49 protein-coding genes and 1 riboswitch are annotated in these 52759 nt (G+C 72.8%); of the genes, 27 read left to right on the top strand and 22 right to left on the bottom strand.

Going from position 1 to position 52759, the window contains the following annotated elements; genetic code table 11:
- Positions 1-50 precede the first annotated feature (50 nt).
- Together M4J07_RS16175 and M4J07_RS16170 are read right to left on the bottom strand one after the other, a co-directional pair.
- Complete coding sequence (locus tag M4J07_RS16175; protein WP_255972424.1) at positions 51-3011, bottom strand: NACHT domain-containing protein; 2961 nt, start codon at positions 3009-3011, stop codon at positions 51-53.
- Positions 3012-3118: 107 nt separating this feature from the next.
- Positions 3119-4141: an NAD(P)/FAD-dependent oxidoreductase gene (locus M4J07_RS16170; RefSeq protein WP_255972422.1), complete on the bottom strand. Its 1023-nt coding sequence runs from the start codon at positions 4139-4141 to the stop codon at positions 3119-3121.
- Positions 4142-4272: 131 nt separating this feature from the next.
- On the opposite strand from M4J07_RS16170, the gene M4J07_RS16165 reads away from it, so the two are divergent.
- The 9 genes from M4J07_RS16165 to M4J07_RS16125 all read left to right on the top strand — a co-directional run bounded on the left by M4J07_RS16165 (position 4273) and on the right by M4J07_RS16125 (position 13391).
- The gene (locus M4J07_RS16165; RefSeq protein WP_255972420.1) at positions 4273-4848 is read left to right on the top strand and encodes a helix-turn-helix domain-containing protein; all 576 of its coding nucleotides are present in this window, start codon (positions 4273-4275) and stop codon (positions 4846-4848) included.
- A 112-nt stretch (positions 4849-4960) separates the two neighbouring features.
- The gene (locus M4J07_RS16160; protein ID WP_255972418.1) at positions 4961-5947 is read left to right on the top strand and encodes an NADPH:quinone oxidoreductase family protein; all 987 of its coding nucleotides are present in this window, start codon (positions 4961-4963) and stop codon (positions 5945-5947) included.
- On the top strand, positions 5944-7128 hold the full coding sequence (locus M4J07_RS16155; protein ID WP_255972416.1) for an acyl-CoA dehydrogenase family protein: 1185 nt from the start codon (positions 5944-5946) through the stop codon (positions 7126-7128). Before M4J07_RS16160 ends, M4J07_RS16155 begins: the two co-directional genes overlap by 4 nt.
- The gene (locus M4J07_RS16150; protein ID WP_255972414.1) at positions 7125-8240 is read left to right on the top strand and encodes an acyl-CoA dehydrogenase family protein; all 1116 of its coding nucleotides are present in this window, start codon (positions 7125-7127) and stop codon (positions 8238-8240) included. Before M4J07_RS16155 ends, M4J07_RS16150 begins: the two co-directional genes overlap by 4 nt.
- A gap of 96 nt (positions 8241-8336) precedes the next feature.
- The gene (locus tag M4J07_RS16145) at positions 8337-9923 is read left to right on the top strand and encodes an ABC transporter substrate-binding protein (RefSeq protein ID WP_255972412.1); all 1587 of its coding nucleotides are present in this window, start codon (positions 8337-8339) and stop codon (positions 9921-9923) included.
- Positions 9920-10912 (top strand): ABC transporter permease, encoded by a 993-nt coding sequence (locus M4J07_RS16140; protein ID WP_255972410.1) that lies wholly within the window; start codon positions 9920-9922, stop codon positions 10910-10912. The genes M4J07_RS16145 and M4J07_RS16140 overlap by 4 nt, the downstream gene beginning before the upstream one ends.
- The gene (locus M4J07_RS16135) at positions 10905-11777 is read left to right on the top strand and encodes an ABC transporter permease (RefSeq protein WP_255972408.1); all 873 of its coding nucleotides are present in this window, start codon (positions 10905-10907) and stop codon (positions 11775-11777) included. The genes M4J07_RS16140 and M4J07_RS16135 overlap by 8 nt, the downstream gene beginning before the upstream one ends.
- Positions 11778-11818: 41 nt before the next feature.
- Positions 11819-12736: an ABC transporter ATP-binding protein gene (locus tag M4J07_RS16130; protein WP_255972428.1), complete on the top strand. Its 918-nt coding sequence runs from the start codon at positions 11819-11821 to the stop codon at positions 12734-12736.
- A complete protein-coding gene (locus tag M4J07_RS16125; protein WP_255972406.1) occupies positions 12729-13391 on the top strand; it encodes an ABC transporter ATP-binding protein in 663 nt (220 codons plus the stop codon). Before M4J07_RS16130 ends, M4J07_RS16125 begins: the two co-directional genes overlap by 8 nt.
- An 8-nt stretch (positions 13392-13399) precedes the next feature.
- On the opposite strand, the gene M4J07_RS16120 is transcribed toward M4J07_RS16125, so the two are convergent.
- Positions 13400-13765: a DoxX family protein gene (locus M4J07_RS16120; RefSeq protein WP_255972404.1), complete on the bottom strand. Its 366-nt coding sequence runs from the start codon at positions 13763-13765 to the stop codon at positions 13400-13402.
- 88 nt (positions 13766-13853) lie between these two features.
- Between M4J07_RS16120 and M4J07_RS16115 the strand changes: the two genes are divergently transcribed.
- The 8 genes from M4J07_RS16115 to M4J07_RS16080 all read left to right on the top strand — a co-directional run bounded on the left by M4J07_RS16115 (position 13854) and on the right by M4J07_RS16080 (position 19266).
- A complete protein-coding gene (locus M4J07_RS16115; protein ID WP_255972402.1) occupies positions 13854-14261 on the top strand; it encodes a winged helix-turn-helix transcriptional regulator in 408 nt (135 codons plus the stop codon).
- 138 nt (positions 14262-14399) lie between these two features.
- The gene (locus M4J07_RS16110; RefSeq protein WP_255972400.1) at positions 14400-15155 is read left to right on the top strand and encodes a hypothetical protein; all 756 of its coding nucleotides are present in this window, start codon (positions 14400-14402) and stop codon (positions 15153-15155) included.
- 41 nt (positions 15156-15196) lie between these two features.
- Positions 15197-15574, top strand: a complete 378-nt coding sequence (locus M4J07_RS16105) for a VOC family protein (protein ID WP_255972398.1) — start codon at positions 15197-15199, stop codon at positions 15572-15574.
- Positions 15575-15705: 131 nt separating this feature from the next.
- Entirely contained in the window at positions 15706-16566 is an 861-nt protein-coding gene (locus tag M4J07_RS16100; protein ID WP_255972396.1) for a phosphatidylinositol-specific phospholipase C/glycerophosphodiester phosphodiesterase family protein, read from the top strand.
- Positions 16567-16670: 104 nt separating this feature from the next.
- Positions 16671-16865, top strand: a complete 195-nt coding sequence (locus M4J07_RS16095; RefSeq protein ID WP_255972394.1) for a hypothetical protein — start codon at positions 16671-16673, stop codon at positions 16863-16865.
- A gap of 85 nt (positions 16866-16950) precedes the next feature.
- Positions 16951-18522, top strand: a complete 1572-nt coding sequence (locus M4J07_RS16090; protein WP_255972392.1) for a hypothetical protein — start codon at positions 16951-16953, stop codon at positions 18520-18522.
- Positions 18523-18574: 52 nt separating this feature from the next.
- Positions 18575-18877, top strand: coding sequence for an ArsR/SmtB family transcription factor (locus M4J07_RS16085; protein WP_255972390.1), 303 nt, complete (start codon positions 18575-18577; stop codon positions 18875-18877).
- Positions 18874-19266, top strand: a complete 393-nt coding sequence (locus tag M4J07_RS16080; RefSeq protein WP_255972388.1) for a VOC family protein — start codon at positions 18874-18876, stop codon at positions 19264-19266. Before M4J07_RS16085 ends, M4J07_RS16080 begins: the two co-directional genes overlap by 4 nt.
- Positions 19267-19285: 19 nt before the next feature.
- On the opposite strand, the gene M4J07_RS16075 is transcribed toward M4J07_RS16080, so the two are convergent.
- From M4J07_RS16075 to M4J07_RS16065, 3 genes are all read right to left on the bottom strand, one after another.
- Positions 19286-19870: a TetR/AcrR family transcriptional regulator gene (locus tag M4J07_RS16075; RefSeq protein WP_255972386.1), complete on the bottom strand. Its 585-nt coding sequence runs from the start codon at positions 19868-19870 to the stop codon at positions 19286-19288.
- 129 nt (positions 19871-19999) lie between these two features.
- Positions 20000-21163, bottom strand: a complete 1164-nt coding sequence (locus M4J07_RS16070; RefSeq protein ID WP_255972426.1) for a phosphodiester glycosidase family protein — start codon at positions 21161-21163, stop codon at positions 20000-20002.
- Between the two features lie 98 nt (positions 21164-21261).
- Positions 21262-21618 (bottom strand): DUF779 domain-containing protein, encoded by a 357-nt coding sequence (locus M4J07_RS16065; protein WP_255972384.1) that lies wholly within the window; start codon positions 21616-21618, stop codon positions 21262-21264.
- Between the two features lie 75 nt (positions 21619-21693).
- Here M4J07_RS16065 and M4J07_RS16060 point away from each other — a divergent pair, with 75 nt between their 5' ends.
- A complete protein-coding gene (locus M4J07_RS16060; RefSeq protein ID WP_255972382.1) occupies positions 21694-22050 on the top strand; it encodes a hypothetical protein in 357 nt (118 codons plus the stop codon).
- A 21-nt stretch (positions 22051-22071) separates the two neighbouring features.
- Here M4J07_RS16060 and M4J07_RS16055 read toward each other — a convergent pair whose 3' ends face one another.
- Positions 22072-23220 (bottom strand): hypothetical protein, encoded by a 1149-nt coding sequence (locus tag M4J07_RS16055; protein ID WP_255972380.1) that lies wholly within the window; start codon positions 23218-23220, stop codon positions 22072-22074.
- Positions 23221-23416: 196 nt separating this feature from the next.
- On the opposite strand from M4J07_RS16055, the gene M4J07_RS16050 reads away from it, so the two are divergent.
- Together M4J07_RS16050 and M4J07_RS16045 are read left to right on the top strand one after the other, a co-directional pair.
- A complete protein-coding gene (locus M4J07_RS16050) occupies positions 23417-24037 on the top strand; it encodes an L-threonylcarbamoyladenylate synthase (RefSeq protein ID WP_255972378.1) in 621 nt (206 codons plus the stop codon).
- A 53-nt stretch (positions 24038-24090) separates the two neighbouring features.
- The gene (locus M4J07_RS16045) at positions 24091-24663 is read left to right on the top strand and encodes a hypothetical protein (protein WP_255972376.1); all 573 of its coding nucleotides are present in this window, start codon (positions 24091-24093) and stop codon (positions 24661-24663) included.
- Here M4J07_RS16045 and M4J07_RS16040 read toward each other — a convergent pair.
- The 6 genes from M4J07_RS16040 to M4J07_RS16015 all read right to left on the bottom strand — a co-directional run bounded on the left by M4J07_RS16040 (position 24660) and on the right by M4J07_RS16015 (position 32774).
- Positions 24660-25457, bottom strand: coding sequence for an ABC transporter ATP-binding protein (locus M4J07_RS16040; RefSeq protein ID WP_255972374.1), 798 nt, complete (start codon positions 25455-25457; stop codon positions 24660-24662). The two genes, M4J07_RS16045 and M4J07_RS16040, sit on opposite strands and share 4 nt — an antisense overlap.
- Positions 25454-26470, bottom strand: coding sequence for a FecCD family ABC transporter permease (locus M4J07_RS16035; RefSeq protein ID WP_255972372.1), 1017 nt, complete (start codon positions 26468-26470; stop codon positions 25454-25456). Before M4J07_RS16035 ends, M4J07_RS16040 begins: the two co-directional genes overlap by 4 nt.
- Positions 26467-27546, bottom strand: coding sequence for an ABC transporter substrate-binding protein (locus tag M4J07_RS16030; protein WP_305127771.1), 1080 nt, complete (start codon positions 27544-27546; stop codon positions 26467-26469). Before M4J07_RS16030 ends, M4J07_RS16035 begins: the two co-directional genes overlap by 4 nt.
- Positions 27547-27584: 38 nt before the next feature.
- Positions 27585-27785, bottom strand: a riboswitch (cobalamin riboswitch).
- A gap of 38 nt (positions 27786-27823) precedes the next feature.
- Positions 27824-29968 (bottom strand): hypothetical protein, encoded by a 2145-nt coding sequence (locus M4J07_RS16025; protein ID WP_255972368.1) that lies wholly within the window; start codon positions 29966-29968, stop codon positions 27824-27826.
- A 21-nt stretch (positions 29969-29989) separates the two neighbouring features.
- Positions 29990-31252 carry an arginine deiminase gene (gene arcA / locus M4J07_RS16020; protein WP_255972366.1) on the bottom strand — a complete coding sequence of 421 codons (1263 nt, stop codon included), beginning with the start codon at positions 31250-31252 and terminating at the stop codon, positions 29990-29992.
- A 64-nt stretch (positions 31253-31316) separates the two neighbouring features.
- The gene (locus M4J07_RS16015; RefSeq protein WP_255972364.1) at positions 31317-32774 is read right to left on the bottom strand and encodes a basic amino acid/polyamine antiporter; all 1458 of its coding nucleotides are present in this window, start codon (positions 32772-32774) and stop codon (positions 31317-31319) included.
- Between the two features lie 212 nt (positions 32775-32986).
- On the opposite strand from M4J07_RS16015, the gene M4J07_RS16010 reads away from it, so the two are divergent.
- Complete coding sequence (locus M4J07_RS16010) at positions 32987-34081, top strand: baeRF3 domain-containing protein (protein WP_255972362.1); 1095 nt, start codon at positions 32987-32989, stop codon at positions 34079-34081.
- Between the two features lie 36 nt (positions 34082-34117).
- Complete coding sequence (locus tag M4J07_RS16005) at positions 34118-34744, top strand: hypothetical protein (protein ID WP_255972360.1); 627 nt, start codon at positions 34118-34120, stop codon at positions 34742-34744.
- A gap of 24 nt (positions 34745-34768) precedes the next feature.
- Here the strand turns inward: M4J07_RS16005 and M4J07_RS16000 are convergent, their stop codons facing one another.
- Positions 34769-35203, bottom strand: coding sequence for a MarR family winged helix-turn-helix transcriptional regulator (locus M4J07_RS16000; RefSeq protein ID WP_305127777.1), 435 nt, complete (start codon positions 35201-35203; stop codon positions 34769-34771).
- A gap of 179 nt (positions 35204-35382) precedes the next feature.
- Between M4J07_RS16000 and M4J07_RS15995 the strand changes: the two genes are divergently transcribed.
- Positions 35383-36837 carry an MFS transporter gene (locus M4J07_RS15995; protein ID WP_255972356.1) on the top strand — a complete coding sequence of 485 codons (1455 nt, stop codon included), beginning with the start codon at positions 35383-35385 and terminating at the stop codon, positions 36835-36837.
- 64 nt (positions 36838-36901) lie between these two features.
- On the opposite strand, the gene M4J07_RS15990 is transcribed toward M4J07_RS15995, so the two are convergent.
- From M4J07_RS15990 to M4J07_RS15980, 3 genes are all read right to left on the bottom strand, one after another.
- The gene (locus M4J07_RS15990; RefSeq protein WP_255972354.1) at positions 36902-37678 is read right to left on the bottom strand and encodes an SDR family NAD(P)-dependent oxidoreductase; all 777 of its coding nucleotides are present in this window, start codon (positions 37676-37678) and stop codon (positions 36902-36904) included.
- 96 nt (positions 37679-37774) lie between these two features.
- Complete coding sequence (locus tag M4J07_RS15985) at positions 37775-38737, bottom strand: LLM class flavin-dependent oxidoreductase (RefSeq protein ID WP_255972352.1); 963 nt, start codon at positions 38735-38737, stop codon at positions 37775-37777.
- Entirely contained in the window at positions 38734-40047 is a 1314-nt protein-coding gene (locus M4J07_RS15980; RefSeq protein WP_255972350.1) for an MFS transporter, read from the bottom strand. The genes M4J07_RS15985 and M4J07_RS15980 overlap by 4 nt, the downstream gene beginning before the upstream one ends.
- Before the next feature lie 169 nt (positions 40048-40216).
- On the opposite strand from M4J07_RS15980, the gene M4J07_RS15975 reads away from it, so the two are divergent.
- Positions 40217-40783 (top strand): TetR/AcrR family transcriptional regulator, encoded by a 567-nt coding sequence (locus M4J07_RS15975; RefSeq protein WP_255972348.1) that lies wholly within the window; start codon positions 40217-40219, stop codon positions 40781-40783.
- A gap of 27 nt (positions 40784-40810) precedes the next feature.
- On the opposite strand, the gene M4J07_RS15970 is transcribed toward M4J07_RS15975, so the two are convergent.
- Both M4J07_RS15970 and M4J07_RS15965 read right to left on the bottom strand, forming a co-directional pair.
- On the bottom strand, positions 40811-42415 hold the full coding sequence (locus M4J07_RS15970) for a VWA domain-containing protein (RefSeq protein ID WP_255972346.1): 1605 nt from the start codon (positions 42413-42415) through the stop codon (positions 40811-40813).
- Between the two features lie 5 nt (positions 42416-42420).
- Positions 42421-43620: an AAA family ATPase gene (locus M4J07_RS15965; protein WP_255972344.1), complete on the bottom strand. Its 1200-nt coding sequence runs from the start codon at positions 43618-43620 to the stop codon at positions 42421-42423.
- 151 nt (positions 43621-43771) lie between these two features.
- Here M4J07_RS15965 and M4J07_RS15960 point away from each other — a divergent pair, with 151 nt between their 5' ends.
- Complete coding sequence (locus tag M4J07_RS15960; RefSeq protein ID WP_255972342.1) at positions 43772-45586, top strand: alkyl/aryl-sulfatase; 1815 nt, start codon at positions 43772-43774, stop codon at positions 45584-45586.
- Positions 45587-45756: 170 nt separating this feature from the next.
- Here the strand turns inward: M4J07_RS15960 and M4J07_RS15955 are convergent, their stop codons facing one another.
- The 3 genes from M4J07_RS15955 to M4J07_RS15945 form a co-directional block, all read right to left on the bottom strand.
- Positions 45757-47106, bottom strand: coding sequence for an MFS transporter (locus tag M4J07_RS15955; RefSeq protein WP_255972340.1), 1350 nt, complete (start codon positions 47104-47106; stop codon positions 45757-45759).
- 127 nt (positions 47107-47233) lie between these two features.
- Entirely contained in the window at positions 47234-48889 is a 1656-nt protein-coding gene (locus M4J07_RS15950) for an amidohydrolase (protein ID WP_255972338.1), read from the bottom strand.
- Between the two features lie 172 nt (positions 48890-49061).
- Positions 49062-50021, bottom strand: coding sequence for an Lrp/AsnC family transcriptional regulator (locus tag M4J07_RS15945; RefSeq protein WP_255972336.1), 960 nt, complete (start codon positions 50019-50021; stop codon positions 49062-49064).
- Between the two features lie 108 nt (positions 50022-50129).
- Between M4J07_RS15945 and M4J07_RS15940 the strand changes: the two genes are divergently transcribed.
- Positions 50130-51116 carry a C-terminal binding protein gene (locus M4J07_RS15940; RefSeq protein ID WP_255972334.1) on the top strand — a complete coding sequence of 329 codons (987 nt, stop codon included), beginning with the start codon at positions 50130-50132 and terminating at the stop codon, positions 51114-51116.
- Entirely contained in the window at positions 51113-51898 is a 786-nt protein-coding gene (locus M4J07_RS15935) for a class II aldolase/adducin family protein (protein ID WP_255972332.1), read from the top strand. Before M4J07_RS15940 ends, M4J07_RS15935 begins: the two co-directional genes overlap by 4 nt.
- The last annotated feature ends 861 nt before the right edge of the window (positions 51899-52759 follow it).

Below are 52759 nucleotides of genomic sequence, written 5' to 3'. Positions count from 1 at the left end.
CCTGGGCGCGTATCGCTTTCGTCGGCCCCTGCGTCCCCGCGTCCCCCCGTTCAGCCGGAGCGGGGCCCGCTCTCCCGGTCCGGGGGCGCGGCGGCCAGCCGCTCCTGGAGGCGGGCGTGCCGGAACTGGTAGACGGCGCCCGCCTGGCGCAGCACACCCCGCTCGTGCGCGTCCGCGAGGAACGCCATCAGCCGCCAGGGGAGCCGGCCGGCCGGGCACAGCCACAGCCGCGCCGTCAGCAGACCGCCCCACGCGGACAGGGCGAGGGTGATGAACCCGACGGGGAGGAAGACGATCGCCGCGTAGGACACCCCGGCGGGCAGCGAAGCCGACAGGGAGATCCCGGTGAAGAGGCCGACGAAGGAGACGAGGAAGGCGCGGACGACCGCGGTGTCCCGGTCGGTGTGCAGGCTCGCCAGCGGGCTCGGCGTACGGGTCACGTCCACGGGAGCGCCCAGCCAGCGGTGCAGACCGGCGGCGAACCCGGCGACGACTCCGAGCCCCAGGGCGCTGCCGAGCCCGAACGACAGGGCGGAGGTGAACAGTTGGGGCGCGTCCTCCCGGGTGATCCACCGGACGGCCCGACGGTCCAGGACCTCGTCGGTGTAGTAGCCGGGCATGGACCGTCCGTCGGGCAGCCGCACCATCACGGAGTCGCCGGATTCCTCGTCCTCCCGGCGGACGGACACCTCCATCACGGCGCTGTACGGGCGGCAGCGGGAAGCGGCGGTGCAGGGCTCGTCCCATACGGTCTCGTAGTCGCTGATGAAGACCGGGCTCTCGCCGTAGGTCTCCCTGTCGTCGACCAGACCGCCGCGCAGGGGCCGGGCCGGTACGAAGAACCGCAGTCCGTCGGCCTGCCGGCCGAACCGGGTGCCGTCGCCCGCGAGCACGTAGCGGCGGCCGTCGGCGTCGTGGTGCACCGGTCCCCGGACCGGGAACTCGGGCTGCGCCACGGCCCGGGCCGCGGACACCGTGCCCTCGGCGACGGCGAAGCCGATCCCCAGGACGATGCCGGTGAGCAGCCCCACCCGCAGCCCCTGCCACAGCGCCCGGCCGAAGCGGCGGCCCTGCCCGCCGGAGCGGCGGCCAAGGCGCACGGCCTGTTCGGCGCTGGCCGTGCCCTCCCCGCGCACGAGGCAGAACCCGGCCACCGCTCCCACCGCGCCCGAGACCAGTGCCGCGGACCCGGGCGCGGTGAAGAACAGGGAGGCGACGACGAGGGCCGTCATGACGCCCGTGGTGAGGGCTCCGACCGTCTTCCACACCCAGCGTCCGTAGCGGTTGCGCAGCAGGGGGAACGGCATGGTCGCGGGCGCCGCGGCAGGCGTGAGACCGGTGGCGGCCAGCGCCGCGGCGACCGACAGACCGTAGAGGGGGCCGACGACCAGCCAGCCGAGCAGTTCCGGCATCCCCGTGAACGGAGCGTGGAAGTGCAGGTCGCGGGTCAGCGGTCGCAGCGCTCCGACGACCGCCCCCAGCGGGACCACGCAGGCCAGCGCCAGCAGGAGCCGGCGTGCCGGAGCGCCCGTCCGCCCCAGCGCCAGGTGCCCGGCGCACAGACCGAGGACCACCGTCGCGGCCGTCACCGGGACGCCGACGTCGGCCCCCTTCGCCCAGAAGGCGAGACAGATCAGCTCCGCGACCGCGCCGAGCAGCAGCAGCGGTCCGACGGCGCGCAGCGGCCGGGGCAGTGCGCTGCGCAGCTCCCACCAGGCCAGATCGCGACTGCCGCGCCGCTCCGACTGCCGGGCGAGGAACGCGAGCCAGCGGGCCGCGTCCTCGGCGGGCCAGCGCGTCGAGGTGCGCAGCGACGCGGGCACGAACGCGTCCAGCAGGTGCTGCTCCAGGGCTTCGGGGGTGGCCAGTCCGGGGCGGTCGAGGAGTTCGGCGGGGTCGTGACCGGTGTCGCCGTACACCGCCCGGGCCATCGCCACCATCAGGGGCAGGGACAGGACCTGCCGCAGACAACGGGCGGTGGCCGTGCCGGGATCGCGGCGGATCCGGTCGAACACCGGGTCCCAGGCCGTCGTGCGCTCGCCGTGGGGACCGCGCAGGGGCCGTGCGGTGCGGACGAGGTACTCCGCCGCCTCCTCGAAGCGGAGCGGCTGCAGTTCGACCACCGCGGCCGACGTCAGGACGTCCCCGGCCTCGACGACCTCGGCGAACACGGTGCTGCGGCAGGTCAGCAGGAGCGGTGCGCCGGCGTCGAGTTCGGTGTTCAGACGCCACACGGCCGCCGCGCGCAGTGGTTCCGGCATCTCGTCCAGGCCGTCGACGACGGGCAGGATCCGCCCCGACTCCACCAGGGTGCGCGCCAGCGTGGTGCCCGCCGGCCCGTCGGCGCCCAGCGCCGGGTGGGCCGCGACGAGCCGCCCGGCCAGCCAGGCGTGCAGGCTCTGCCGGTCGCTCTGCCAGGAGGACGCCTGGAAGAGGACCGGGACGCCGTCGTCGGCGGACCTGCGGTCGAGCAGGTCGAGGGTGAAGCGCACCGCGAGCACCGTCTTGCCGCTGCCCGGCGCACCGATGACGACGAGGCGCCGGGACGGGACGTAGCCGAACACCTGGGAGATGTCCGGGAGCCGACCGGTCAGGTCGGGGCGCTGCGTGTCGCGGGACGGCCAGCCGACGGCGGTGTCCAGGTCGGACAGCCAGGCCGGCGCCCGGGACCAGCGCACCGCGAGGGGTTCGGGGTCCTGGAGCCGCCGCAGCCGCCACTCGGAGCGCCACTGAGCGCGCACGGCCGCGGCCAGGGCGTCGGCGGCGCGGTCCAGCCGCTCGTCGGCCGGGACCGTGACGGGCGGCTGCCGCACGGTGTGGAGCAGGCCCGCGAGGGACACGAAGAAGCCGAGGACCGACAGCAGCGGACCGGTGCCGCCGAGGCCGCCCGTGCGCAGGGCCACCGTCGTGAGCGCCCCCGTGGCGAGAGCCGCGCCCACCCACACACCACGCCGCCAGTACCGCATCAGCCGCGCCCCCGTCCCGCGCCCCAGCCAGCTGGTGGCGAGCATTGTCCCAGGAGGCGGGGGCCGTGGGCACCCGGCGACCGGGAGAACGTGGACGGCTCTCACACGTCGATCTCCGTCACGCCCCGACCCGCGTCACACGTCGACCTCCGTCACGCGCCGACTCCCGTCACGCGCCGGGCCCGCGCCACCGCCTCCTCGCCCTCCGCCGAGAACACCCCGGCCCGTCGCCGCTCGGCCGCACGCTGCGCGTCGGTGAGGACCAGCTGCGCGTTGATGAATGCGCCGGCCCGGTACCCGCCGCTCGCCGCGTTGATCACCTGCTCGGCGGGACCCGTCGCGTTCCCCACGGCCCACACGCCCGGCACGCTGGTCAGCCCCGTCGGGTCCACCTCGACGAACGGCCCCGCCGGGGTCTCCTGCGTCCGGGCGCCGAGCGCGGACAGCAGCGTGTCGCGCGGCGCCATGCGGGTCGGCACCACGAACACCGACCGGTCGACCACCCGCCCGTCCGCCAGCCGCACCCCGGTCAGCCGGTCGTCCGTCACCACGAGCCCGCTCACCCTGCCGCGGACCACGCTCACGCCGACCGCGGCCAGCAGCTGCCAGTCGGAGTCCGGGAGGTCGTCCTGCCCGGCGTCGTCCAGGAACAGCGTGACGTCGTCCGACAACTGGCTGAACAGGAGCGCCTGGTGGATGCCGGTCGCCTTGCGGTACAGGACGCCGATCGGCTGGTCCCGCACCTCGTAGCCGTGGCAGTAGGGGCAGTGGAGCACGTCCTTGCCCCAGCGCTCGGCGACACCGGGGACGTCCGGCAGCTCGTCGACCAGGCCGGTGGCGATCACCAGGCGGCGGGCGTGCACCCGGCCGCCGTCCGCGAGCGCCACCTCGAACTCGCCGGAGCCGTCGGGATCGGCCGCCGTCACCCGGTCCCGGACCAGCTCGACGCCGTAGCCGGCGACCTCCTCGCGGACCACGGCCAGGAACTCACCCGGCGGCATCCCGTCCCGGGACGGGTACCCCTGCATGTGCGCGGAGGGCGCGTTGCGCGGCTCGCCCGCGTCGACCACGAGGACCGAGCGGCGCGAGCGGCCGAGGATCAGCGCGGCCGACAGGCCCGCCGCACCGCCGCCCACGACCACGACCTCGTACGTGTCCTTCTTCGTGCTGCCCATGCTGACCACCTCGTGAGAACGCTGGATGCCGTCCCTCATGACGGTGGACCTGAAGCTCCGGTATTGACAAACACCTTTGCCGAAACTGCAATGGATTCATGACGTCACATGATCCTGGGGCAAACGAAGGCATGGATTCCGTGCTCTCCGGTGTCGGGCCGAGACTGCGGGCGCTGCGCAAGGAGCGTGGCGCCACGCTGGCCGGGCTCTCGGAGTCCACCGGCATCTCCGTCAGCACGCTCTCCCGGCTGGAGTCGGGGCTGCGCAAGCCCAGCCTGGAGCTGCTGCTGCCGATCGCCCGCGCCCACCAGGTGCCGCTGGACGAGCTGGTCGGCGCGCCGCCGGTCGGCGATCCCCGGGTGCGGATGAAGCCGATCGTGCACTTCGGCCGGACGATGATCCCGCTGACGCGGCAGCCCGGCGGCCTCCAGGCGTACAAGGTGATCGAGCCGCAGCGCCGGCTGGAGCCCGACCCGCGCACGCACGAGGGCTACGAGTGGCTGTACATGCTCTCGGGAAAGCTCCGGTTGGTGCTCGGTGACCACGACGTGGTCCTCGGACCCGGCGAGGCGGCCGAGTTCGACACGCGGGTGCCGCACTGGTTCGGGTCGACGGGGGAGGGGCCCGCCGAATTCCTGAGCCTGTTCGGGCCGCAGGGCGAGCGGATGCACGTCCGGGCGCGGCCCACCCGGGACAAGGAGGAGTGAGCGTCGCGGGGGCATTCCCAGGAGGGCAAGCGACCGCTTAGTATGCGGCTGAACCCGGTAGCGGACCGGATGTGGAATCCGGTGTGACGAAGCAGTCCTGTGGAGGCCCCGCATGCAGGCATGGCAAGTGCACGAGAACGGCGAGCCGAGCGAGGTGATGCGCCTCGAAGAGGTGGACCGCCCGGTGCCCGGCGAGGGGCAGGTCCTGCTCAAGGTGCGCGCCGCCAACATCAACTTCCCGGACGCGCTGCTGTGCAAGGGGGAGTACCAGGTCACGCCGCCGCTGCCGTTCACGCCCGGCGTCGAGATCTGCGGCGAGACCGAGGACGGGCGCCGGGTCATCGCCAACCCCGCGCTGCCGTACGGCGGTTTCGCCGAGTACGCCGTCGCCGACGCCCGCGCCCTGCTGCCCGCGCCCGACTCGCTGGACGACGCGGAGACGGCCGCCCTGCACATCGGCTACCAGACCGGCTGGTTCGGCCTGCACCGCCGCGCGCACCTCCAGGAGGGGGAGACGCTGCTCGTGCACGCCGCCGCGGGTGGCGTCGGCAGCGCCGCCGTCCAGCTCGGCAAGGCCGCGGGCGCCCGCGTCATCGGCGTCGTCGGCGGCCCCGAGAAGGCGAAGGTCGCGGCCGAGCTCGGCTGCGACGTCGTCATCGACCGCCGCTCGGAGAACGTGATCGGGGCCGTGAAGGAGGCCACCGGCGGCCGCGGCGCCGACGTCGTCTACGACCCGGTGGGCGGCGAGGCGTACACGCAGTCCGCGAAGACCGTCGCCTTCGAGGGCCGGATCGTCGTGGTCGGCTTCGCGTCCGGCACCATCCCGAGCCCTGCCCTGAACCACGCCCTCGTGAAGAACTACAGCATCCTCGGGCTGCACTGGGGCCTGTACGCCGCCAAGAACCCGAAGCTGATCCCGCACTGCCACGAGAAGCTCACCGAGCTCGCCGCGCGTGGTGCCATCAAGCCGCTGGTCAGCGAGCGCGTCGACCTCGCCGACGCCCCGGCCGCCGTGCAGCGCGTCGCCGACGGAGTGACGACGGGCCGGGTCGTCGTCGTGCCGGGTCTGACGGCCCGTACGGAAGGAGCCGCCGCATGAGCGTCGACGCCGCACGCCTGCGCACGCTGACCCAGGAGTTCCTCGCGGCGCACCCGCCCGCGACCACGCCCCGCGCGGACTTCCTGGACGCCCGCTTCGACGCCGGGCTCGCCTGGGTGCACTACCCCGAGGGCCTCGGCGGCCTCGGTGTCCCGCGCTCCCTCCAGGCCGTCGTGGACGCCGAGCTGGAGGCGGCGGGCGCCCCCGACAACGACCCGAGGCGCAACGGGATCGGGCTCGGCATGGCCGCCCCCACCATCCTGCGCTACGGCACCGACGAGCAGAAGCAGCGGTTCCTCAAGCCGCTGTGGACCGGCGCGGAGGTGTGGTGCCAGCTGTTCAGCGAGCCCGGCGCCGGATCCGACCTCGCCGCGCTCGGCACCCGCGCCGTCCGCGAGGACGACACCTGGACGGTCAACGGGCAGAAGGTGTGGACGTCCGGCGCGCACAACGCCCGGTTCGCCATCCTCATCGCCCGCACCGACCCGGACGTGCCCAAGCACAAGGGCATCACGTACTTCGTGTGCGACATGACCGGCCCGGGCGTCGACGTGCGCCCGCTGCGCCAGATCACCGGCGAGGCCGAGTTCAACGAGGTGTTCCTGACCGACGTCCGGATTCCCGACGCCCACCGGCTCGGCGAGGTCGGCGACGGCTGGAAGGTCGCCCAGACCACCCTGAACAACGAGCGGGTCGCCATCGGCGGCATGCGCATCCCCCGCGAGGGCGGTCTCGTCGGGATCGTCGCGAAGACCTGGCGCGAGCGCCCCGAACTGCGCACCCACGATCTGCACCAGCGGCTCGTGAAGCTGTGGGTGGACGCCGAGGTCGCGCGCCTCACCGGGGAGCGGCTGCGCCAGCAGCTCGTCGCCGGGCACCCCGGCCCGGAGGGCGCGGGCATGAAGCTCGGCTTCGCCCGGCTCAACCAGGAGATCAGCGGCCTGGAGGTCGAACTCCTCGGTGAGGAGGGCCTGTTGTACGACGACTGGACGCTGCGCCGCCCCGAGCTCGTCGACTTCGCGGGCCGCGAGGCGGGCTACCGCTATCTGCGCGCCAAGGGCAACAGCATCGAGGGCGGGACGAGCGAGATCCTGCTGAACATCGTCGCCGAGCGCGTCCTGGGACTGCCGTCCGAGCCGCGCACCGACAAGGACGTCGCCTGGAAGGACCTCTCCCGATGAGCACTCAGCCCGACCTCCTGTACTCCGAGGAGGAGGAAGCGCTCCGCTCGGCGGTCCGTGACCTGCTCGCCGACCACTGCGACGCGACGGCCGTGCTCGCCCGAGCCGAGACGGACGAGCCGCACGACCGCGCCCTGTGGAGGAACCTCGCCGAGAGCATGGGCCTGGCCGGTCTGCTGGTCCCGGAGGAGCGCGGCGGACAGGGTGCCTCGCACCGCGAAGCCGCCGTCGTCCTGGAGGAGTTGGGCCGCGCCGTCGCCCCCGTCCCGTACCTGACGAGCGCCGTCATCGCGACGGAGGCGCTGCTCGCGTGCGACACGTCCGAGGCCGGGACGCTGCTGGCGGCGCTGGCCTCCGGACGCACCGTCGGGGCGCTCACGGTGCCGCTGTCGGCGACGGCGGGGCAGGACTTCAGGGACGTACGGGCCGCGGACGGCGCCCTGACCGGCCGGGTCACCGGTGTCGCCGACGCGGCCGCCGCCGACGTGTTCCTGGTGCCGACCGCCGACGGCCTGTTCGCCGTCGACGCCTCGGCCGGCGGCGTCGCCGTCGAGCCGCAGATCTCCTTCGACCGGACGCGGCCGCTGGCGGCCGTGACGTTCGACGGGGCCGCCGGGCGCCTGCTCGCCGGCACCGCCGCGCCGGCCGTGCGCCGCGCCCTGCGGGCCGGCGCCGGACTCCTGGCCTCCGAGCAACTGGGTCTCGCCGACTGGCTGTTGACGGAGACGGTCCGCTACACGCGCGAGCGCACCCAGTTCAACCGGCCCGTCGGCTCCTTCCAGGCGCTCAAGCACCGGCTCGCCCAGCTGTGGCTGGAGGTCGTCAACACCCGCGCGGCCGCCAGGAACGCGGCGGACGCGCTCGCCACCGGCGGCGAGTCCGCCGGAGGCGAGGAGACGGACATCGCGGTGGCCGTCGCCCAGGCGTACGCGGCGCCCGTCGCGGTGCGCGCCGCCGAGGAGGCGCTCCAGCTGCACGGCGGTATCGGCATGACGTGGGAGCACCCGATCCACCTCTACCTCAAGCGCGCCAAGGCCGACTCGATCGCGCTCGGCACGGCGGGCCGGCACCGGGAGGAACTGGCCGAACTGGTCGATCTCCGGGCACCGTGACCCACCCCCGGCCACCGGGTTTTACCTCCTCTTGACGAGATGGCATTATTGCGAATCATTCGCAACAACAGCTGATCTTGAATAGGGGTGGACGGCGTGGCAAGGCCGGCACGGAGCGCCATAGCAGGGGCAGCGGTCACCGCACTGGCGGTGACCGCTGCCGCGTGCGCGGCGCCGGGCGACGGCGCGAAGGGCGGCGACGCGGACAGCAGCGCCGTCGTCGGCATCGCCTACGAACCCGACAGCCTCAGCCCGCTCCTCGGCTACGGCAAGGACGGCAACTCCAAGATCTTCGACGGACTGCTTACGCACGACGCCGACATGAAGCTGAGGCCCGCCCTCGCCGCCGCCCTGCCGAAGGTCACCGACGGCGGACGCACGTACACGTACCGGCTGCGTGACGGCGTGAAGTTCAGCGACGGCAAGCCGTTCACGTCGAAGGACGTCGTCTTCACCTACGAGACGATCCTCGACGAGAAGACCAACAACGCGTCCAGGACCGAACTGGACGCCGTGAAGGACGTCGAGGCCACGGGTGACGACACCGTCGTCTTCCACCTCAAGTACCCCTACGCCCCGTTCGCCGAGCGCACGGTCCTGCCCATCGCGCCCGAGCACGTCGCAGGCCGCCAGGACGTCAACAACGGCGAGTTCACCACGAAGCCGATCGGCACGGGCCCGTACGAGCTCGTGAAGTGGTCGAAGGGCGAGCAGCTCGTCTTCAAGGCCAACCCCGGCTACTGGGGCGGCGCGCCGAAGATCAAGAACTTCACCATGGCGATCGTCAAGGACGACGACGTGCGCGCCACCCGGCTGCGCTCCGGCGACCTCGACGGCGCCATCCTGCCGCCGAACCTCGCCAAGACCTTCAAGGGCGACGCCGCGAAGAAGACGTACACGGCGAAGACCTTCGACTACCGCGTCGTCACCCTGCCCACCGGCAACAAGGTGGCGGGCGACACCGCGATCCGCCGCGCCCTCGACATCGGCGTCGACCGCAGGACCATGGTCGACCGGATCCTGGAGGGCGCGGGCAAGGCCGCCTACGGCCCCGTGCCCACCGACAGCCCCTGGTTCACCAAGGGCACCGAGCGCACCCACGACGTCGAGAAGGCCAGGAAGCTGCTGGACCGCGCCGGGTGGAAGACCGGCGACGGCGGCGTCCGCGAGAAGGACGGCGTGCGCGCCGCGTTCCCGCTCTGGTACCTCACCGGCGACAAGCTCCGCCAGGACCACGCCCTCGCCTACGCCTCCGACGCCAAGAAGCTCGGCATCGACATCAAGGTCGAGTCCGGCACCTGGGAGGTCATCGAGCCGCGCATGCCGAAGGACGCGGTCCTCGCGGGCGGCGGTGCCCCCGCCGACCCCGACTTCGACCAGTACACGCTGCTCAAGTCCGCGCTCGCCGGCGACGGCTTCAACAACATGGCCTGGTACGAGAACGCGACGGTCGACGCCGCGCTGGAGGACGCCCGCCGCAGCGGCGACCGCGCCGAGCGGCAGGCCGCGTACGACACGATCCAGCGCGAACTCGTGAAGGACCCCGGCTACACGTTCCTCACGCACATCGACCACCTCTACGTCGTCGACGAGCGGTTCGGCGACCTCACCACCCAGACCGAGCCGCACGACCACGGCCTGGCCTCGGGACCCTGGTGGAACGTGGAGGACTGGCGCGCATGAGCAGGCGGCTCCCCTGGGGGCCGATGGCGCGCCTGACGGGCCGGCGGATCCTGTTCGCCGTGCCCGTCCTCGCCGCCGTCACCTTCGGCGTCTTCGCGATCGCCGCCGCGTCCCCCTTCGACCCCGTCAAGGCGTACGCGGGCACGGCCGGCCTCACCGCGTCGCAGCACAACCTCGACCAGCTCCGCGCCAACCTGGGCGTCGACCAGGCCCTGCCCGCCCGCTGGTGGGACTGGCTGACCTCCGCCCTCACCGGCGACCTCGGCGACTCGGCCGTCCTGCGCCAGCCGGTCGCCGAGGTCATCGGCGAACGCCTGGGCTGGTCCGTCCTGCTGGCCACGACCGCGTTCCTGATCGCCATCGTGCTCGGCACCCTCCTCGGCGTCCTCGCCGCCCGCCGCCAGGGCGGCTGGCTCGACCGCGCCGTGACCTCCCTCGCCTACACCCTGGAGGCCGCGCCGCCGTTCTGGCTCGGCCTGCTCGCCGTCTGGCTGTTCTCCCTCGAACTCGGCGTGCTGCCCGCGGGCGGACTCACCGACACCGGCACCACGACCGTCACCGCGGGACAGGTCGCCTCCCACCTCGTCCTGCCCGCGGGCGTGCTCGCCGTCTCGCAGCTCCCCTGGTTCGTCCTGTACGTGCGCCAGGGTGTCGGCGACGCACTCGACGAGGACCCCGTGCGCGGCGCCCGGGCCCGCGGACTCGCCCCGCGCACCGTCCTGTTCGGCCACGCCCTGCGCTCCGGCACCCTGCCCGTGCTCACCCTGATCGGCTCACGCGTGCCCGAACTCATCACCGGAGCCCTCCTCGTGGAGACCGTCTTCAGCTGGCCCGGCATCGCCGCCGCCACCGTCCAGGCCGCCACCTCCGTCGACTTCCCACTGCTCGCCGCCCTCACGGTGCTCGCGACGCTCGCAGTCCTCGCCGGGAACTGGGCCGCCGACCTGCTCTACGGCGTCGCCGATCCGAGGGTGGGCTTCGATGGCTGACCAGAACCTCGACTGGCGCACCCGCGGCGCCCGGCGCCGCTCCACCCGCACCTGGCGGGTGCGCTCGTCGGCCGCGATCGTCGCCCTCGTCGTCCTCGCCGTGCTGCTCGTGCCACCGCTCACCAACCTGGATCAGCAGGCGGTCGACCTGACCGCCAAGCTCCAGCCCCCGTCCTGGGCGCACCCGTTCGGCACCGACGACGTCGGCCGCGACCTGCTGCTGCGCTGCGTGTACGGGCTGCGCGTCTCGCTGCTCGTCGGCGTCGTGGCGGCCGTCGTCGCCACCGTCATCGGCACCGCCGTCGGCGCGCTCTCCGGTGCGCTCGGCGGCTGGGCCGACCGGGCCGTGATGCGCGTCGTCGACACCTTCTCGTCCGTCCCGCACCTGCTCCTCGGCATCTTCGTCGTGGCGATGTTCCGGCCGGGCGTCTGGCCGGTCGTCGTCTCCGTCGGCCTCACCCACTGGCTGTCCACGGCCCGCATCGTGCGCGCCGAGGTGCTCTCGCTGCGGTCGCGGCCCTACGTCGACGCGGCGATCTCCGGCGGCGCCTCACGCCGGCGGGTGACCGTGCGGCACCTGCTCCCGGGCGTCCTGCCGCAGGCCGCGCTCGCCGCCGTCCTCATGGTCCCGCACGCCATCTGGCACGAGTCCGCCCTGTCCTTCCTGGGGCTCGGGCTCCCCGCCCACCAGGCCAGCCTCGGCACCCTCGTGCAGAGCGCGCGCGGCTCGCTGCTCGCCGGCGACTGGTGGCCGACGCTCTTCCCCGGCCTGTTCATCATCGTGCCGACCCTCGCCGTCGCCGGACTCGGCGGCGCCTGGCGCGAACGGCTCGACCCGCGCCGCCGATCGGAGCTGACCCTGTGACCCCCGTGCTCTCCGTGGAACGACTGTCCGTACGGTTCCGGATGCGCGACGGCGTGTCCGTACGGGCCGTGTCCGACGCCTCCTTCGACCTCGCGGCGGGGGAGTGCCTCGCCCTCGTCGGCGAGAGCGGCTGCGGCAAGTCGGTGCTCGCCTCTGCCCTGCTCGGCCTGCTGCCGGAGAACGCCGAGACGGCCGGCTCCGCCCACCTCGGCGACACCGACCTGCTGGCCGCCGACGAACGCACCCTGGCGCGCCGCATCCGCGGGCGCCGGGTCGGCCTCGTCCCGCAGAGCCCCGCCGCACACCTGACCCCCGTCCGCACCGTGCGCTCCCAACTGGCCGAGACCATCAGCCAGTTGACGCGAGCCGGACGGCGCGGCCCGCAGCTCGCCACGGCCGTCGCGGCGGCCGCCGACCGGGCCGCGTTCCCCCTCGACCACCTCGACCGGTACCCGCACGAACTCTCCGGCGGCCTCGCCCAGCGTGCCGCGACCGCGCTCGCCCTGGTCGGCGACGCCCCGCTGCTCCTCGCCGACGAACCCACCACCGGCCTCGACCGCGACCTCGTGGAGCGCACCGTCGACGAACTGCGCCGCCACATCGGCGACGACCGGGCCCTGCTGCTCATCACCCACGACCTGGCGGCGGCCGAACGGATCGCGGACCGGGTCGCCGTCATGTACGCCAGCCGGATCGTCGAACTCGCCGACGCGGACGCCTTCTTCGGCTCGCCCGGCCCCCGGCACCCGTACGCCCGCGGCCTCCTGAACGCCCTGCCCGACCGGGAGTTCGCCCCGATCCCCGGCATGCCGCCGGAGCTGACCACCCTGCCCGACGGGTGCGCCTTCGCGGCGCGCTGCGCCCGCGCCGACGACACCTGCGCCTGGGTTCCGGGACTGCTGGACGGCGTCGCCTGCCACCACCCCGAGACGGCCGGCGCGGAGGTCACCCGTGCTTGAACTGCTCTCCGTCACGGCGGGCTACGACCGCCGGGCGCCCGTCCTGAGCGACGTCACGCTCACGGTGGAACCGGGCGCCGCCGTCGGCCTGCTGGGGCCGAGCGGCTGCGGCAAGTCGACCCTCGCCCGGGTCGCCGCCCTGCTGCACGAACCGTACGCGGGCCGCGTCGTCATCGACGGCGAACCGGCCCGCGGCTGGCGGCACCGGGCGCCCCGTGCCCAGCGCACCGCGTTCGGCGTCGTCTTCCAGCAGCCCCGCCTCTCGGCCGACCCGCGACTGAGCCTCGCCGACCTGATCGCCGAACCGCTGCGCGCCGGACGCCTCGAACACACCGCACGCGTACGGGAATTGGCGGACGCCGTCGGCCTCGGCGGCGACCTGCTCGGCCGCCGCCCCCACGAGGTCAGCGACGGCCAGCTGCAACGCGCCTGCCTGGCCCGCGCGTTGACCCTGCGCCCGCGCTGGCTGATCTGCGACGAGATGACCGCCATGCTGGACGCGTCCACGACCGCGGCGCTGGTCGGCGTGGTCGAGGAGTACCGCCGGGAGACGGGCGCCGGACTCCTCGCCGTCGGACACGACCGGGTGCTGCTCGAACGGTGGTGCGGGCGGACCGTGGAGTGGGGCGAGCGCGGACCGGCCGACGACGCCTGAGGGCGGCGTCAGACCAGACTCGTCGCCAGCCACGCCGCCACGACGGCCAGGGCGAGCAGCCCGATGTTGAGCCCGATCACGCGCGCCTCGCCCCGGGACAGGTGCAGCGCCGTGCCGCCGACCTGCACGAGCCCCAGGCCCACCGCCGCCGCGACGGCCAGCCCGACCGCGACGTCCGTCAACGGCGGCAGCACCAGACCCAGCGCGCCGAGCACCTCCAACGCGCCGATGGTCCGCACGGCGGGCATCGGCACCGTGTCGACCCAGCCCATCATCGGCCGCAGCGACTCCTTGTCCTGCAGCAGCTTCTTGCCCCCGGCGTAGACGTAGAACAGTGCGAGAGGTATGGCGACGATCCAGTACGCGACATGCATGGAGGCCCCTAGGGAAGGGTGACGGGATGGGTTACGAACCGTAAGTAGCCTCATCATGAGTCACCGTCGAGACGTCTACAAAAGGCACATGCGTGTGCCTGAGGGCGAAGGAGCCGTCATGGAGCAGTACGAGCACACCTGCATGATCCGGGGCGACGGCGGTCAGGCGGTCCGGGCCGTCCTGGACCGGATCTGCGACAAGTGGACGATGCTGATCGTCGCCACCCTCGACGCCGGCCGGATGCGTTTCGGCGAACTCCACCGGCACGTCCCCGGCATCTCGCAGCGCATGCTGACCCTGACCCTGCGCAACCTCGCACGCGACGGCCTCGTCTCCCGCACCGCCCACGCCGAGGTGCCGCCACGCGTCGAGTACGAACTGACGCCGCTCGGCAAGAGCCTGATCCCGCCCGCTCTGGCCCTCGCGGGCTGGGCCATCGAGCACCTTGCGCAGATCCAGGAGAGCAGGGCGGTGTACGACGCACCGGCGGACTGACGCGCGTGCGGGGGTACAGTGCGGCCGTGCGTTGATCCTCCGGGCGGCGGCCGACCGAGCCGCCGCGGACGGTACGGGCGACCCCGCGGCAGGGGCCGCCCGCTCGGCCTGCCCGTCACTCCCACCCGGAGATCGCCCGTGACCGCTCGACAGCCTTTGTCCTACGACACGTTCGTCGCCCTGGCCCGCAATGAACCCGCCGTCGTCGGCCTCGTTCTCAAGGGCTCCCACGCCCACGAGGGCATGGCCACCGCCCACTCCGACCACGACCTGTACGTGGTCGTCGCCGACGGCGCGGACACGCCCCTCACCCGGTTCGCAGGGCACCGCACCCCCGAACTCGACCTCGTCGTCCTGCCCCTCGCGGCGTTCCGCACCGCGGGCATGCCCGGCATCGAACGGTACGGACTCGCGCGCGCCCGGATCGTGCTCGACCGGCTCGACGGCGGCATCGCCCGCACCGTCGCCGCCAAGGCGCGACTGAGCGCCGACGAAGCAGCCCGGGACGCGGGGGATTGGCTCGACGCCTACGCCAACTCCCTCTACCGGTCGGTCAAGAACGACCGCGACGGGCAGGCGCGCGCGGCCCGGCTCGACTCCGCCGACAGCGTCCGCTTCCTTCTGGAGCTGCTCTTCGCGCTGGACCGCAGGCCACGCCCCTACAACAAGTACCTGGAGTGGGAACTGGCCAGGTTCCCGCTACCGGAGTGGGACACCGATGAGCTCCTCGAAGCCGTCGACCGGATCTCCACGACCGGTGACGTGACCGCGCAGCGCCGGCTGTTCGCCCGGGTCGAGGCATGCGCGCGGCGTGCCGGGCACGGCCCGGTGCTGGACGGATGGGGCACCGACCTGGAGCTGATGCGGCCGGCGCGCCCGGCGTGCGCACCGTGAACTCCTGGACAGGCAGCCGATCTTCGTGATCCCTTGGGCGCATGACGTCCTTGATCAGGCACATCACCCTCGACTGCGCCGACCCGTACACCCTCGCGGGCTTCTGGGCCCAGGTCCTCGACGGCGCCATCACCGACGAGGACAGCCCCGGCGACCCGGAGGTGCTGGTGGAGAGCGCGCACGCGGCGCTGCTCTTCATCCGGGTCGAGGAGGGCAAGGCGGTCAAGAACCGCACCCACCTCGACCTCCAGCCCCAGGACCGGACCCGGGACGAGGAGGTCGACCGGCTGCTCGCGCTCGGGGCCACCGTCCAGGGCGACCACCGCAAACCCGGCGGGCTGGGCTGGGTGACCCTGCACGACCCCGAGGGCAACGAGTTCTGCGTCGAGCGCAGCGCGGCGGAGCGGGCCGCGACCTGACCCCGGCGGCCGATGGCCCGACGGTGAACCGGGGGCGGCAGTCCGGCCAACTCCCTTCACAGCACTGCCGTTCGACGCCGTGCTCCCCGCATACTCACCCGTGTCCCACCGGCCCACCACGGGAGGCACACATGGCCCTGACCACCCGCCGCAGAGCCCTCGGCACCCTCGCCGCAGCACTGGCGACCGGTGCCGCGGCGCCCCAGCTCGCCCAGGCCGCCGGGCGCGGGCGCGGTCCCCGTCCGCTGGCGCGCGCCCACGCGCACAACGACTACGACCACCCGCGGCCCCTCCTCGACGCCCTCGACCATCGGTTCAACAGCGTCGAGGCCGACATCTACCTCGTGAACGGCGACCTCCTCGTCGCCCACGACCCCGTCGACCTCGACCCCGCCCGCACCCTGGAGTCCCTCTACCTCGCCCCGCTCGCCGCCCGGGTGAAGGCCCAGCACGGATCGGTGTACCGGGGCTGGCACACCCCGCTTCAGCTGCTGATCGACATCAAGACCGAGGGCGCGGCGACGTACGTCGAGCTCGACCGCCAACTGCGCAGGTACCGCGGCCTGTTCACCACCTACGCCCACGGGCGGGTGCATGAGCGGCCCATCACCGCCGTCGTCTCCGGGGACCGCGCGGCCCGCGTCCCGATGGAGGCGCAGCGCACCCGCAGCGCCTTCTACGACGGCCGCCTCACCGACCTCGGCACCACGGCGCCCGCCTCGTTCGTCCCGCTCATCAGCGACAACTGGGCCAACAACTTCACCTGGCAGGGCATCGGGCCGATCCCCGCCGCCGAGCGCGAGAAGCTGCGCGGCATCGTGGGCGCGGCGCACGCCCGCGGGCAGCGGGTCCGGTTCTGGGCGACCCCGGACCTGGCCGGTCCGCAACGGGACGCCGTGTGGGCCGAGTTGATCGCGGCGGACGTCGACCACCTCAACACCGACGACCTCGCCGGACTCGAGGCGTTCCTCGTGGCGCACGACCGAACCTGAGCAACACCCGTTCGGGGGACAGGTCGTGCCCCGACGGACGCCCTCCGCTGCGTCACACTTGCGGCCGAAAGCCACGGTGTTGACGTGGCGGAGGAGGTTCGGCGATGTCACTGTCCATTTCTGTCGTGCTGCTGCTCCTGGTCGTGGCGGTGATCTTCCTGCGCAACGGCGCCATGAAGTTCTCCCACGCGCTCGTCTGCGTGCTGCTGGGCTTCCTGCTCGCCGGCACCAGCGCGGCGCCGACCATCCACGACGGCGTCAACGCCACCGCGGGCCTGGTCAGCAGCCTCAACCCGTGATCCGCACCCCGGTGATCGTTTCGGGTTCGTGAACAACTCCCGTATGTGCATGGACACTTCAAGGGGCGGCGCCTAGCTTCACGGGATGCCGTCTCGCAGACTCCTCATCCGTGCCCTCGTCCCGGCCGTCCTGGCCCTCGGCGTCGTGTGCCCGCCCGGGGCCCGGGCCGACGAGATCCCCAAGGCTCCGGGGCACCGTCTCGTCGAGCAGTACGAGGGCGCCCCGGCCCAGCCGCTCCCGGTGCCGGGCAAGGCCCCGGCCCAGCACCCGTACCTCGCCGCGAACGGCAGGAGCGGGATGCACGCGGACGCCTGGGGCAGCGGCACGTACCCCTGGAGCGGACCGAACGGCAGGCAGCCCACCGTCCGCAGCGAGCAGATGGCCGCGCTCGGCGGCGAGTGCGCCACCGTCACCTTCGACCGGGCCGGCCGGATCGTCACCGTCTGCGGCACGTTCAGCGGTTTCCTGGTCAAGCTCCTGGATCCGGCGAGCCTTGCCACGCTCGCCGAGTACAAGCTCCCGCAGCGCCCCTCCACCGTCGAGGCCATCACCCGGCTCGACTTCTCCCGGATCTTCAAGGACACCTCGGGCGGCGCCTACTCCTACCTCGACGACCAGGACCGGCTCGTCCTCGCCGACTCCCGCCAGCACATCGTGCGGCTCGCGCACGAGCAGGCCGCGGACGGCAGCTGGCGGTTCGTCGTCACCGACGACTGGGACCTGACCGGAACCGTCCCGCACGACTGCGTCAGCTGGACCAACCTCTACCCGAGCGGCGAGTGCGACCCCGTCACCTCCGTGATGCCGGACTGGGACGGGCGCGTGTGGTGGGTGACCCGGCAGGGCCGCGTCGGCACGGTCGATCCCGGCAGCGGGGCCGTCCGGTCGATCAGGCTGGACGGGGAGGAGATCCAGAACTCGTTCTCCGTCGCCGAGGACGGCGTCTCGATCGTCACCGACCACGCGCTGTACGGCTTCGGCGCGACGGCCGACGGCACCCCGAAGGCCGTGTGGCGGCAGACCTACGACCGGGGCACGGGCACCAAGCCGGGCTCGGTCAACCAGGGCAGCGGAACGACCCCCGACCTGTTCGGCGAGCACGAGAACTACGTGGCCATCACCGACAACGCCGACGACCGCATGAACGTCCTGGTCTACCGCCGGGACGCCGCCGTCCCCGCCGACCGGCGGCTCGTCTGCAAGGTCCCCGTCTTCGGCTCCGGTGCCTCGACCACCGACAACTCCCTGATCTCGTACGGCGACAGCCTCGTCGTGGAGAACAACTACGGCTACGAGAACGTCTCCTCCCTGACCTTCGGCCGCAGCGTCGTGGGCGGGGTCACGCGGATCGACGTGCGCGACGACGGCAGCGGGTGCGACACGGTGTGGGAGAGCGATGTGCGCTCGCCGTCCACCGTGCCGAAGCTCTCCACCGCGAACGGACTGCTGTACTTCTACACGAAGGAGCCGAACACGCTGGGCATCGACGCCTGGTACCTGACGGCCGTCGACTTCCGCAGCGGCGCGACCCGCTGGAAGCGCCTGGTCGGCACCGGCCTCGCCTACGACAACAACTGGGCGCCCGTCACGATCGGGCCGGACGGCACCGCGTACGTCGGTGTCTTCAACGGTCTGACGGCGGTGCGGGACAGCTGAACCCGCTCTCCCCGACTTGATAGGCAAGTGAACAGTTGCCTATGCTGGGGTCGTGGCCGATGACCTGTTCAAAGCCTTGGCCGACCCCACCCGCCGCATCATCCTCGACGAGCTCACGGAGAAGTCCGGGCAGACACTGTTCGAGATCTGCTCGCGGCTGAGCATGAAGCACCAGCTCGGGATCTCGCGCCAGGGGATCTCCCAGCACCTCGCGGTGCTGGAGGCCGCCGGGCTCGTCGAGACCCGGCGGGAGGGCCGCTACAAGTTCCACGACCTGAATACGGCTCCCCTGCGGCGGATCGCCGAGCGATGGCTCGGGGCCGACGCGCCGGGGCCGGAGGAGAGCACCCCATGAAGATCCATCTGACCAGCGTCTTCGTCGACGACCAGGCCAAGGCCGAGCACTTCTACACCGAGGTCCTCGGCTTCGTGAAGAAGCACGACGTGCCGGTGGGCGGCGAGGCCCGCTGGCTCACCGTCGTCTCGCCCGACGAGCCCGGCGGCACCGAACTCCTGCTGGAGCCCGCCGGACACCCGGCCGCCAGGACCTACCGCGACACGCTCGTCCAGGACGGCATCCCGCTCGCCCAGTTCGCCGTCGACGACGTGCACGCCGAACACGAACGGCTGACCGGCCTCGGAGTGGTCTTCACGCAGGACCCCCTGGAGATGGGGCCCGTCACCACCGCCGTCTTCGACGACACCTGCGGCAATCTGATCCAGATCGCGACGGAGCCGAAGTAGCCCCGGCCGCCGCGCCCCGTCACGCCTCCGGCGGACCGGCCTGCTCCCGCATGCCGCGCAGCAGCAGGTCGATCAGCCGCCGGGGGTCGTAGCGCGGATCGTCGCCCGGGCCGATGCAGAGGTTGCCGATGCCGCGCAGCAGCTCGTACGGCTCGGTCCCGGGCCGGATCTCGTCGGCCGCGGCCGCCGCGTCGAGCAGCTCCGCGGCGACCGGCACCAGCCGGTCCACGAAGTACGTGTGGAGCGCCGCGAAGCCGCTGCCGTCCGGCCGCAGGGTGTCGGCGAGCCCGTGCTTGGTGACCAGGAAGTCGACGAACAGATCGATCCACCGGCGCAGCGCCACGAAGGGGGAGCCGGCCTCGGCGAGCAGCGCGGGACCCGCCTCGGCGCAGGACTCCACCTGGTGCCGGAAGACGGCGACGACGAGGTCCGCCCGCGTCGGGAAATGGCGGTAGATCGTCCCCATGCCGACGCCCGCCGCGGCCGCGATCTCCCGGATCGGCGCGTCGACACCGGACGTGACGAACACCTCGGCGGCCGCGGCCAGCAGCTTCTGCTGGTTGCGCACCACGTCGGCCCGCTTGCTCTGCCCCGCAGTGGGCACCGCGCTCTCCTCCCTGCGACCGCCTGCCCGGCGGGCGCGGACGGTGCTCCGCACGCCAAGCGGAGCGATGTTCCGCTTCAGTCTAGCCGAAGCGGCCCCCCGTCCGGCCGCGCCGGGCCCACGCGCCCGTCAGGAGCGGGAGTACACCCCGATGCCGTTCGCGACGGCGCGCTCCGGCGGATCGCTGGGGTGGTTGCGGACCGAGACCGTCGCCGCCCCCGGCTCCCGCGCGACCAGCGTCGACGAGCCGCCCCCGTCCAGGCTGAACGCGTCCTGCGCGCCCAGCCCCCGCATGGTGTCCGCCACTTCGGCGATCGACAGGCCCGTACGGTAGGCCGGCGCGCCGTCCAGGGCGAGCAGGATCAGCGTGCGTCCGTCGTCCGCGATGCCCGCGGCCGTCCGCACCGCGGACGTCTTCGCGTCCAGACCGGGCAGCGGCGCGCCGTCGCGCAGCACGGGATAGCCGCCGACCGCGAACCGGAACGGCACCCGTGACCGCTCCGCGACCAGCCGGTGGTGCACCGACACCGGGTCACCAGCCGACAGCTTCCGCAGCCACTGCGCCCCCGCCTCCCGGCCCACGAGCACCGTCGTGCCGTCCGCTATCGGGCCACTGCCCGGCACGTCGGCGGCCGACACCACCCGCCCGTGCCGCACCGTCACCTCATAGGTGTCCGTGCTGCACGGCGCGGCGCGCTGGGTGTCCGTGCCGCAGGTGGCGCGCACCCGGGACACCCCACCCCACTCCGCGGTGAACGCCCCCACCGAACCGACCGGCAGCGCGTACTGGTTGAGCCCGCCGAGCGCGACCCGGTCGTCCCGGGTGCGCACCGACCCGTCGAGCGCGAGGCTGTCGAGCCGGGCCCGCCGGTCCACCCCGACGCCCAGCACGTCCCGCGTCGAGGTGCCCGGCGGCAGGGCCGGACCGAACCGCTGCCCGTCCGGCACCGACGCCTTCAGGGTCCGCCCGCCCGCGATCGCAGGACCGACCGCGGCACCGGTCGCCTCCACCCCCGGGTGCTGGGTCTCCGTGATGTTGAAGAAGTCCCCGTTGACCCCGCCCACGGCGCCGCTCGCGTCGGCCATCGCGGAGACGGTGGCGCGGGCCCCGACCGCGCCCGGGTGCAGCAGATCGACCCGGACGTGCGGGTCGCGCAGATCGACGGTGAGGACGTGGGCGTGGGTGGTGCCCTTGGCCGCGGGTATGTCGAACTCGCTGTACGTGACGCCCGGCGCCGGGCCGGAATCGGCGCTGGCCGGCGCGGCCCCCGTCAGGGCCGCGCCGGCCAGCATGGTCGCGACCGCCAAGGTCGCCAGGACTCGGTTGCGTCTCTTGCCAACTCTCGTCTGCATCAGGGGAGTTCAGCAGACGACAGGGCCCCCGTCGATGGCTAGGTGCCGACCAGCCGGGAACGGATCAGGAAACGTACGCCCTCCGGCGCCTCCAGCGAGAAGCCGCTGCCGCGCCCCTCGACGACGTCGACGATGAGCCGGGTGTGGCTCCACACCTCGTACTGGCTCTTCGACATCCAGAACGACACCGGCTCGGTCACCCCCGCCACGGCCAGCTCGGCGAGCAGCACGTCCGAGCCGCCGGTGCGGAACTCGCCCGCCGGATAGCACATCGGGGCGCTGCCGTCGCAGCAGCCGCCGGACTGGTGGAACATCAACGGACCATGGGCGTCGCGCAGTCGCCGCACCAGCTCGGCGGCCGCGGGCGTCAGCTCCACGCGGGGTACGTCGGTCATGGCGGACCAGTCAACGGGGGCGGAGGTTGCGACCACGTTGCACGCGGGGGAGCGTCGCACGCATAGGCTCGCACCATGGAACAGAGGGAGATCATTCTGCGGGCGATCGGCGTGCTGACCGAGACCGGGGAGATGGTGCGCAGGATCAGTGACGGCGAGGCGCTCGACACGGACCTCACCCAGCTGGGGCGCCTGGTGTCGGAGGTGTTCCCGACGGTCGAGATCCCGGCGGGCGCCACGCCCGAGCAGGCCGCGGAACTGACCATCGCCGCGCTCATGCCGGCCAGCGTGTCGCTCGTCGAGGCCTTCGCCTTTCTCTTCACGCAGCTCGCCAAGGTGCACGACGAAGGACGCGTCGACGTCAACTCCACCGAACTGCTGCAGGAGATCGCGCTGCGCATGTCGGACGCGGGCGACGAGGAAGTGGACTGAGCGTCCGCCCTCCTCGCCGCGCTACTTGGACGGGTCGCGGAACCTGCCGAACGCCTTCGTGAAGGCGCTCAGCGGTGACCCGTCCGCCTTGCCGGGCGCCGACGGCGGGCGCGGCACACCGTCGCCGCCCGTCGCCTCGGCCAGCGCGGACTGCGCCGCCTCGGCCGCCTCCCGGTACAGGTCACGGGACTTGGTCATGGCGTCCAGCGCCTCGGCGTACCGGCCGACCATGTGCTGCGCGTGCGCCAGCTCCTCCTCGGGGGTGAGCAGGTGCCAGCCCTTGCGCAGCCGCGTCAGCGCCCGCTCCGCCTCGGGCGTCAGCGGCCGGGGCAGAGCGGCGAACTCGATGATCCTGGCCGTCAGTTCGGCCGGGTCCGAGCCGTCGAGGAAGACGCTGCGCACCGTGAAGCGGTCCGCGTCGTAGCCCTCCAGCGGCGGAGTCGTGGGCAGCACGACGGCGCCACCGCGCGGCATCCGCACCTTCAGCTCGCGCTGCAGCGCGACGTCGGCGATCTGCGACTGGTCCGGTGTGGCCCGGTGCTCGATCACCCGGTGGCGCAGGCTCGGCGGCAGGAACCCGGTGACCGGCCGCTGTCCGCGCGCGTCGGGCGTCATCGCCTCGTGCACGACCACGTGCACGAACCAGCTCTGCCGGGAGCACTCCCTGACGAGATGGCGCAGCTCGTCGGCGTCCTTGGGCAGATGGTTCGACGCGCGCAGCCGTGGCCCCGGCACCGTGTCGTGGTCCCAGGCCACCCGGTCGCTGTCCGGCCAGAACATCGTCGCGGGCGACGGCCACGCCAGGTCCCAGGACCGCTCGGCCTCCGCGGCCAGCACCCAGCCGGTGCCCTCGCCGTCCCGGCGCCGCCCCTCGGGCTCGTACATCGTCAGCTGCGCGCGCACGGTGACGTCGTCGGCGACCCGCCACCGGGCCTCGAAGACCCGCCGGGCGCCGGGGCCGGGGTCGGCGTCCTCGTCGCGCGGGTGCAGCACGGTCGAGCGGGCCGCCTCGACGGGATCGAGATCGCCGAAGTCGTCCAGCACGCCCGCCGCCTTGAGAGCGATCAGGTTGCGCCGGACGTCCTGCTCGGGCTCGGACCCGAGATGGCGGCCGCGGGCCAGCCAGACGGTGTCGGGGACGGTGGGCGATGAGGTGTTCTTCTTGGCCATGGAGTCGTTCTGTGAGGGAGCGATGCCGCTCCAGTATGGGCCGTGAACCCGTCTTCGCGCGTGAGCAGGGTGGGCCGGTGTCGGGATTGTCGCGCGTGTACGGGGCTCTGCCCGCTCGCGAGCGTCGCACGCATACGCCGCGTTTTCCGGGACCGCGCGAGCGGGCCCCGCGGCCGTGATCCCGTACGCTCGCCCAATGGCCAGGTACTTCGACGTACACCCCGCGAACCCGCAGCAGCGCATCATCACGGCGGTCGCCGACGGCATCCGCGACAGCGCGCTCGTCGCCTATCCCACCGACTCGTGCTACGCGCTCGGCTGCCGGCTCGGCAACCGCGACGGCGTCGACCGGATCCGCGCGATCCGGCACCTCGACGACCGGCACCACTTCACGCTGGTGTGCCAGGACTTCGCGCAGCTCGGCAAGTTCGTGCACATCGACAACGACGTGTTCCGCGCCATCAAGGCGGCCACGCCCGGCAGCTACACGTTCATCCTGCCCGCGACGCGGGAGGTGCCGCGGCAGCTCCAGCACCCGAAGAAGAAGACCGTCGGCGTGCGCATCCCGGACCACGTCGTCACCCAGGCACTCCTCGCCGAACTCGGCGAGCCGCTGCTGTCCAGCACCCTGCTGCTGCCCGGCGAGGACGAACCGCTGACCCAGGGCTGGGAGATCAAGGAGCGCCTCGACCACGCCGTCGACGCCGTCCTCGACTCCGGGGACTGCGGCACCGTGCCCACCACCGTCGTCGACTTCTCCAGTGGAGAGGCCGAGATCGTGCGGCGCGGCGCGGGGGATCCCGACCGGTTCGAGTGACCTGAGCGCCGCGCCTCCCCGGGCGGCGCGGCCGGAGCTCCGAGGATGTGCCCATGCACTCCCTCCCTGCGCTCCTTTCCCGGCGGCTGTCGCGCCGCGTTCTCCTCCCGCTGGCCGCGGCCGCCGGTCTGCTCGCCGGGGCGGCCGCCCCGGCGCTCGCGGACGAGCCGTGCGGCTCCGTCGTCGTCGCGCCGCTCGAGTCGACCGGTCCCACCGCCGAGCCCTGCACGAGCAAGGACGCCGTGGTCTGCCGGATCCGCGAGATGAACTGGCCCGAGAAGGTCGTCGCCCGGGACGTCCGGCAGGACTACCACGGGCTCCTGGAGGACATGCGGCGCACACAGGCGGAGATGCGGGACGCGGGCGCCTTTGACGAGGACGTCGCCCGCCGCATGGTCGACATGCGCAACGACGCCAAGGAGATCACCCGCGCCGGGATGAGCCCGGAGGAGGTCGCCGTCCTGGAGGCCCGCAACACCGCCAAGTACGGCAACCCGCTCGGCCCGACCGCCGACCAGCTGTACGCCAAGTACGGATCGTGGCAGCAGGTCATCGACGCGTCGACCCGCACCAGCGCCGCCGTCGACCACGAACTGGGCCTGGAGTACCGGCCCTGCCCCGTCTAGGAGCCGGCCGCGGGGGCACCGGGGCCACCGAGGACGCCGAGAAAGCGGATGTGCGGGGGCTCGCCGGGGCCCGGACGGGCGACCCGGGCCCGTACCCCGTACACCTGCGCGATGAGGTCCTCCGTGAGGACGTCGGCCGGTTCGCCCGCGGCGACGACCCGGCCGCCGTCGAGGACGACGACGCCGTCGCAGTAGGCGGCGGCCAGGTTCAGGTCGTGCAGGGCCACGACACTGGTGAGGTCCAGGCCGCGGATCAGGTCGAGGAGCTCCAGCTGGTGCTGGATGTCCAGGTGGTTCGTCGGCTCGTCGAGCAGCAGCTCGCGCGGCTCCTGCGCCAGGGCGCGGGCGATCTGCACGCGCTGGCGCTCCCCGCCCGACAGGGTGTGCCACAGCCGCCGGCTCCGGTCGGCCAGGCCGCTGCGGTCGAGGGCGGCGCGGACCGCGGCCTCGTCGGCCGCCGACGCGGGCGCCCAGGCGCGACGGTGCGGTACGCGTCCCAGGCGCACGACGTCGGCGACGGTCAACTCGACCTGGGTGTCGGCCTGTTGCTGCACCATGGCGATCCGCCGGGCCGCGGTCCTGCGCGGCACCGACGACAGCGGGTCGCCGTCCAGGGTGACGACGCCGCTCGACGGCGCGAGCACCCCGGCCAGGAGCCGCAGCAGGGTGGACTTGCCCGAGCCGTTCGGGCCGAGGAGCCCCGTCACCGTGCCGGGCCGCGGGGTGAGGTCCACGCCGTCCAGGACGAGCGGGCCGCCCGGCGTCCAGGACAGCGCCTTGCCCTCCAGGCTCATCGGGCGCTCCTGCCGCGGTGGAGGACCAGCACGAACGCGGGCACCCCGATCAGTGACGTCACCACTCCGACCGGCACCTCCTGCGGTTCGAGGACCGTACGAGCGAGGGTGTCCACCCAGACAAGGAACACCGCGCCGGCCACCGCGGTGACCGGCAGCAGCCGGGTGTGTCCGGGACCGACGAGGGCGCGCGCCGCGTGCGGCAGGACCAGGCCCACGAAGCCGATCGCGCCAGCCGCGCTGACCAGCGCCGCGGTCAGCAGGGCGGTCACGCACAGCAGGACGAGGCGGGTCCTCGCGACATGGACGCCGAGGGCGGCCGCCGCCTCGGGACCGAACGCGAACGCGTCCAGCGTCCTGCCGTACCCGAGGCACACGGCGAGCGCGACGACGAGCACGGACAGACACAGCCACACCTCGGTCCAGCCGACCCCGCCGAGCGAGCCGAGCAGCCAGAACAGCACGCCGCGCGTGGTCTCCGCGTCCGCCGCGGTCAGCACGACGAACGACGTCAGCGAGGAGAACAGCTGCATCGCGGCGACCCCGCAGAGCACCACCCGGTCCGTGGTGCCGCCCAGCGTGTGGCTGAGCAGCAGCACCATCGCGAACGAGACGAGCGCGCCGAGGAACGCGCCGCCGGACACCGAGAGCGCCCCGCCGCCGAGCCCGAGCACCACGACGAGGACGGCCCCGGTCGACGCCCCCGACGACACGCCCAGGACGAACGGGTCCGCGAGCGGATTGCGCAGCAACGCCTGCAGCACCGTGCCGCACACCGCGAGGCCCGCCCCGCACACGGCGGCCAGCAGCGTGCGCGGCAGCCGCAGGTTCCAGACGATGCCGTCCCGGATCGGCGACAGGTCCGAGACGCCCCAGCCGGCGTGGGCGGCCACCGTCGACCAGACGTCGCCGACCCGGATCTGCGCCGGGCCGACGGTGATCGCGACGGCGACCGACGCACACAGCGCGAGCAGGCCGGCCGCCCAGGAGAGGCCGGGGCGCAGCGCGGTCACCCGGCCTGCTTCCCGGGGCCGACGAGGCCGAACTCGCGCAGGGCGGCGGCCACTTGCTCGATGCCGTCGACGGTACGGATGGTCGGGTTCATCGCCTGCCCGCTGAGCAGCACGTACCGCTTCTTGCGGACGGCCGTCATGTTCTTGGTGACCGGGTCGGACTCCAGGAACCTGATCTTCTGCGCGGCGGACTCCGCCGACTGCGAGCGGCGCGTCAGATCGCCGATGACGAGGACGTCCGGGTCGCGGTCCGCGACGGTCTCCCAGTTGACCTGGGGCCACTCCTCGCGCGTGTCGTCGAAGACGTTCCGCGCGCCGAGCTCCTTGGTCACGATGCCCGGCGCGCCGCAACAGCCCGCCATATAGGGCGAGTCGGAGTTCGCGAACCAGTGCAGCAGGGTCACGTCCTCGGCGTCGATGCCCGAAGTCGCCTTGGTGACCCGGGCCTTGAGCCGCCCGATGAGCTTCTGGCCGCGTTCCTCGACGTCGAAGACGCGCGCCAGGTCGCGGATCTCGCCGTAGACGGTGTCGAGGGTGAGCGCGGTCGTGCGCTTCCCGTCGCCGTCGCCGCTGTTGTCCTTGCCCACGCAGTCGGTGGGGGAGAGATAGGTGGGGACGCCGAGCTTCTCGAACTCCTCCCGGGGCGCCACGCCGCCCTTGCCGAGGGTGTACGTGAACGAGGCGGCGGCGAAGTCCGGTTCGGTGTCCAGGACCTTCTCGAAGGACGGATAGCGGTCGGCCAGCCGCGGCACCTTCGCGTTCGCCTTCGTCAGGTTCTTCAGGACCGGGTCGGTCCAGGTCGCGGTGCCCACCATCCGGTCGGCGAGACCGAGCGAGAGCATGATCTCGGCGGAGCCCTGGTCGAGGGCGACGGCGCGGCGCGGGGCGTGGTCGACCCGGACCTTCGTGCCGCAGTTGTCCAGGGTGATGACGGCCGCCCGCGCTCCGTCGTCGGTGGTGGCGGCGGTTCCGGAGCCGCCGCATCCGGTGAGCAGCACCGCACCCGCCAACAGGGGTGCGGCACGGCGGACATGACGTGCGAACGGCACGGGAGTTCCTCTGCGTCCAGGGCTCATACGCGGAGCCGGCCTACGGTCCGCCCCCGGCCGCTGATCGGTTCCGGAGGCCGCCAGCAGGTCTTCGGACTCGGGATCGTCCGGACGGAGCGCCTTCCCAGGCCGGTCTCCCGGCCCAGTGGCAGTTGCCCCGCCCGTCACCCTCACCGCTGCGCGTCAGTTCCGGACTTCCACCGGATTCCCTGACCCGTGTACGTACAAGTACGCACAAAGGTACGACTGGCGTTCGGAAGCTATCACAGGAGGTCCACGGCCCGGCCGGCCGGGGCGGGCGGCGTCAGCGTTCCGCGTTGAGCGCCGCCACGGCGCCCTGCGCGTCGCCGATCGTGGTGTAGTCGACGGCGACGAAGGTGACCGGGCGGCCGCGTTCCCGCTCGCAGCGGTGCGCCCGGTCGAGCAGGAAGCGGCGTGCGTTGACCGTGCCCGCGTCCAGGCGGCTGCCGCCGTCGATGGTGATGAAGTGGTTGAGCAGGAAGAGCCGGTGGTCGTCACCGCCGCGGTGCGGGGCGCAGGTCATCGCGTCGGGGGAGCGGAAGGCGAACGGGGTCTCCATGCCGTAGCGGTAGAAGTTGCGGTACCAGTCGGCGGGCCCGTCGGCCTGTTCGGCGAAGACGACGAGACGCCGGCCGCTGTCCGTCATCTCGCCGAGCGTCGGCCAGGGTTTCGCCGGATCCGGGTCGGGTGTGTGGATCAGATCGGTCAACCCGGCCTCGGCGAAGGCCTGTTCCGTGTCCTGCCCGCTGATCGCGTCCTGGATGATCAGCGTGACGACCTCCGTCGGATGCTCCCGCATCCAGTCGCCGATCTCCCGCAGCGTCGGCACCAGTGCGATCGCCCCGGCCCTGCACACCGAGTGGCACAGCCACAGCCCGTCGCGCGGCGGATTGAACCGGTTGACCGCGTCGGCGACGAACTCCCGCTGCGCGGACGTGAAGTCGGAGTCGGCGAGCCGTGCGGTGATCTCGTCGGGCCGCTCCCACCGGTAGGTGTCGATCTGCAGCGCCCGCACCCCGTCGTCCAGCTGCGCGGTGATCCCGGGGTCCTGGAGCGGCCCGATGAACCGGTCGACCGTCGTCGACATCGCGTTGTGCGACGTCAGGTACGCCACCTCGTCGTACGGCCGGTCGCAGAGGGCCGCGCTGCCCTGGCACACGCGCGGCGCCGCGGGGCTGGCCACCAGCGGCACCACGACCATGCCCGCCACGGCGACCGCGGCGGCCCCCGCCCCGAACCCGACGATCCGACGCGTCGGCAGGGACCGCGGCCGGCGGACCCGCAGGTAGTGCCCGGCCCCGATCAGCAGGGCGCCCGCGACCACCGGGACGAGCGCGGCGAGCAGGGCGGTGCGGGTGATGTGGGCGAAGGCGCCGTGCTGCACGTCGTCGACGAGCCGGGCCAGGCTCGCCGGCCAGGCTGCGGGCGGGTCGACGACGCGCCCGCCGGTGACGCCCCGGACCACGAGCGCGGCGACGGCGACGAGCACCCCGCCCACCACGAGCGGCCGGCCCAGCCGGGTCAGCCGCCGGTCGGGCCGCGCGGAGCCGAGGCACCACAGCGCCACGAGCGACGCCACCAGCAGGACGGCCGCGAGCAGCTCCACGAGGCCGACCCCGACGGCCGTGTAGGGCCGCAGCCGGTGCAGCGCCGCGAGGTCGTTGCCGGACGCCGCCAGCGTGTCGGTGAGGTCCCAGGTGCCGCCGTCCACGACGGCCTGCAACTGCCGCGCCGCGTCCCGGGTCCGGTCCGAGACGGCGGCGGGCGCCACGGCCGCGAGCACGGTGGCCACGTCCCCGTCCGCGAGCGCCGTCCCGATCTCCGGGCGCAGCGCCGCACGCTGCCCGGCGGGCAGGACGCGCAGCACCGCGTCCGTCACCTGCTCGACCTGCTCGGGTGTCAGCGGCAGCGACGGCAGACCGGCCGGGGCCCGCCCCTCCGACACGTCGCGCAGCGCGGCCGAGAGGTCGGCGGTGAACCGGTCGAAGTCGGGTTCGGAGCGGTCCTGGAGCCCGGCCACGAGATCACCGAAGTAGGTGTGCGCCAGGTCGTTGAGGTTGTTGAGGACCGGCCGTACGTCGACGGACAGGTCGAGCGCGTCACGGTCGCCGTTGAGATAACCGACGACCGCCTGGATCTGCTCCCGGGTGAGGGCGCGGACGGTGTCCGGCGGCAGCACCAGCTTGATGTTCGAGGTGATCTGGGCCTCGGGGACGGCGAGTCCGGCGAGCAGCTCACGGGCGACGGGGGCCGCGTCGGGATCGACCAGGACCTCGTTGTAGAGCCGGTCGTACGCGTCCTGTTCGTCGAGCACCGATTCGTGGAAGGCGGGCGAGAGCACGGTGGCGCGGACGGTGGCCGCCGTGACGACGGTCAGCGTCGAGAGCACGGCCACCACGAAGGCCACCACCCACCACAGCCGACGCACTGCGCACCGTCCGTCGCGGGGTCAGAAGGCGACCGGGTCGCGGACGATGGGGCACGTCATGCAGTGGCCGCCGCCGCGCCCCCGGCCCAGTTCGGCGCCGACGATGGTGATGACCTCCACCCCGGCCTTGCGCAGCAGCGTGTTCGTCTGCGTGTTGCGGTCGTACGTGAAGACGACACCTGGCTCCACCGCCACGGCGTTGTTGCCGCTGTCCCACTGCTGGCGCTCGGACTCGTAGACGTCGCCGCCGGTCTCGATGACCCGCAACAGCGGCAGCCCGAGCGCCTTGGCGACGACGTCGACGAACGCGGCCGAGCCCTCGTCGACGATGTCGAGGCCCGGTGCCTTGTCGCTCGGGCGCAGCGAGAACGTGTGCACCGAGTCCATGATCTGCGGGTAGAGCGTCACGACGTCCCGGTCGGCGAAGGTGAACACGGTGTCGAGGTGCATCGCGGAGCGCAGCTTCGGCATCCCGGCGACGACCACGTGCTCGGCCGCGCCCCGCTCGAACAGGGCGGTCGCGACCTGGGTGACGGCCTGCCGCGAGGTGCGCTCGCTCATGCCCATCAGGACGACCCCGTTCCCGACGGGCATGATGTCGCCGCCCTCGAACGAGGCCTGCCCCCAGTCGCGTTCGGGATCGCCCCACCACACGGTCGACCCGACGAAGTCGGGGTGGAATTGGTAGACCGCCTTCATCAGCAGCGTCTCGTCGTGGCGCGCGGGCCAGTACAGCGGATTGAGGGTGACGCCGCCGTACAGCCAGCAGGTGGTGTCCCGGGTGTAGAGGGTGTTCGGCAGTGGCGGCATCAGGTACTCGCGGACTCCGGCGGTCTCCCGCGCGAGCGCCACGTACGGCGAGCGGTGGTCGTCCGGCAGGTCGGTGGTGGCCAGGCCGCCGATCAGGTACTCGGCGAGCTGCCGCGGCTCCAGGGTCTCCAGGAACGCCCGGGTGTCGTCGATGAGGCCGACGCCGACCTGGTTGGCGACGATCTTCCGGTCCAGCAGCCAGGACTTCGCGTCGGGGATCGCCATGGTCTCGGCGAGCAGGTCGTGCAGCTCGACCACCTCGACGCCGCGCCCGCGCAGCTTGTTGACGAAGTCGGCGTGGTCGCGCTGGGCGTTCTCCACCCACATCACGTCGTCGAAGAGCAGGTCGTCCGCGTTGCTCGGGGTGAGCCTGCGGTGTGCGAGCCCCGGTGCGCAGACGAGGACCTTGCGCAGCCGGCCCACCTCGGAGTGGACGCCGTACGCGGCGGAAGCGGGGGTGTCTTGGTCAGTCACGGTGGTGCCTTCCGGGGTGACGCGGGACGGGGGACGACGGGCGGGAGCAGGGCGGGGTCCGGTCTCAGAGGCTGATCCAGCCGAGGACCAGCGCCACGACGCCCAGCACGGCGCCGATGACGGAGACGGCGAGGATGACGAGTTCGCGCCGCGAGAAGAGGCGTCTGCCCTGCTCGCGGCGGGCCATCACGAAGAGCACGGTGGCCGGCGCGTAGAAGACGAACGAGACGAGCACGAACTTCAGCCCGGCGGCGTACAGCAGGAACGCCGTGTACACGGTGGCGAGCGCGGCGAACACGAGGTCGCCGGAGAGCCCTCTGCCGCCGCCGACGGTCCGTTTGTCCGGCCGGACCGCGATCTTCAGGGCGAAGGCCGCGGCCAGCAGGAACGGGATCAGGGTGAGCGCGCTGGTGAGGTCGAGCGCGAAGTTGAACGCGTCGTCCGAGAACATCGTGACGACCAGGACGACCTGGGAGAGGGCCGTCGACATCAGCAGCGCCGGCACGGGCACGTCCGCGGCGGTGGAGCGGGCCAGGAAGCGCGGCATGTCGTCGTCCTTGGCGGCGACGAACAGCACCTCGGCGGCCATCAGGGTCCAGGCCAGATAGGCGCCGAGCACCGACACGATGAGCCCGACGCTGACGAACACCTTGCCCCAGGTACCGACCGCCTCCTCCAGCACCCCGGCCATGGACGGCTGGCGCAGCTCGGCGATCTCGCTCATCGGCAGGATCCCGTACGACACGATCGTGACCGAGGCGAAGACCGCGAAGACGCTGAGGAAACCGAGGATCGTCGCCCGCCCGACGTCCTCGCGGCGCTTGGCGTGCCGGGAGTAGACGCTGGCGCCCTCGACGCCCAGGAAGACGAAGACGGTGGCGAGCATCGTGCCGCGGACCTGGTTGAAGAGGGAGCCCGCGTAGTCGGCGCCGCCCCAGTTCTCCGCGAACACGTGGGGCTTGAGGAAGAACAGGGCCAGCACCACGAAGACCAGGATGGGGACGACCTTGGCGACGGTCACGATCCGGTTGATCGTCGCGGCCTCCTTCACCCCGCGCCGGATGAGCAGGAAGAACCCCCACAGGCCCACCGAGGACAGGGCGACGGCCAGCAGGGTGTCACCGTCGCCGAGCGCCGGGGCGATCGCGCCCACGGTGGACATGATCAGCACCCAGTACGTCACGTTGCCCACGCAGGCGCTGGCCCAGTAGCCGAACGCGGAGAAGAACCCCAGGTACTCGCCGAACCCGGCCTTGGCGTACGCGTAGACACCCGCGTCGAGGTCGGGTCTGCGCAGGGCGAGGCGCTGGAAGACGAAGGCCAGCATGAGCATGCCGGTACCGGCGACCAGCCAGGCGATGAGGGCTCCGGCGACACCGGTCTCGTCCGCGAAGCGCCGCGGCAGCGAGAAGACGCCCGCGCCCACCATCGAGCCCACCACCATCGTGGTGAGCGTGAACAGCGGCAGTTTCGCCGCGGGCGGCGAAGACGGCGTGGCGTCGTGGGCGGTGGCCTGCTCCATGTCGTCCCTCTTCCTCCGGCTCACTGTGGACGCTGTGGGTCCACGGGACGCTCCGGCAACAGTCTTCTACCAACTTGTTAAGTACTGCACCTTTTAGGGGCATCGAGAGGCGTACGCCCGTCTACGTCTCGGATGGCCGGGAAAGGAGAGTTGTGCGCAGCATGGAGGAAGCTGGCCAGAAGCGCCCAGGAACAGGGAAGGGACCTGCAGGCATGCACTCCTCGTTGACCCCGGCCATTCTCAAGGAACTCCGGACCCAGCGCCCCTATCCGGCGGTGTCCCTGGCGATGCCCACGCACCGCACGCGACCGGAGAACGCGCAGGACCCGGTCCGGCTCGACAACCTCGTCCGCGAGGCCGCACGCCAACTGGACGCGGACCCCGGTGTCACGAAGGAACGCCGCGACGACGTGGTCGCCCAGCTGAACGAGGCGGTCGCCGAGACGGACCTCGCGCACGCGAGGGACGGGCTCGTCGTCTTCGCGGCGCCGGGCGAGCACCGGGTGTGGGCCGTGGACCGGGCGGTGCCCGAACGGGTCGTGGTCGCGGACACCTTCCTCACCCGCAACCTCGTCGCGGCCGACGCGGCGCAGAAGCCCTACTGGGTGCTGGCCGTCGCCGCCGACCGGATCGCGCTGTGGAACGGGCGCGGTGAGCGCGTCGTCGAGGAGGAGGGCCACGGATTCCCGTTGACCCGCAGCCTGGAGGACCCGGACGTCGAGCGCAAGGAACGGATCGGCGATGTGCCGAGCACCTTCCGCGACGAACAGGCCCGCCAGTTCTTCCGGGAGGCGGACGCCGCGCTGGCCGCCGTCCTCGCCGCCGAGTCCCGACGGCTCTACGTCACCGGCGAACCGGCCGCCCTGTCCCTGCTCACCGAGAGCGGCTCGGCCGCGCAGGGCGCGGTCCAGGTCCCCTTCGGCGGACTGGCCCACGGCGGCGGCGACGCGGTCGCCAAGGCGGTGGCCCCGGCCCGGGCCGCGGACGGCGAACGCGTGGTGACCGAGGCGCTCGCCGCACTCGACCGGGCCCGCGGCAGCAACACGTACGCCGCCGGTGTGGACGAGGTCTGGCAGAAGGCGTCGGACGGGCGGATCCACCGCCTCGTCGTGGAGGACAACTACCGCGTCACCGTCCGGGCCGGCGAGGGCCACCTGGAACCGGCGGCCGACGACGACCTGGACGCCGTCCACGACATCGTCGACGAGATCGTCGAATCCGCACTGGAGACCGGCGCGGAGGTCGTCTTCGTCCCGGACGGCCAACTGGCGGACGCCGGACACGTGGCCGCCGTGCTGCGCTTCTGACCCTCGCTCCCCACCACGTCAGAGAGGAACCGATCCATGAGCGCAGGCAAGAGGCCAGGGAGGTCCGGCGGCCGGATCGCCCTGGGGGTGTGCGCGGCCGTGGGCGTGCTGGCGCTCGCCGCGTGCAGCACCGACGACTCCGGCAGCGACTCGGGGGCGAGCGTCACGCCGCGCCCGACGGCCCCGAACGCGTCGGACTTCTCCGGGGAGCCGCCGTCCGCGCTGGCGTCGAGCGCCGCGTCGAAGAAGGCCGAGGTCAAGGAGTCGGCGTCGGCCGCGGCCGAGTCGGCGTCCGAACGGGCCCACGACTTCGAGGCGTCGGTCGCCGCCGACGTGGAGCGCAACCGCCAGGAGTTCACCAACGCGCTCAAGGACGTCGACGGCCAGGGCAACGCGATGAGTGACGTCTCCCTGACGGGCAAGCCCCTCGCGCAGACGAACGGGGTGCGCGCCCTGGTCGTGAACATCACCAACAAGACCGACAAGACGGCGTCGTACGCGGTCCAGGTCGACTTCAGCGACTCCGACGGCAAGGTCGTCGAGTCCAAGGTCGTCGGTGCGCGGGAGCTCGAGCCGGGCGAGAAGGCCCAGCCGCTGGCCATCAGCAGCAAGCCGCCGGAGCCGCACCTCACCGCGAAGATCGCGAAGGCGCAGCGGTACTGAGCCGGACGCCCGGGCGGCCCGCGGTCAGTGACGCGCCGCCCGGGGCCGGGGCCACGGCATGCCGTGCAGCCGCTCGATGTCCGAGTTGAAGCGCCGGAGGTGGCCGGCGAACGCCGCGATGTCCTCGTCGGACCAGTCGGCCATGATGCGGTCGAGACTCGCCACCGTGCCGGACCGTTCCTGGTCCAGGCGTCTGGCGCCCTCGTCGGTGATGCGGAACTTGCGGGCCAGGCCGCCGTCCGGATCGGGGATGCGCTCGACGAGGCCGGCGCGCATGGCGGCCGCCGTCTGCCGGTTGAGCGTTGACGTGTCGAGGCCGAACGCGTCGCAGAGCTGCCCGATCGACATCGGGCCCTCCACGCGGATCCGGCTGAGCAGGATGTAGGCGCTGCGGTCGAGGACGCTGTCCGCGCGGCGCCCCTTGCTCTTGTGCAGGTGCAGATAGCGGCTGAGCAGCATCTGCTCGAACTCCACCCGATGTGTGGGCTTGTCCACGTGGTCCCTTCCTCCGGTTCCTCCGCTCCACCATATGTATCAGACACGTAATGTGGTCCATACACACGACATGTACGATGCACAAAGGTGCTGCCGGACAGGCGTGCCCCTTTCCTTTCTCTGTTCCGTGAAGGAGCTCCACCATGGACGGCCCTCAGCCGACCTCCCACTCGAGCGCGGTCGTCGCCACCCTGGCCCTGGCCGGCACGGTCGCGGCGATCATGCAGACCCTGGTGACCCCGCTGATCGCGGAGATGCCGCAGCTGCTGCACACCTCGCCGTCGAACGCGGCCTGGGTCGTCACGGTCACCCTGCTCGTCGCGGGTGTCTGCGTGCCGGTGTCCGGGCGCCTCGGCGACCTCATCGGCAAGCGGCGGATGCTGCTGGTCTGCGCCGTGCCGCTGGTCGTCGGATCGGTCGTCTGCGCCCTGTCGTCGTCCGTCGTCCCGATGATCGTCGGGCGCGGTCTGCAGGGCATGGGCATGGGCATGGTGCCGCTCGGCATCGCGCTGCTGCGGGACGTCGTCCCGGCGGAGAAGCTCAGCGGTTCCATCGCCCTGGTGAGCGCCTCCATGGGCATCGGCGGCGCCATCGGCCTGCCGCTGTCCGCCGCGGTCGCCCAGTACGCCAACTGGCGTGTCCTGTTCTGGGGTTCGGCGGGCCTCGCCCTGGTGATCGGCGCGCTCATCTTCTTCGTCGTGCCGGACGTCCCGGCCGGCGCCAAGGGCCAGCGGTTCGACGGACTCGGCGCGATCGGTCTCGCCATCGGTCTGGTGTCCCTGCTCCTCGCGATCTCCAAGGGAGCCGACTGGGGCTGGGGTTCGGGCACCACGCTCGGCCTGTTCGCCGTCGCCGTCGTGGCGCTGCTGGTGTGGGGCTGGTGGGAGCTGCGCACCCGCGACCCGCTCATCGACCTGCGCACCACGGCCCGCCCGCGCGTCCTGCTGACCAACGCCTCCTCGATCCTCATCGGCGTCGGCATGTACTCCTTCATGCTGATCGCGCCGCAGTTGCTGCAGTTCCCCGAGGCGACCGGCTACGGCCTCGGCCAGTCGATGCTCGCCGCCGGTCTGTACCTGGCGCCCGGCGGCGTGATGATGATGATCGTCTCCCCGCTCGGCGGAAAGCTGATCAACGCCCGCGGCCCCAAGGTCGCCCTGGTCTGCGGCGCGCTGGTGATCTCCGCCGGATACGGTCTCGCGCTGTTCCTGATGGGCTCGGCCTGGGGCCTGATGATCGTCGGCATCGTCATCAACAGCGGTGTGGCGCTCGCCTACGGGGCGATGCCCGCCCTGATCATGAGCGCGGTCCCGCTCTCCGAGACGGCGGCCGCCAACGGCTTCAACGCCCTGATGCGCTCGCTCGGCACCACGATCGGCGCCGCCGTGATCGGTGTCGTCCTGGCCCAGATGACCGTGAACCTCGGCGGCTACACCATCGCGTCCGAGGGCGGTTTCCGCACGGGCCTGGTGATCGGCTCCGCGGTCGCCCTGGTCTCCGCCGCCGTCGCGGCGCTCATCCCCGCGCTGCGGGACGGCGAGGGCGCGGCGGCCGGCGAGCAGCCGGCCACGAGCGACCAGGCTCCGGCCCGCGCCTGAGTCCGCCACCCGGAAGCCGTACGACGGCCCGTGCGCGGTCCCTTCCCGGACCGCGCACGGGCCGTCAGACGCTGTAGCCCCCGTCGACCGCGAGATGCTGCCCGGTGATGAACCCGGCCCGGTCGGACGCCAGGAACGCGACGGCCTCGGCGATGTCCTGGGCGGAGCCGAAGCGGCGCAGGGGGATGTTGCGGCGGGTGACGGCGAGCGCGGCGTCGTCCAGGTCGCCGCTCTCGATCAGCCGGGCCGCGTTCCCGTCGGTGAGCATGCCGGGGCCCACGCAGTTGAACCGCACCCCGTAGCGCCCCTCCTCGGCGGCCAGCGCCCGGACCACCGCCTCGATCGCCCCCTTCGTGCCCGTCGACAGACCGTCGCGCACCGGATAGCGGCGGGTGGCGGCCGTGGTCACCGCGACCGTGTTGCCGCCGTGCTCGCGCAGCGCGCCGAGCGCGGGATGGACGAGCTGGTAGAAGGCCAGCGCGTCGGCCTGCAGCTGCTCCCGGTACCGGGACGGGGTGACCTGGCTCAGATGCGTCATGGGCACGTGCGGACCGGCCGCGTACACCAGCGTGTGCACCCCGCCGAACGCGTCCACCGTCTCCCGCACGGCCGCCGCGCCGTCCTCCTCGACCGTCAGGTCGGCCCGCAGGGCGCGGACGTGCGCCCCCGGTGCCGTCAGCTCGTCGGTGAGGGCCCGCGCGGCACCCTCGTTGGAGCGGTACGTGAAGGTGACCGCCGAGCCGCGCCGGGCCAGGGTGCGGACGATCGCCGCTCCGATGGCCCCGGTTCCGCCCGCGACCAGCGCGGCGCCCTTGCGGTCGGCGAAGTCCTGCTCGGACACGGCAACTCCCTCACGGATGCGGCGACTCACGGACCCCCGTGTGTAGCCGCAACCGCCGAAGAGGTGAAGGGCCGTGCGGCTGCACACCGGGATCCGTCACAGGACCTCGGCCAGCGCTCTCAGCGCGGCCCGGGGGTCGGGGCCGGCCGGGGCGAGGACGGCGCTCGTGACACCCGCGTCGAAGAGGGCCTCGATCTGCGCGCGGACCTGCTCCGCCGTGCCCGCGAGCGCCAGCCGCGCCGCCCACTCGTCCGGGACCGCCCGCGCGAACTCCCGTGCGTCGGCGCTGGTGCGGCGCAGTTCGGCGAGCTCGGCGTGGAAGTCGAGCGGGGCGATGTGCGGCCGCCAGTCGGGGTCGCCGAGCGGTTCGAGGGCCGGGCGGGCGGCGGCGAGGGCGGCGCGCGGGTCGTCGTCGACGGCGGCGATGTTGTAGGCGGCGAGCCGGTGGGGCCGGTGGGCGGCGATGCCGGCGAGGGCCGCGCGTACGTACTCGGGAGTGACCGGCTCGGCGAGCAGCGTGCCGTCGGCGACCTGCCCGGACACGGCGAGCGACTTGGGGCCGCGGACCCCGGCCAGGACGTCGGGGACCTGCTCGGGGAGTGCCGACGCGTCGAGCCGGATCCCGTCGAGCCGGACGTACCGGCCGTCCGTGGTGACGGACTCGCCCGCGAGCAGTGCCCTGAGCGCTCCGACGTACTCGCGCAGCAGCGTCAGCGCACTGGCGGGCCAGGCGCCGACGCCGCGCATCCAGTCGGGCATGCCGTGGCCGACGGCCAGGTCGACGCGGCCGGGGTGCAGCTGGGCCAGCGTCGCCGCCTCCATGGCGGCGAAGGCGACGTTCCTCGCTCCCGCGGGCAGCAGGCCGACGCCGACCCGGATCCGGCGGGTGTGGGCGAGCACGGTGGCGGCCTGGGCGAGTCCGCCGCGGTAGCCGAGGTCCTCGACGACCCACAGCTCCCCGAACCCGTAGGCGTCCGCGTCGCGCGCGTAGGCGACTAGGTCGTTCAGGGGGATGTCGCGGGGGAGGAGGACACCGATGGTGTTGTCCGGTCGGGTCATGTCAGGTCTCCGCTCGTGGTCGGTCGTCGGCCGGCACGGTCCGTGTCGTCCGTCGTGCCCGTGCTGTCGTCGCCGCCGGAGTGGTGGAGTCCCGGCGGGTCGTCGGGGGCCGGTCCGCCGTGACCGGCCGCGGTGCTGCGGGAGCGGGTGTCGGCGGCCGGGGCGAGCAGGACGGCCGAGGCGACGAAGACGAGGACGACGACCATGGCCGAGCGCAGCCCGTAGTGATCGCCGAGGAACCCGAGCGCCGGCGGACCCACCAGGAAGGCGACGTAGCCGATGGTGGCCACCAGGCTGACCCGGGCCGTCTGGTCGGGCCCCGAGTCGCCCGCCGCCGAGAGGGCGACCGGGAAGCCGAGGGAGGCGCCGAGTCCCCAGAACAGCACGGCGATCGCGGCGACGACGGCGCTGTCCGAGAAGATCACCAGGATCAGCCCGACCGCACCGGAGACCGCGCTGGCGCGCACGACGGCGGCCCGGCCGAACCGGTTGAGGAAGAACGTGCCGCAGAACCGCCCCACCGTCATCGCGGCGGCGAAGCCCACGAAGACGAGCGAGCCGAGCGCGGCGTCCAGGCCGTGACCGTCGACCATGAGCAGCGGCAGCCAGTCGTTGGCGGCGCCCTCGGCCAGCGCCATGGCGAGCACGATGGCGCCGATCAGCAGGAGCCGGCCGTCCTTCCACACCGGCGGGCCCGACCGGCGTGCCGCGCCCGGTTCCCCGGCCGCGGCGCTCAGCCCGGTGCCCGCCGGCACCGACCGCAGCCCGTGCACGAGCAGTCCGACGGCGATCACCGCGACCGCGATCAGATGCCAGTGCGCCGGGAACGCGGCCGCGGTCGCCGCCATCCCGACCGCGCCGCCGACGACGGTGCCCAGGCTGAAGCACCCGTGCAGCGTGGGGAGCACCGCGGCGCCGGTGATGCGCTCGACGTCCGCCCCGTCCACGTTCACCGCCACCTCGCCCGCGCCCATGCCCGCGCCGAACACCCACAGTCCCGCGGTGACCAGCGGAGCGGACGGGACGGCGGTGCCGGTCCCGATGACGACCATGCTCGCGACGATCAGCGTGGTGCCGAGCGCGATCACGGGCCGGGTGCCGAACCTCGACACCAGCCGTCCCGAGCACAGGATGCCGCTCATCGAGCCGACGGACAGGCCGAACAGGATCAGCCCCATCTGCCCGGTGGACACGCCCAGTTGATCGCGGATGTCCGGGGTCCTGGTGACCCAGGAGGACATGGCGATGCCGGGCAGGAAGAAGAACAGGTACAGGGCCTGACGGCGGCGGCGCACGGCGCGGTCTGTCACAAGGGGCTCCGCTGGGTCCGGAAGAATGGTCCGGTGGCGGGAGGTCCCGGCACCCACCGAGTATGCACAAATGTACACACCCGATCGGGTGCCGGAGAAGATCGGGCGGACCACCGAAATCGGTCCGCCCGCCCCATCCGGTGCCGAGCAGAGAGAGCGGACAACGGCGATGACCGGCAGCACCCGCGGCCCCAACGACCCCCGGCGGCGCGAACGCATCCTCGACGCGGCCCTCGACGTCATCGCCGAACACGGCGCCATCAAGGTGACCTTCCGCAAGATCGCCGCTGCCGCCGGGGTGCCGCTCGGCTCGCTCACCTACTACTTCGACGACATGCAGCACCTGCTCACCGAGGCGTTCACCCGCCTCGCCGAGTCCGTGTCCACCCGCTACGGTGCCCTGCTGGCGGCGGCCCGTACGCCCGAGGAGGCGCAGGACGCCGTCGTCGAGATCATCTGCGGCAAGGTCTGGGGCACCGACCGCAACCTGCTGCTCAGCTACGAGCTGTACGCCTTCGCCACCCGCCACCCCGAACTCCGTACGGTCATGCGGTCCTGGATGCAGGCCAGCCGCGAGTCGCTGTCCGCCCACTTCGACCCGCTGACGGCACGGGCGCTCGACGCCCTGGTCGAGGGCTTCTCCATCCACAACTCCGTCGATCCCCAGCCCACGGACCGTGCGGGCGTGGCGGCCATCGTCAAGGCGGTGGCGGACGGTTCGGTCCGGCGCGGCTGAGCGGTCGGATCGCGCGGAAGCGGGCGGTCAGATCACGCGGAAGAGGTCGGCTGCCGCGTGCACGTCGGTGAAGTCCTCCACGCAGCGCAGGTTGTCGCACAGCGCGTCGAGGACCGAGCCCCGCTCGGCGGCCGGCGCGGCGCCGACGGCCACGCCGAAGACCCGGAAACCCAGCCGCTGCCGGGCCTGCTGCCAGGCGCGCATCCACTCCTCGGTGACGTCGCACTCGTCGTCGGTGAGCATCACGATGTCTCCGCGGGCACGGGCCTCGTCGTCGAACTCCGCCTCCAGCAGCGCCCGCGCCTCGGTCAGCGGCCGCTGGTAGCTGGTACCGCCGCCGAGGAAGGTCTCCGCGAAGTCGACGACCCGGTCGATGTCCGCGGACTCGCCGGCCGGGAAGCGGAACACCCGGAGCCTGTCCGCGGCGGAGAACAGGATGCCGACGAAGTCACGCCCCGCCTCGCGGGCCTGGTCGAGCAGGGCCAGCGCACACGCCTTGGACCACGCCTCCCGGGTGACACCGCCCGGCCCCTCCGCGTACATCGAGTGCGAGGTGTCGACGCACGCGATGACGGCGCCGCGGCCGGCCGGCCGCTCGCCCCGCGTGTCGTACAGCATCAGTTCCCCGGCGGCGTAGCGCGCGGCGAACACCGCACGCAGCGCGGGCAGTCCGAGGTGGGCCAGTTCGGCGGGGACGACGCGGGCGAGGTCGTCGCCGAGCGTGACACCGACCAGTTCCCCGGACTCGCTCTCCGTCCTGCGGGCGCGTTCGCCCGCGGCCATCCGCCGGAAGCGACCGATGAGCCGTGCCCACTCGGCGAGGCGGCCGGTGCGCAGCCGCTCGGCGAGCCGGGCGCGCCGGTCGAACGGCATCCGCTCCAGCTCGCTGCCCCCGACACCCCAGGCCCGCATCAGGTCGGCCTCCTCGCGCACGGCTCCGGCGGCCTTCGCCACGCCGCTCCGCGCGGCCGCCCGGATCCCGGGCACTGCCACCGAGAGGGCCCGGGCGGCGTCCTCGGCCGCCCGCCGCGCGGCGGACTCGACGGCTTCCGCGGCCGTGATCGCCCGGCGTACGGCATCGGCCGCGGCGGGCGGCACCGTGCCTTCCTCGTCGGCACCGTCGGCGGCCCGCCGGAGCGCGTCGCCCACCGCGGCCGCCGCCCGTTCGGCGTCCCGCCGCGCCGCCCCGGCCCGCTCGGCCCGCGCCCCGGCCTCCTCGGCGCGCTCCAGGATCCGGCGCAGCGCGGCGCTCTGGGCGAGCACGGCCAGCGCGGCGGCATACGGGTCACCGGCCGTCTCACGGCGCAGCGCGGTGAACTCAGGCGACTGCGTGAGCGCGGTGACGGCCTCGTGGTGGGGCAGCCGGGACGGGTCCATCTCCGCAGATGCGCGCAGCCGGGGAACGGCCAGGTACGCGGCGAGGAACGCGTCCGCGAGGAGGTCGGCGGCGTGGGCGTGGCGGGCGCTCAACTCCTCGGCGAGCTCGCGCAGTCCGGCCGCCTGCTCGTACGTGTCGCGCCAGGTGAGACGGTCGACGTGGTCCGCGACCACGGCCGTCGTGTGCCGTCCGGTTCCGGCAGCCCGGACCAGCCAGGTCGCGGCCGCGCCCGCCGGTTCGCCGGGCGGGTCCACGGCGTTCAGAGCTGCGCCTGTACCGTCGACGCGTCCACGCCCAGGGCCTCGGTGAGCACCCGGGCGCGCACGGCGCGCTGCCGCCCGGTGACCCGGTCGATGGTCGCGGTGGACCGCCCGGCGTCCGCCGCCTCCGCGCGCAGCTGCTCTAGCCGCTTGCCCGCCATGGCCAACTGGTGGTGCGCCTTCCTGATCACCCAGTCGCTCAGCGCCTCCCGGGACTGTCCCGCCATCGCGTCGAGCTGGACCGCCAACTCCTCGATGCTGTCGCCCAGTTCGAGTGCTTCCTTGGCATCGGGATTGACCAGGTGCAGCACCTCGCGCTCCACGGTGGGCCGGTCCGCGGGGGAGTCCCACAGCACGTGCGTCAGCACCGAGAGGTCCCGCTCGCCGACCGCCGCCCGGCCGTCCAGGTACGCGGACGCCTGGAGCAGCCGCACGGCCTGCCGCCAGCGCCGGTCGGAGGCGACGAGCTCCTTGCGGCGCAGGGCCGCCCGCAGCGCGCACACCGCGTCCACGATCGCGTCGGGCACGTCCACGGCCGGGACGTCCTCGGCGACGGCGTGCTGCAGCGCGGCCAGGCCGACCGTGGTCCGGGCCGGTGCGGCCGGCCGGTTGACGGCGGAGCGGACCAGGGCCGCGAAGTTCGTGGGGTCCTCCAGATAGCCGACCTCGATCCGGACCAGGAGCCGGTCGTAGATCGCGGCGGTGTCCTCCCCGCCGGGCAGTTCGTTGCTCGCCGTGATGGCCCCGATCAGCGGGCAGCGCACCGGTTCGCCGCCGTTCTCCGGGTGGTAGATCCGCTCGTTGAGATAGCCGAGCGTCTCGTTCAGCGCCGCCGTGGAGCACTTGAAGATCTCGTCGACGAACGCGATGTGCGCCGTCGTCGCCCGGCCGTCGTAGACCTGCCGGTACTCGCCCCTGGCCAGCGCGGCGACGTCGATCGGCCCGAACATCCGGGTCGGCGCGGTGAACTTCGACAGCAGGATCTCCCAGTACGAGGCGCCCACCACCCGGCCCGTGAGCTCCCGGGCCAGCTCGGACTTGGCCGTCCCCGGCGGCCCGAGGAGCAGCGAGTGCTGCCCCGCCAGCAGCGTCACCACCAGCGTCCGCACCACGTCGGCCCGCTCGTAGAACCGGTCCGCGAGCTCGTCGCAGACGGCCCGCAGCCGCCCGGCCGTGTCCTGCGCCTCCGGCCCGCCCATGCACAACTCCCGCCCCCGCGCCCGTTCGGGCACCCCGGACAACATAGCGCGGGCGGCCGTCCGGGATTCACTCGTACGGCCCCAGCCCGATGGCTCCTCGGACAGGCCGGCACCAGGCTGAGGCGCAGCCACCCGGACGCAGGAGGACCCCGTGACCACGACCGACCTTCCGGTGGACGACGGCACCGACGCGCAGGACGCCGACCGGGGATTCGTCGCCGCGCTGGAACCAGGGGTCGTCAAGAACGCGGACGGGGCCACCGTCTGGAACAGCGACGCCTACGCCTACCTCATGGAGCAGTCCGAGCCGGCCGACACCGTGCACCCGAGCCTGTGGCGGCAGGCCGCGCTCTGCGCCCGCCAGGGCCTGTACGAGGTGACCGACGGCCTCTACCAGGTGCGCGGACTCGACCTGTCCAACATGTCGCTGATCGAGGGCGAGCGGGGCGTGATCGTCGTCGACCCGCTGGTCTCCGCCGAGGTCGCCGCCGCGGCGCTCGGCCTGTACCGCGCGCACCGCGGCGACCGGCCGGTCACCGCCGTGATCTACACCCATCCGCACGTCGACCACTTCGGCGGCGTGCGCGGCGTGATCAGCCCCGACTCGGACGTCCCCGTGGTGGCCCCCGAGCACTTCATGGAACACGCCGTCTCCGAGAACGTGTACGCGGGCACGGCGATGATCCGGCGCGGCATGTACTTCGGCGCGGCCGGCACGCCGTTCGGCCCCACGGGACAGGTCAACATGGGCCTGGGCATGGCCACGTCGACCGGTGCCGTCGGGCTGATCCCGCCCAATCTGACCATCACGAAGACCGGTCAGGAAGAAGTCCTGGACGGCGTCCGCTTCGTCTTCCAGATGACACCGGGCACCGAGGCCCCCGCGGAGATGAACTTCTACCTCCCCGAGCGGCGCGCCCTGTGCATGGCCGAGAACTCCTGCCACACCCTCCACAACCTGCTCACCCTGCGCGGCGCCCAGATCCGCGACGCCCGGATGTGGTCCCGCTACCTCAACGAGGCCATCGAGCTGTACGGGCACGAGACCGACGTCGTCTACGCCTCGCACCACTGGCCGACCTGGGGCACCGACCGCATCGTCCGCTTCCTCTCCGAGCAGCGCGACATGTACGGCTACCTGCACGACCAGACGCTGCGCATGATGAACACCGGACTGACCGGCATCGAGATCGCCGAGGAGATCCGGCTGCCGCCCGAGCTGGCGAAGGCCTGGCACGTCCGCGGCTACTACGGCTCCGTGTCGCACGGCGTGAAGGCCGTCTACCAGCGGTACATGGGCTGGTTCGACGGCAACCCGGCCCACCTGTGGCAGCACCCGCCGCAGGCGCAGGGCGAGCGGTACGTGCGGGCGCTCGGCGGCCCCGACCGGGCCGTCGAGACCGCCCGCACCTTCGCCGACGAGGGCGACCTGCGGTTCGCCGCGGAACTGGCCTCGCACGTCGTCTTCGGCGCGCCGGACCACGCGGGCGCCAAGGAACTCCTCGCCGACGTCCTGACCCGGCTCGGGTACGGCGCCGAGTGCTCGACCTGGCGCAACTTCTTCCTCGAAGGCGCCCACGAACTGCGCGACGGCGTACCGAAGACGGCGATCGCGCTCGCCGCGAGCCTGGCCTCCGCGCTCTCCGTCACCCAGGCCTTCGACTCGCTCGCCATCCGCGTCAACGGGCCGCGCGCCTGGGGCGTGCGCCTGACCATCCTGTGGAACGTGATCGACCTGGGCGAGACGTACCGGATGGAGCTCTCCAACGGGGCGCTCATCCACTACCCGGACCCCCGGGACACCAGCGCCGACCTGACCCTGACGCTCACCAAGGTCCAGTTGATCGGACTGCTCGCCGGCCACGGCCTCGACGGCATCGGACAGGAGGGCGACGCCGCCGTCCTGGCGCTGCTCCTGGGCACGCTCGACGAACCCGACCCCAACTTCCCGATCGTGACGCCCTGAACCCCTGACGTCCCGGCCTCGACAGGCGAGCGTGCCGCCGGCGAGCCCCGTCGCCATCCGTCGTCATCCGTCGTCATCGTCGCGGAGCAGGACGACAGCGACGAGCGTCGCGGTGCTGAGCGCCCGGGCCCGCCGCCCCTGACGGAGACGGCGGGCTCGGCCGGAAGCGCTCAGGCGTGCGCGGTCACCGGCCGGGCCGGGGCGGCCGGGGCCTTGGCGGCGACCCGGCGTGCGCCGTAGGTGCGCAGCCGCAGCGTGCACCAGATGCCGACCGCGGAGACCACCATCAGCGCGACGGCGGGTGGCCAGTACGCGCCGCCGGCCAGCGCGGACAGCCACACGGCGGCGACCGGGGCGAAGCCCGCGAAGACCAGGTTGCAGACCTGGTACGACAGCGAGATGCCGGTGTAGCGGACGTGCGGGTCGAAACCGTCGGCGAGGATCGCCGCCATCGGCCCGTACAGCGCGGACATCACGAACCGCATGGCGAGCATCATCAGATAGATCCCGGCGACGCTGCCCGTGCCCAGGACCATGAACTGCGGGATCGAGAGCAGCACCACGCCCGCGAGCCCGCCGACCACGACGCGGTGCGCGCCCACCTTGTCGCCGAGCAGCGACAGGAACGGGGTGACGACGAGCTCCAGGAACGCCGCGAGCGAGAGCCCGTTGAGCAGCATCGACTCGGACAGGTGCTGGTCCTCGGTGCCGTACGAGAGGAGGTAGCTGGTCACCACGTAGTACCCGCCGGTGGCCGTGGCCAGGGAGAAGACGCCCACCAGGACCGTCTTCCAGTCCTTGCGCAGCACCTCCGCCACGGGCAGCCTGCCGACCCCGCCCTTCTCCTGCCGGGTGTGGACCTCGTCCATCACCGGGGAGTCCTCCAGCTTGGTGCGCACCACCAGACCGATGACGACGAGGACGGCGGAGGCCAGGAACGGCACGCGCCAGCCCCACGAGTCGAACGCTGCGTCGCCGAAGAGGTTCATCAGGCTGAACATGCCGGTGGAGAGCAACGCGCCAACGGACGAGCCGAGTTGGGCGAACGAGCCGAAGAACGTCGCCTTGCCCTTCGGCGCGTTCTCGACGGCGATGAGCACCGCGCCGCCCCACTCGCCGCCGATCGCGATGCCCTGGACGAGCCGGAGCACGATGAGCAGGATCGGGGAGAGCACGCCGACCTGGTCGTAGGTGGGCAGCAGACCGATCGCGAACGACGCGACGCCCATCATCAGCAGGGTGATGACGAGGGTCTTCTTGCGGCCGACCCGGTCACCGATGTGACCGAAGACGATGCCGCCGAGCGGGCGCAGCAGGAAGCCGACCGCGAAGGTGGCGAAGGAGGAGATCGTCTTCAGGGCCGTCGGCATGTCGGCGGGGAAGAAGACGTCGTTGAAGACGATCGCCGCCGCGGTGGCGAAGGCATAGAAGTCGTACCACTCGATGGAGGTTCCGGACAGAGCGGCGAAGGCCGTTCTGAACGGGCTCTGCGGCGAGCGGGTGGGCGTGCGGTCCGGCACGGGGGCCTCCGGCGGAAGGAGTGCGGTCGGGGACGGGAACTGCTCGGGCGTGGGGAGTGGCGTCGGCGTGGAGCCGGGCCCGGCGGCCGGGCCACGGACGGGATCGTCCGGCCGCCGGGGGAGTGGGTCAGCGACCCGGTGCGGCCCAGGCGCGACTGCCGCCGACCCAGGTCTCGCGTACGCGGATGCCGGTGAGGTCGTCGGCGGACACGGTCAGCGGATCGGCGTCCAGGACGGTGAAGTCCGCGAGCATGCCCGGCGCGAGGGCGCCGACCGCGTGCTCGCGGTGCAGGGCGCGCGCGGCGGCGCCGGTGTGCGCGTGCAGACCGGCCTCGACGGGCAGGCGCAGCGCCTCGTCGCCGAGGACGGTGCCGAGCACGGTGCGGCGGGTCGCGGCGGCGGCCACGGCCTCCAGCGGGGCGGGCGGGGCGACCGGGGCGTCCGAGGAGAAGACGACCGGGACGCCGGCGGCCGGGCACAGGCCCGCCGGGTTGTAGCGGTGGCCGAGGTCGCCTACGGCGGTCAGCGTGCCGTCGCCGGTGCGCAGGTGGTGCTGCGGCTGCATGACGGGGACGACCCCGAGACTCCCCATCCGTCCGATCTGCTCGTCGGTGGGCAGCCCGCAGTGCTCGATGCGGTGCCGCATGTCGTCGCGCGGCCGGTCGGCCTGCGCCTTCTCGATCGCGTCGAGCACCATGCCGATGGCGTACGGCGACTGGGCGTGGGTCGCGGTCTGCAGACCGGCGGCGTGGGCGCGGCGCACGATGTCCGCGTACTCCTCGACCGAGTGGTAAAGCTGCCCGTGGTGGCAGCAGTCGGCGGCGTAACCCTCCGGGAAGTACGCGGTCCAGCCGCCGAGCGTGCCGTCGGCGTAGAACTTCACGCCCTGGACGCGGAACAGGTCGTCGCCGAAGCCGCGCACCGCGCCGAGTTCGAGGGCCGTGTCGAGCAGCGCCGAGGTGAGGTAGGCGCTGACGCGCATGCGCAGGGAGCCGTCGGTGCGGGCGCGCAGGTACGTCTCCATCTCGCGGCGCGAGACCTGGGCGTCGCCGATCGTCGTGACACCGGCGGCGAGGAACACCTCCTGGGCGCGCAGCAGGTGGTCGTTCATGATCGCGTCGGGCTCGGAGAGGTGGAAGTTCGGGCCGTGGTTGCCGATCTTCACGCCGGCCGGTCCTGTGAGCAGGTCGCAGGCCGCGTCCCACAGCTGTCCGTCGGGCTCGCCGTTCGCGAAGTGCCCGATGCTGCCGCCCTCGGGGGACGGGGTGCCCGCGGTGATGCGGCAGGCGCGCAGCGTGTGGGAGTTGACGACGCCGCCGTGCCCGGAGGCGTTCATGACGTAGACCTCGCGGTCCTCGGCGACGCGGTCCAGGTCGTGGCAGCTGGGGTGGCGGCCCTCGGCCAGGCGGCGGTGCTCGTAGCCGAAGCCGCGCACCGGGACGCCGGCGGGCAGGTCGCGGGCGGCCTCGCGGAGCACCTCGATCAGGGTGTCGATGTCCGGCACGTGCTCGGGGCGCAGATCGACCCAGGCGAGGGCCTGGCCGTACATCACCGGGTGGCAGTGCGCGTCGACGAAACCGGGGTGGACCAGGCCGCCGTCCAGGGCGAGTTCCTCGTCGGCGCGGCCGCCGAGCGCGGCGCGGGCGTCCTGGGCGGTGCCCACGTGGACGATGCGGTCGCCGCGCACGGCCAGCGCCTCGGTGCGGACCGGGGTGCCCGCGGCGGCGACGGCGGCGCCGGTGACGAGCAGGGTGCGCTCGGGGGACTCGGGGTGTCGGGGCATGGCAGGCCTGCTTTCGACCAAAGACGTTCAGGGGGAAGTGCCGACAGACGATTCGGCTTGCTGAACCATAGAGAGCGAACGACTGATTGACCAGAGGGGGCGGTCAAGTAGTTTTGTAAAGTTGAATCGCTCTTTTGATTCCGGATCGACTGTCGGGACCCTGGTTCTCCCGTCAGGCCGTTCTGGGACCGAGGTCGTACCGCTCCTTGACCAGCTCCAGGTGCAGCCAGCTCTCCACCTCGCGCACCGCCGTCAGTTCGCGCATCTCCTCCAGCGTCGTGCGCACCGCGGCGAACGACTCCGCGGTGATCGTCCCGACCAGCTCCGCGCGGCCCAGACAGGTCGACAGGAACGTCACGCGCTCGAACCGGGCGACCCGTTCGGCCACCGGCGCCGCCGCGCCGTCGACCCGCAGGCTGAAGCCGCACAGATAGCCCATACCCAGGACGTCGGGGCGCACCAGGGCGACCACCTTCGCCACCCCGCCCTCCAGCAGGCGCAGGGTGCGGGAGCGGGTGGCGCCGGCCGACAGGCCGACGCGTGCGGCGAGTTCGGCGAACGGCAGCCGGCCGTCCTCCTCCAGCTCGGCGAGGATCCGGTCGTCCGTGGGGTCCTGGAGGGCGACGGCCGGCTCGCCGCCCAGCAGGTAGGGGTCCTTCACGTGGCGGGTCGCGATCAGCGGATCCACCCGCCGCACGCCCTTGAGGGCCCGGATGTGCTCGATGGTCCGCTCCAGCTCGGCGGCGTCGGCCGTGCGCAGCTCTGCCATGATCGAGCGCCGGCCGCTGGTCAGTGTCACGAAGGGGGCCTGCGGGAGTGTGGCGATCTCCCGTGCGACCGGGGCCGAGGCGCCGTCCGTGTCGATCGCGAGGTGCGCCGACGCGGTCAGTCCGCGCACCGCCGGGTGCACGATGGCCACCACCCGCACCGCGCCCGTCTCCTGCAGCCGCTGCACCCGCATCCGGGTGGCCGGCCGGGACAGACCCACCTGCTGCGCCAGCGTCTCGTAGGTCAGCCGGCCGTCCGTCTGCAGGCTCCGCACGATCGCCAGGTCGGTCTCGTCGAGATCCACGTGCCGGTCTCCTCCGTCGTCCAGGGCGCGGCCGCGGGTCCGGCCGGTCTCCGGGCTCATTCTTACGTGCCGATGGTGCAGCCGTCTCGGCGGCTCTGGACAGATCGAGCGAAGGAAACGTAAGTTTCAGTTCTGTCTAACGATCGAATCATCGCTGGAGTGTGGTGCGTGAGTACACCCGTTGCCGTCATCACCGACACGGAGGAGCTCGACCCCGAGCCCGCGGTGCGGCTGCTGTCCGACGCGGGCTTCGAGGTCCGGGTCGTCGGCAGCCGCGCCCCGGAGGCGATCGCCGCCGCCGCGCACGACGCCGACGCGCTGATCGTCGGCTACGCGCGGATCGACGCCGCGCTGCTCGACCGGCTTCCCCGGGTGCGGATGCTGGCCACCATGTCCGCGGGGTACGACATGATCGACACCGCCGAGGCGGCCCGCCGCGGCCTGTGGGTGTCGAACCTGCCGCACTCGGCCACCGAGGACGTCGCCGTGCACGCCCTCGCCCAACTGCTCGCGCTCACCCGGCGGCTGCCGCAGGCCGACGCCGTGGTCCGTGGCGGTGGCTGGAACACCGACTTCACCGAAGTGCCGCGCCGCGCGAGCGAGTTGACCCTCGGTCTGCTGGGCATGGGCCGCATCGCCCGCACCCTCGCCCGGCTGGCCGCCCCCGTCTTCGGCCGCGTCGTCGCCCACGACCCGCGCGCCGCCGACTGGCCCGACGGCGTCGAACGGGTCGACCTCGACACCCTCGTCGCCACCGCCGACGCGCTCTCCCTGCACGTCCCCTCGACCCCGCTGACCCGGGGCATGATCGACGGACCGCTGCTGGCCCGGATGCGCCCCGGCAGCCTCCTCGTCAACGTCTCCCGCGGCGACCTCGTGGACCCCGGCGCCCTGCTCGCCGCGCTCGACGGCGGACAGCTCGCGGGTGCCGCCCTGGACGTCTTCCCCGTGGAGCCGCCCGCCGCCGACGACCGGCTGCGCAGCCACCCGCGCCTGCTGCTCTCGCCGCACAGCGCCTTCCTCACCGACGCCTCGCTGCGCGCCTACGTCACCGAACCCGCGCGCAACGTCATCGCCTGGTGGACCACCGGCCGCCCGCACACCCCGGTCGTCGTCCCCGACACCACGGCCGCCACCGAAGGAGCCCTCGCGTGACCGACGCCCTCACCACCCCCGACGCACCGGCCGACCCGGCGGCGGAGGAACTGCGCCTGCGCCGCGAACTGGCCGCCGTCTACCGGCTGGTCGCGCACTTCCGGATGACCGACCTGATCTTCACGCACATCTCGCAGCGGCTGCCGGGGCCCGACAACCACTTCCTCATCAACCCCTACGGGCTCCTCTTCGAGGAGATCACCGCTTCGAACCTGGTCAAGATCGACCTGGCCGGCAACCCGGTCGAGCCGACTCCGCACCCGGTCAACCCGGCCGGCTTCGTGATCCACAGCGCGATCCACAAGGCCCGCCACGACGCCCACTGCGTGCTGCACACCCACACCAAGGCGGGCTGCGCCGTCGCCGCCCAGCAGGGCGGCCTGCTGCCGGTCAACCAGATGTCGATGGAGTTCCACGACCGCGTCGGCTACCACGACTACGAAGGTGTCGCCCTCAACCTCGACGAGCAGGAGCGCCTCGTCGCCGACCTCGGCGGCCACCCCGCGCTGATCCTGCGCAACCACGGTCTGCTCACCGTCGGCGACAGCGCCAAGCAGGCGTTCCTGCGCATGTACTACCTGGAGAAGGCCTGCGAGATCCAGGTGACCGCCCAGGCGGGCGGCACCCCGCTGGTCCTGCCGTCGGCGCAGGTCGCCGAGTACACCGCGCGGCAGCTCACCGGCGAGGCGTCGTCCGACTTCGAGGACCACGACGCGTACGACCTCGCCTGGGCCGCGCTGCTGCGGCTCGTCGAGCGCACCGCGCCCGACTACAAGGACTGACCCCGGGTCCGCGGAGGGCGGAGGCCGCCCCGAGGCGTGTCAGGGGCGGGCCGGGCGCGGGGCGCACATGTCCTGAACTCCCTTGTGCTTCCCGTGTGTTGCTCATGGCGGCGACTGTCGGCCGTGTCCGGTTCGGTGCGTGCGGCAGCCGTGTCCTCCACCGGCACGCCCGCCCCGGTCGTCGAGGCCCCGTCCGGCCTGCGCGGCTGCCGCCCCGCCGGCCCGGTCGGCCCCCCGCGAGAAGCGCGTTGAGGTCCTGCCGTCGTCCGGACGCCGTCGCGCACGGCGTTCGGGTGGCCGAACTCCGCCTCCACTTTCCGGCCACGTCCGCCCCGCCCCCGAACGGACCGGCGCGGCGAGCGGATCCGGCCATGTGCGAAGCCGTTCCGTTTTGTTGCCCGGAATCAACATCCGCTTCAGTCAACGGACTTGAGGCGAATGTGATGGACGCGGTGGCTCCATGGGCGCGTTGAAGAACCAGAAAATCCGCGTCATCACAGGTCACACGGCATGCCATGGCCGTCACGGCACCCGCTGGCGCCACCCGTCCGCGGAACCGGCTTCAAATCTTGAGCACAAATTACACACATCCCTCTCTCCAGGCGGGTTCCGATGGTCTAGATTGACCGTGCTTCGCATGCTGGGACACGAAGTGACAAATGATGATCTATAAGTCCGGAGCCACAGATATGCAGCAGGAGTGTCTGCGGCGCCAGGCGTAAGGGGGACCAACTCTGGTACGTCCAGGGTGACTTCGGGTGCGGGGAGCATTCGGGTCACGAGGGGTACCGGAGCACCTCGGACGTCCGGTAGGACGTGCGGCTCCGCCCGGACCAGGGCGAGTCGCGCACGCAGGGCAGC

It is taken from the genome of Streptomyces longispororuber, from assembly GCF_024448165.1.
In the GTDB taxonomy this organism is placed as follows: Bacteria; Actinomycetota; Actinomycetes; order Streptomycetales; family Streptomycetaceae; genus Streptomyces; species Streptomyces longispororuber_A.
This window is presented reverse-complemented; position numbering and strand designations above follow the sequence as displayed.

What these genes read in the sequence shown, in the direction of transcription:
- M4J07_RS16175 (WP_255972424.1), bottom strand. Translation starts at nt 3,011, where the DNA reads ATGCTCGCCACCAGCTGGCTGGGGCGCGGGACGGGGGCGCGGCTGATG.
- M4J07_RS16170 (WP_255972422.1), bottom strand. Translation starts at nt 4,141, where the DNA reads ATGGGCAGCACGAAGAAGGACACGTACGAGGTCGTGGTCGTGGGCGGC.
- M4J07_RS16165 (WP_255972420.1), top strand. Translation starts at nt 4,273, where the DNA reads ATGGATTCCGTGCTCTCCGGTGTCGGGCCGAGACTGCGGGCGCTGCGC.
- M4J07_RS16160 (WP_255972418.1), top strand. Translation starts at nt 4,961, where the DNA reads ATGCAGGCATGGCAAGTGCACGAGAACGGCGAGCCGAGCGAGGTGATG.
- M4J07_RS16155 (WP_255972416.1), top strand. Translation starts at nt 5,944, where the DNA reads ATGAGCGTCGACGCCGCACGCCTGCGCACGCTGACCCAGGAGTTCCTC.
- M4J07_RS16150 (WP_255972414.1), top strand. Translation starts at nt 7,125, where the DNA reads ATGAGCACTCAGCCCGACCTCCTGTACTCCGAGGAGGAGGAAGCGCTC.
- M4J07_RS16140 (WP_255972410.1), top strand. Translation starts at nt 9,920, where the DNA reads ATGAGCAGGCGGCTCCCCTGGGGGCCGATGGCGCGCCTGACGGGCCGG.
- M4J07_RS16135 (WP_255972408.1), top strand. Translation starts at nt 10,905, where the DNA reads ATGGCTGACCAGAACCTCGACTGGCGCACCCGCGGCGCCCGGCGCCGC.
- M4J07_RS16130 (WP_255972428.1), top strand. Translation starts at nt 11,819, where the DNA reads ATGCGCGACGGCGTGTCCGTACGGGCCGTGTCCGACGCCTCCTTCGAC.
- M4J07_RS16120 (WP_255972404.1), bottom strand. Translation starts at nt 13,765, where the DNA reads ATGCATGTCGCGTACTGGATCGTCGCCATACCTCTCGCACTGTTCTAC.
- M4J07_RS16115 (WP_255972402.1), top strand. Translation starts at nt 13,854, where the DNA reads ATGCGTGTGCCTGAGGGCGAAGGAGCCGTCATGGAGCAGTACGAGCAC.
- M4J07_RS16105 (WP_255972398.1), top strand. Translation starts at nt 15,197, where the DNA reads ATGACGTCCTTGATCAGGCACATCACCCTCGACTGCGCCGACCCGTAC.
- M4J07_RS16100 (WP_255972396.1), top strand. Translation starts at nt 15,706, where the DNA reads ATGGCCCTGACCACCCGCCGCAGAGCCCTCGGCACCCTCGCCGCAGCA.
- M4J07_RS16095 (WP_255972394.1), top strand. Translation starts at nt 16,671, where the DNA reads ATGTCACTGTCCATTTCTGTCGTGCTGCTGCTCCTGGTCGTGGCGGTG.
- M4J07_RS16090 (WP_255972392.1), top strand. Translation starts at nt 16,951, where the DNA reads ATGCCGTCTCGCAGACTCCTCATCCGTGCCCTCGTCCCGGCCGTCCTG.
- M4J07_RS16080 (WP_255972388.1), top strand. Translation starts at nt 18,874, where the DNA reads ATGAAGATCCATCTGACCAGCGTCTTCGTCGACGACCAGGCCAAGGCC.
- M4J07_RS16070 (WP_255972426.1), bottom strand. Translation starts at nt 21,163, where the DNA reads ATGCTGGCCGGCGCGGCCCTGACGGGGGCCGCGCCGGCCAGCGCCGAT.
- M4J07_RS16065 (WP_255972384.1), bottom strand. Translation starts at nt 21,618, where the DNA reads ATGACCGACGTACCCCGCGTGGAGCTGACGCCCGCGGCCGCCGAGCTG.
- M4J07_RS16060 (WP_255972382.1), top strand. Translation starts at nt 21,694, where the DNA reads ATGGAACAGAGGGAGATCATTCTGCGGGCGATCGGCGTGCTGACCGAG.
- M4J07_RS16055 (WP_255972380.1), bottom strand. Translation starts at nt 23,220, where the DNA reads ATGGCCAAGAAGAACACCTCATCGCCCACCGTCCCCGACACCGTCTGG.
- M4J07_RS16050 (WP_255972378.1), top strand. Translation starts at nt 23,417, where the DNA reads ATGGCCAGGTACTTCGACGTACACCCCGCGAACCCGCAGCAGCGCATC.
- M4J07_RS16045 (WP_255972376.1), top strand. Translation starts at nt 24,091, where the DNA reads ATGCACTCCCTCCCTGCGCTCCTTTCCCGGCGGCTGTCGCGCCGCGTT.
- M4J07_RS16040 (WP_255972374.1), bottom strand. Translation starts at nt 25,457, where the DNA reads ATGAGCCTGGAGGGCAAGGCGCTGTCCTGGACGCCGGGCGGCCCGCTC.
- M4J07_RS16030 (WP_305127771.1), bottom strand. Translation starts at nt 27,546, where the DNA reads ATGAGCCCTGGACGCAGAGGAACTCCCGTGCCGTTCGCACGTCATGTC.
- M4J07_RS16015 (WP_255972364.1), bottom strand. Translation starts at nt 32,774, where the DNA reads ATGGAGCAGGCCACCGCCCACGACGCCACGCCGTCTTCGCCGCCCGCG.
- M4J07_RS16010 (WP_255972362.1), top strand. Translation starts at nt 32,987, where the DNA reads ATGCACTCCTCGTTGACCCCGGCCATTCTCAAGGAACTCCGGACCCAG.
- M4J07_RS16005 (WP_255972360.1), top strand. Translation starts at nt 34,118, where the DNA reads ATGAGCGCAGGCAAGAGGCCAGGGAGGTCCGGCGGCCGGATCGCCCTG.
- M4J07_RS16000 (WP_305127777.1), bottom strand. Translation starts at nt 35,203, where the DNA reads ATGCTGCTCAGCCGCTATCTGCACCTGCACAAGAGCAAGGGGCGCCGC.
- M4J07_RS15995 (WP_255972356.1), top strand. Translation starts at nt 35,383, where the DNA reads ATGGACGGCCCTCAGCCGACCTCCCACTCGAGCGCGGTCGTCGCCACC.
- M4J07_RS15985 (WP_255972352.1), bottom strand. Translation starts at nt 38,737, where the DNA reads ATGACCCGACCGGACAACACCATCGGTGTCCTCCTCCCCCGCGACATC.
- M4J07_RS15975 (WP_255972348.1), top strand. Translation starts at nt 40,217, where the DNA reads ATGACCGGCAGCACCCGCGGCCCCAACGACCCCCGGCGGCGCGAACGC.
- M4J07_RS15965 (WP_255972344.1), bottom strand. Translation starts at nt 43,620, where the DNA reads ATGGGCGGGCCGGAGGCGCAGGACACGGCCGGGCGGCTGCGGGCCGTC.
- M4J07_RS15950 (WP_255972338.1), bottom strand. Translation starts at nt 48,889, where the DNA reads ATGCCCCGACACCCCGAGTCCCCCGAGCGCACCCTGCTCGTCACCGGC.
- M4J07_RS15945 (WP_255972336.1), bottom strand. Translation starts at nt 50,021, where the DNA reads ATGAGCCCGGAGACCGGCCGGACCCGCGGCCGCGCCCTGGACGACGGA.